Annotated in this window: 62 protein-coding genes (2 of these 62 cut by a window edge); 25 read left to right on the top strand and 37 right to left on the bottom strand. The window is 46.1% G+C overall.

The window, feature by feature from the left end; genetic code table 11:
• From AYK67_RS11185 to AYK67_RS11175, 3 genes are all read right to left on the bottom strand, one after another.
• Positions 1 to 655, bottom strand: the 5' portion of a protein-coding gene (locus AYK67_RS11185) for an IS6 family transposase (protein ID WP_068086374.1). The gene continues 38 nt to the left of window position 1, outside the view; only the first 655 of its 693 coding nucleotides appear in the window; its start codon is at positions 653 to 655; its stop codon lies beyond the left edge, outside the window.
• A gap of 9 nt (positions 656 to 664) precedes the next feature.
• Positions 665 to 955, bottom strand: a complete 291-nt coding sequence (locus AYK67_RS11180) for an ISAs1 family transposase (protein WP_206597534.1) — start codon at positions 953 to 955, stop codon at positions 665 to 667.
• Between the two features lie 170 nt (positions 956 to 1125).
• Positions 1126 to 1596 carry a tRNA (cytidine(34)-2'-O)-methyltransferase gene (locus AYK67_RS11175; protein WP_068086368.1) on the bottom strand — a complete coding sequence of 157 codons (471 nt, stop codon included), beginning with the start codon at positions 1594 to 1596 and terminating at the stop codon, positions 1126 to 1128.
• A gap of 565 nt (positions 1597 to 2161) precedes the next feature.
• Between AYK67_RS11175 and AYK67_RS11170 the strand changes: the two genes are divergently transcribed.
• The 10 genes from AYK67_RS11170 (at position 2162) to AYK67_RS11125 (ending at position 11690) form a co-directional block, all read left to right on the top strand.
• Entirely contained in the window at positions 2162 to 2551 is a 390-nt protein-coding gene (locus AYK67_RS11170; protein ID WP_068086365.1) for a hypothetical protein, read from the top strand.
• 90 nt (positions 2552 to 2641) lie between these two features.
• Positions 2642 to 4480: an ABC transporter ATP-binding protein gene (locus AYK67_RS11165; RefSeq protein ID WP_068086362.1), complete on the top strand. Its 1839-nt coding sequence runs from the start codon at positions 2642 to 2644 to the stop codon at positions 4478 to 4480.
• A 442-nt stretch (positions 4481 to 4922) separates the two neighbouring features.
• Entirely contained in the window at positions 4923 to 5504 is a 582-nt protein-coding gene (gene petA / locus AYK67_RS11160; protein WP_156453127.1) for a ubiquinol-cytochrome c reductase iron-sulfur subunit, read from the top strand.
• 23 nt (positions 5505 to 5527) lie between these two features.
• Entirely contained in the window at positions 5528 to 6760 is a 1233-nt protein-coding gene (locus AYK67_RS11155) for a cytochrome b (protein WP_068086359.1), read from the top strand.
• 16 nt (positions 6761 to 6776) lie between these two features.
• Complete coding sequence (locus tag AYK67_RS11150; protein WP_068086356.1) at positions 6777 to 7655, top strand: cytochrome c1; 879 nt, start codon at positions 6777 to 6779, stop codon at positions 7653 to 7655.
• A 77-nt stretch (positions 7656 to 7732) separates the two neighbouring features.
• Positions 7733 to 8599, top strand: a complete 867-nt coding sequence (locus tag AYK67_RS11145) for an S-methyl-5'-thioadenosine phosphorylase (RefSeq protein ID WP_068086535.1) — start codon at positions 7733 to 7735, stop codon at positions 8597 to 8599.
• A gap of 202 nt (positions 8600 to 8801) precedes the next feature.
• On the top strand, positions 8802 to 9350 hold the full coding sequence (locus tag AYK67_RS11140; RefSeq protein WP_068086353.1) for an adenine phosphoribosyltransferase: 549 nt from the start codon (positions 8802 to 8804) through the stop codon (positions 9348 to 9350).
• Positions 9347 to 10003: a 5,6-dimethylbenzimidazole synthase gene (bluB, locus tag AYK67_RS11135; protein ID WP_244266913.1), complete on the top strand. Its 657-nt coding sequence runs from the start codon at positions 9347 to 9349 to the stop codon at positions 10001 to 10003. The genes AYK67_RS11140 and bluB overlap by 4 nt, the downstream gene beginning before the upstream one ends.
• Positions 10004 to 10048: 45 nt before the next feature.
• The gene (locus AYK67_RS11130; protein WP_068086346.1) at positions 10049 to 10528 is read left to right on the top strand and encodes a GNAT family N-acetyltransferase; all 480 of its coding nucleotides are present in this window, start codon (positions 10049 to 10051) and stop codon (positions 10526 to 10528) included.
• 334 nt (positions 10529 to 10862) lie between these two features.
• On the top strand, positions 10863 to 11690 hold the full coding sequence (locus AYK67_RS11125) for a DeoR/GlpR family DNA-binding transcription regulator (protein WP_068086343.1): 828 nt from the start codon (positions 10863 to 10865) through the stop codon (positions 11688 to 11690).
• Between the two features lie 94 nt (positions 11691 to 11784).
• Here the strand turns inward: AYK67_RS11125 and ychF are convergent, their stop codons facing one another.
• From ychF to AYK67_RS17450, 6 genes are all read right to left on the bottom strand, one after another.
• Positions 11785 to 12885, bottom strand: a complete 1101-nt coding sequence (gene ychF / locus AYK67_RS11120; protein WP_068086340.1) for a redox-regulated ATPase YchF — start codon at positions 12883 to 12885, stop codon at positions 11785 to 11787.
• A gap of 6 nt (positions 12886 to 12891) precedes the next feature.
• Positions 12892 to 13635: an aminoacyl-tRNA hydrolase gene (pth, locus tag AYK67_RS11115; RefSeq protein WP_068086337.1), complete on the bottom strand. Its 744-nt coding sequence runs from the start codon at positions 13633 to 13635 to the stop codon at positions 12892 to 12894.
• Between the two features lie 40 nt (positions 13636 to 13675).
• Complete coding sequence (locus tag AYK67_RS11110; protein WP_068086334.1) at positions 13676 to 14281, bottom strand: 50S ribosomal protein L25/general stress protein Ctc; 606 nt, start codon at positions 14279 to 14281, stop codon at positions 13676 to 13678.
• Positions 14282 to 14575: 294 nt separating this feature from the next.
• On the bottom strand, positions 14576 to 15508 hold the full coding sequence (locus tag AYK67_RS11105; RefSeq protein WP_068086331.1) for a ribose-phosphate pyrophosphokinase: 933 nt from the start codon (positions 15506 to 15508) through the stop codon (positions 14576 to 14578).
• Positions 15509 to 15584: 76 nt separating this feature from the next.
• Positions 15585 to 15728: a hypothetical protein gene (locus tag AYK67_RS17145; RefSeq protein WP_156453126.1), complete on the bottom strand. Its 144-nt coding sequence runs from the start codon at positions 15726 to 15728 to the stop codon at positions 15585 to 15587.
• Positions 15729 to 15753: 25 nt separating this feature from the next.
• Positions 15754 to 16071 (bottom strand): hypothetical protein, encoded by a 318-nt coding sequence (locus tag AYK67_RS17450; RefSeq protein WP_208976274.1) that lies wholly within the window; start codon positions 16069 to 16071, stop codon positions 15754 to 15756.
• 16 nt (positions 16072 to 16087) lie between these two features.
• Here AYK67_RS17450 and AYK67_RS17445 point away from each other — a divergent pair, with 16 nt between their 5' ends.
• Positions 16088 to 16252, top strand: coding sequence for a hypothetical protein (locus AYK67_RS17445; protein ID WP_208976273.1), 165 nt, complete (start codon positions 16088 to 16090; stop codon positions 16250 to 16252).
• A 68-nt stretch (positions 16253 to 16320) separates the two neighbouring features.
• Here the strand turns inward: AYK67_RS17445 and AYK67_RS11095 are convergent, their stop codons facing one another.
• The 4 genes from AYK67_RS11095 to lgt all read right to left on the bottom strand — a co-directional run bounded on the left by AYK67_RS11095 (position 16321) and on the right by lgt (position 20504).
• The gene (locus tag AYK67_RS11095) at positions 16321 to 17481 is read right to left on the bottom strand and encodes a M24 family metallopeptidase (protein ID WP_068086325.1); all 1161 of its coding nucleotides are present in this window, start codon (positions 17479 to 17481) and stop codon (positions 16321 to 16323) included.
• Between the two features lie 45 nt (positions 17482 to 17526).
• Positions 17527 to 18303 carry a peptidoglycan editing factor PgeF gene (pgeF, locus tag AYK67_RS11090; protein ID WP_082735759.1) on the bottom strand — a complete coding sequence of 259 codons (777 nt, stop codon included), beginning with the start codon at positions 18301 to 18303 and terminating at the stop codon, positions 17527 to 17529.
• A 272-nt stretch (positions 18304 to 18575) separates the two neighbouring features.
• Positions 18576 to 19661, bottom strand: a complete 1086-nt coding sequence (locus AYK67_RS11085) for a class I SAM-dependent methyltransferase (RefSeq protein WP_068086322.1) — start codon at positions 19659 to 19661, stop codon at positions 18576 to 18578.
• Between the two features lie 15 nt (positions 19662 to 19676).
• The gene (gene lgt / locus AYK67_RS11080) at positions 19677 to 20504 is read right to left on the bottom strand and encodes a prolipoprotein diacylglyceryl transferase (protein WP_068086319.1); all 828 of its coding nucleotides are present in this window, start codon (positions 20502 to 20504) and stop codon (positions 19677 to 19679) included.
• A 266-nt stretch (positions 20505 to 20770) separates the two neighbouring features.
• Between lgt and AYK67_RS11075 the strand changes: the two genes are divergently transcribed.
• The 5 genes from AYK67_RS11075 to AYK67_RS11055 all read left to right on the top strand — a co-directional run bounded on the left by AYK67_RS11075 (position 20771) and on the right by AYK67_RS11055 (position 23926).
• Positions 20771 to 21040, top strand: coding sequence for an accessory factor UbiK family protein (locus tag AYK67_RS11075; protein ID WP_068086317.1), 270 nt, complete (start codon positions 20771 to 20773; stop codon positions 21038 to 21040).
• A 282-nt stretch (positions 21041 to 21322) separates the two neighbouring features.
• Complete coding sequence (locus tag AYK67_RS11070) at positions 21323 to 21826, top strand: type III secretion system chaperone family protein (protein ID WP_068086315.1); 504 nt, start codon at positions 21323 to 21325, stop codon at positions 21824 to 21826.
• Positions 21823 to 22641, top strand: a complete 819-nt coding sequence (proC, locus tag AYK67_RS11065) for a pyrroline-5-carboxylate reductase (protein ID WP_068086313.1) — start codon at positions 21823 to 21825, stop codon at positions 22639 to 22641. The genes AYK67_RS11070 and proC overlap by 4 nt, the downstream gene beginning before the upstream one ends.
• 201 nt (positions 22642 to 22842) lie before the next feature.
• Positions 22843 to 23511 (top strand): hypothetical protein, encoded by a 669-nt coding sequence (locus tag AYK67_RS11060; protein WP_068086309.1) that lies wholly within the window; start codon positions 22843 to 22845, stop codon positions 23509 to 23511.
• A gap of 79 nt (positions 23512 to 23590) precedes the next feature.
• Positions 23591 to 23926 (top strand): tRNA-binding protein, encoded by a 336-nt coding sequence (locus AYK67_RS11055; protein WP_068086307.1) that lies wholly within the window; start codon positions 23591 to 23593, stop codon positions 23924 to 23926.
• 24 nt (positions 23927 to 23950) lie between these two features.
• Here the strand turns inward: AYK67_RS11055 and AYK67_RS11050 are convergent, their stop codons facing one another.
• The 3 genes from AYK67_RS11050 to AYK67_RS11040 all read right to left on the bottom strand — a co-directional run bounded on the left by AYK67_RS11050 (position 23951) and on the right by AYK67_RS11040 (position 26649).
• Positions 23951 to 25174 carry an ATP-binding protein gene (locus tag AYK67_RS11050; protein ID WP_208976272.1) on the bottom strand — a complete coding sequence of 408 codons (1224 nt, stop codon included), beginning with the start codon at positions 25172 to 25174 and terminating at the stop codon, positions 23951 to 23953.
• A gap of 277 nt (positions 25175 to 25451) precedes the next feature.
• Complete coding sequence (locus tag AYK67_RS11045) at positions 25452 to 26162, bottom strand: response regulator (RefSeq protein WP_068086525.1); 711 nt, start codon at positions 26160 to 26162, stop codon at positions 25452 to 25454.
• A complete protein-coding gene (locus AYK67_RS11040) occupies positions 26158 to 26649 on the bottom strand; it encodes a MarR family winged helix-turn-helix transcriptional regulator (protein ID WP_208976271.1) in 492 nt (163 codons plus the stop codon). Before AYK67_RS11040 ends, AYK67_RS11045 begins: the two co-directional genes overlap by 5 nt.
• Before the next feature lie 310 nt (positions 26650 to 26959).
• On the opposite strand from AYK67_RS11040, the gene AYK67_RS11035 reads away from it, so the two are divergent.
• Positions 26960 to 27856 (top strand): branched-chain amino acid aminotransferase, encoded by an 897-nt coding sequence (locus AYK67_RS11035; RefSeq protein ID WP_068086304.1) that lies wholly within the window; start codon positions 26960 to 26962, stop codon positions 27854 to 27856.
• A gap of 61 nt (positions 27857 to 27917) precedes the next feature.
• Here AYK67_RS11035 and AYK67_RS11030 read toward each other — a convergent pair whose 3' ends face one another.
• The 8 genes from AYK67_RS11030 to AYK67_RS10995 all read right to left on the bottom strand — a co-directional run bounded on the left by AYK67_RS11030 (position 27918) and on the right by AYK67_RS10995 (position 35088).
• Positions 27918 to 29159, bottom strand: a complete 1242-nt coding sequence (locus AYK67_RS11030) for a multidrug effflux MFS transporter (protein WP_068086301.1) — start codon at positions 29157 to 29159, stop codon at positions 27918 to 27920.
• Positions 29160 to 29348: 189 nt separating this feature from the next.
• Positions 29349 to 29807 carry a molybdenum cofactor biosynthesis protein MoaE gene (locus AYK67_RS11025; RefSeq protein ID WP_068086298.1) on the bottom strand — a complete coding sequence of 153 codons (459 nt, stop codon included), beginning with the start codon at positions 29805 to 29807 and terminating at the stop codon, positions 29349 to 29351.
• Positions 29808 to 29836: 29 nt separating this feature from the next.
• Positions 29837 to 30088: a molybdopterin converting factor subunit 1 gene (gene moaD / locus AYK67_RS11020; protein WP_068086295.1), complete on the bottom strand. Its 252-nt coding sequence runs from the start codon at positions 30086 to 30088 to the stop codon at positions 29837 to 29839.
• A 29-nt stretch (positions 30089 to 30117) separates the two neighbouring features.
• Positions 30118 to 30699, bottom strand: a complete 582-nt coding sequence (gene pgsA / locus AYK67_RS11015; protein ID WP_068086293.1) for a CDP-diacylglycerol--glycerol-3-phosphate 3-phosphatidyltransferase — start codon at positions 30697 to 30699, stop codon at positions 30118 to 30120.
• Positions 30700 to 30877: 178 nt separating this feature from the next.
• Positions 30878 to 31156 (bottom strand): HlyU family transcriptional regulator, encoded by a 279-nt coding sequence (locus AYK67_RS11010; RefSeq protein WP_068086289.1) that lies wholly within the window; start codon positions 31154 to 31156, stop codon positions 30878 to 30880.
• A 20-nt stretch (positions 31157 to 31176) separates the two neighbouring features.
• Positions 31177 to 31806, bottom strand: coding sequence for a thymidine kinase (locus AYK67_RS11005; RefSeq protein WP_068086286.1), 630 nt, complete (start codon positions 31804 to 31806; stop codon positions 31177 to 31179).
• 124 nt (positions 31807 to 31930) lie between these two features.
• Complete coding sequence (gene uvrC, locus AYK67_RS11000) at positions 31931 to 33967, bottom strand: excinuclease ABC subunit UvrC (RefSeq protein WP_068086283.1); 2037 nt, start codon at positions 33965 to 33967, stop codon at positions 31931 to 31933.
• 134 nt (positions 33968 to 34101) lie between these two features.
• Entirely contained in the window at positions 34102 to 35088 is a 987-nt protein-coding gene (locus AYK67_RS10995) for a calcium/sodium antiporter (RefSeq protein ID WP_068086519.1), read from the bottom strand.
• A gap of 471 nt (positions 35089 to 35559) precedes the next feature.
• Here AYK67_RS10995 and AYK67_RS10990 point away from each other — a divergent pair, with 471 nt between their 5' ends.
• Positions 35560 to 36213: an outer membrane protein gene (locus AYK67_RS10990; RefSeq protein ID WP_068086280.1), complete on the top strand. Its 654-nt coding sequence runs from the start codon at positions 35560 to 35562 to the stop codon at positions 36211 to 36213.
• A gap of 215 nt (positions 36214 to 36428) precedes the next feature.
• Here AYK67_RS10990 and AYK67_RS10985 read toward each other — a convergent pair whose 3' ends face one another.
• From AYK67_RS10985 to AYK67_RS17695, 5 genes are all read right to left on the bottom strand, one after another.
• Positions 36429 to 37037 carry a glutathione S-transferase family protein gene (locus AYK67_RS10985; protein WP_068086277.1) on the bottom strand — a complete coding sequence of 203 codons (609 nt, stop codon included), beginning with the start codon at positions 37035 to 37037 and terminating at the stop codon, positions 36429 to 36431.
• Between the two features lie 181 nt (positions 37038 to 37218).
• Positions 37219 to 37839 carry a menaquinone-dependent protoporphyrinogen IX dehydrogenase gene (gene hemG / locus AYK67_RS10980; protein ID WP_068086274.1) on the bottom strand — a complete coding sequence of 207 codons (621 nt, stop codon included), beginning with the start codon at positions 37837 to 37839 and terminating at the stop codon, positions 37219 to 37221.
• Positions 37840 to 38008: 169 nt separating this feature from the next.
• Positions 38009 to 38497, bottom strand: coding sequence for a cytoplasmic protein (locus AYK67_RS10975; protein WP_156453122.1), 489 nt, complete (start codon positions 38495 to 38497; stop codon positions 38009 to 38011).
• 260 nt (positions 38498 to 38757) lie between these two features.
• Positions 38758 to 39618, bottom strand: a complete 861-nt coding sequence (locus tag AYK67_RS10970; protein WP_068086267.1) for a 23S rRNA (adenine(2030)-N(6))-methyltransferase RlmJ — start codon at positions 39616 to 39618, stop codon at positions 38758 to 38760.
• Positions 39619 to 39824: 206 nt separating this feature from the next.
• Positions 39825 to 40595, bottom strand: a complete 771-nt coding sequence (locus AYK67_RS17695) for a cold-shock protein (protein WP_082735770.1) — start codon at positions 40593 to 40595, stop codon at positions 39825 to 39827.
• Between the two features lie 523 nt (positions 40596 to 41118).
• Here AYK67_RS17695 and AYK67_RS10960 point away from each other — a divergent pair.
• Entirely contained in the window at positions 41119 to 41799 is a 681-nt protein-coding gene (locus AYK67_RS10960; RefSeq protein WP_274533527.1) for an MBL fold metallo-hydrolase, read from the top strand.
• 13 nt (positions 41800 to 41812) lie between these two features.
• Here AYK67_RS10960 and AYK67_RS10955 read toward each other — a convergent pair whose 3' ends face one another.
• Both AYK67_RS10955 and AYK67_RS16925 read right to left on the bottom strand, forming a co-directional pair.
• The gene (locus AYK67_RS10955) at positions 41813 to 42841 is read right to left on the bottom strand and encodes a DUF1402 family protein (RefSeq protein ID WP_068086264.1); all 1029 of its coding nucleotides are present in this window, start codon (positions 42839 to 42841) and stop codon (positions 41813 to 41815) included.
• Positions 42842 to 42925: 84 nt separating this feature from the next.
• Positions 42926 to 43468, bottom strand: coding sequence for a septal ring lytic transglycosylase RlpA family protein (locus AYK67_RS16925; RefSeq protein ID WP_082735758.1), 543 nt, complete (start codon positions 43466 to 43468; stop codon positions 42926 to 42928).
• 139 nt (positions 43469 to 43607) lie between these two features.
• Here AYK67_RS16925 and AYK67_RS10945 point away from each other — a divergent pair, with 139 nt between their 5' ends.
• A complete protein-coding gene (locus AYK67_RS10945; protein ID WP_156453121.1) occupies positions 43608 to 44561 on the top strand; it encodes a heparan-alpha-glucosaminide N-acetyltransferase in 954 nt (317 codons plus the stop codon).
• A 410-nt stretch (positions 44562 to 44971) separates the two neighbouring features.
• Positions 44972 to 46246, top strand: coding sequence for an OmpP1/FadL family transporter (locus AYK67_RS10940; RefSeq protein ID WP_068086256.1), 1275 nt, complete (start codon positions 44972 to 44974; stop codon positions 46244 to 46246).
• A 49-nt stretch (positions 46247 to 46295) separates the two neighbouring features.
• Here the strand turns inward: AYK67_RS10940 and AYK67_RS10935 are convergent, their stop codons facing one another.
• Positions 46296 to 46781 (bottom strand): hypothetical protein, encoded by a 486-nt coding sequence (locus AYK67_RS10935; protein ID WP_068086252.1) that lies wholly within the window; start codon positions 46779 to 46781, stop codon positions 46296 to 46298.
• Positions 46782 to 47157: 376 nt separating this feature from the next.
• Here AYK67_RS10935 and uvrB point away from each other — a divergent pair, with 376 nt between their 5' ends.
• Together uvrB and AYK67_RS10925 are read left to right on the top strand one after the other, a co-directional pair.
• Positions 47158 to 49776 carry an excinuclease ABC subunit UvrB gene (gene uvrB, locus AYK67_RS10930; protein WP_476641865.1) on the top strand — a complete coding sequence of 873 codons (2619 nt, stop codon included), beginning with the start codon at positions 47158 to 47160 and terminating at the stop codon, positions 49774 to 49776.
• A 146-nt stretch (positions 49777 to 49922) separates the two neighbouring features.
• The gene (locus tag AYK67_RS10925) at positions 49923 to 50417 is read left to right on the top strand and encodes a Dps family protein (RefSeq protein WP_068086248.1); all 495 of its coding nucleotides are present in this window, start codon (positions 49923 to 49925) and stop codon (positions 50415 to 50417) included.
• 146 nt (positions 50418 to 50563) lie between these two features.
• On the opposite strand, the gene AYK67_RS10920 is transcribed toward AYK67_RS10925, so the two are convergent.
• From AYK67_RS10920 to AYK67_RS10910, 5 genes are all read right to left on the bottom strand, one after another.
• The gene (locus AYK67_RS10920; protein WP_068086245.1) at positions 50564 to 51466 is read right to left on the bottom strand and encodes a DMT family transporter; all 903 of its coding nucleotides are present in this window, start codon (positions 51464 to 51466) and stop codon (positions 50564 to 50566) included.
• 229 nt (positions 51467 to 51695) lie between these two features.
• Entirely contained in the window at positions 51696 to 51860 is a 165-nt protein-coding gene (locus AYK67_RS17140; protein WP_156453120.1) for a hypothetical protein, read from the bottom strand.
• Between the two features lie 155 nt (positions 51861 to 52015).
• Positions 52016 to 52423, bottom strand: coding sequence for a DUF3775 domain-containing protein (locus AYK67_RS10915; RefSeq protein ID WP_068086242.1), 408 nt, complete (start codon positions 52421 to 52423; stop codon positions 52016 to 52018).
• Between the two features lie 200 nt (positions 52424 to 52623).
• A complete protein-coding gene (locus tag AYK67_RS17690; RefSeq protein WP_274533526.1) occupies positions 52624 to 52755 on the bottom strand; it encodes a hypothetical protein in 132 nt (43 codons plus the stop codon).
• A gap of 169 nt (positions 52756 to 52924) precedes the next feature.
• Positions 52925 to 53362, bottom strand: coding sequence for a GtrA family protein (locus tag AYK67_RS10910; protein WP_068086239.1), 438 nt, complete (start codon positions 53360 to 53362; stop codon positions 52925 to 52927).
• Positions 53363 to 53625: 263 nt separating this feature from the next.
• Between AYK67_RS10910 and AYK67_RS10905 the strand changes: the two genes are divergently transcribed.
• Together AYK67_RS10905 and AYK67_RS10900 are read left to right on the top strand one after the other, a co-directional pair.
• Positions 53626 to 54825, top strand: a complete 1200-nt coding sequence (locus tag AYK67_RS10905; RefSeq protein ID WP_068086236.1) for a pyridoxal phosphate-dependent aminotransferase — start codon at positions 53626 to 53628, stop codon at positions 54823 to 54825.
• Between the two features lie 140 nt (positions 54826 to 54965).
• Positions 54966 to 55380, top strand: partial view of a hypothetical protein gene (locus AYK67_RS10900; protein WP_068086233.1) — the start only. The gene runs 1025 nt beyond the window's last position; only the first 415 of its 1440 coding nucleotides appear in the window; the start codon lies at positions 54966 to 54968; its stop codon lies beyond the right edge, outside the window.

Raw genomic sequence — 55380 nt, 5'->3', positions numbered from 1 at the left:
GGTGCTTTCGGATGTTGTTTGCACACCGTTGCTCGCGGGGCACGACGTAGAGGTTACGCATGCCAGAAAAGCCGGTGAGAAATCTTTGCAGTTGGCCCGCAGATTTGAACTTTTGCATCGTTCGCTCGCGTTTTCGCAAGGGCAAATGCGAGTTCTCTGCACGGTTGTTAAGGCCTTTGTGTGACCAGTGCTCCACATCAGGCATGACCTTGCGTTTCGCTGCGCCGTAAGACCCGAGTTTGTCGGTGATCATTCGTTTAGGAGCAACACCTTGCCTTTTCAAGAGACGGGTCAGCAAACGCTTCGCAGCCTTGGTGTTGCACCGTTTTTGAAGAATCTCATCGAGAATATAGCCATCATGGTCGACGGCACGCCAAAGGTAATAGCGCTGACCACGGATCACGATCACCATTTCATCCAAGTGCCAGACATCAGTAGCGCTGGCTTTCTTACGCCGCAATTGACGACTGTAAGCCGACCCAAACTTATTGCACCATCGGCGAACGGTTTCATAGGAGACATCAATACCGCGCTCCAGCAGCATTTCCTCCACTTCACGCAGGCTCAGGGAAAAGCGATGGTAGAGCCAAACAACATGAGCAATAATCTGCGGTGGGAAATGGTGGCGTTTGTAACTGATCGGGGAAGATGTCATATTTCGTTGCTAGGAGCTGAAACTTGGTTCAAACTTAACGTGACAACACCGTCGCGGAAGACCCATAAAGCAGGCCTCAAAATGCTCCGCATCAATAAGCATAAACACACGTCGAAAAGTATCGTGTGAGGGAATACCGTTGGGCAGAGAGAGAAACTGTCCCAACCATTCGCGTTTACAATCGCCATAATCGGCAATATCTTCGTAGCTTTCCGCTCCTGCCAACACAGCGCATACTGCTATGGCGAGTATATCCTCAAGGCGATATTCCGTTTTACGAACCTGGCGCGGGTCATCAATTTAACCAAAGCTTGTAAGTAGATCTTTAAATATAATCCCACCCTCCTAAACAGAGGAAGATTCTAACCCACTCGATTCATGGAGTGAATCCCTATAGCGCCTTCATGCGTTTGCCCTGTATGCAAGCCTAGATGAATGAAAAGGGCATTGCTTGCTTTGTGTAGCTTGCTTCAAGCACAGGTGCTATCAAAGCCGCCGGTTTGGCGCATGGCCTCGCCAAGTACCATGCCGGTTGTGACAGCCATATTGAGTGATCGCATACCATTTTTCATTGGGATGAGCAGCCGCGCGTCGGCAAGATCGTGAATCTCATCGGGTACGCCTGAACTTTCGCGCCCCATGAGTAGTAAATCATCCGGCTGATAAGTGAATTCGGTGTAGGTGTGGCTTGCCTTGGTGGAGAGCAAAAGCAGGCGGCGGCCTGTGCCCAATTGCCAGTCGCGGAAGGCTTGCCAGCTGATGTGGCGGGTGAGCTTGGCGCGCTCGATATAGTCCATACCAGCTCGCTTAAGCGCATGGTCCGAGAGTGGAAAGCCGGCGGGTTCGATAAGGTGGACGGTGACATCCATACACGCAGCCAGGCGCAGAATTGTTCCGGTGTTTTGTGGAATGTCAGGTTGGTAGAGCACAATATCTGGCATGTGTTGCTCCTGTTTTAAGTAGTTCACAGCTTCGGGCGTAAATAAATAAGTTTTTAAAAACAACCCGTTTGATGGAATGAATATGTAAATCATTGGAAAAGAAATAGAACTATGGGAAGCGGTATGTGGTGAATGCAAGCTCTTAGAAGTTTTATGCACAGTGTTGTGTTTTTTTAGACACAGTGAGAACGAAACTAAAACCCCCATATTTTTCGAGCTAGTATTTCAACTCTGGGCTGTTTATATGTTTTTCGGCGGCTTGGATGGACCTCTTGATGACAAGAGCCTCACATCCTTCACGGTATCTTCACCGGATACCAGATATTGAATGCGAGAATTAAGGAGCGACATATGACAAAGATGTTAAATGTGCATTTTGGCAATGTTATTTGTGCGCTCAGCAGCATTGCTCCGCGACGCTAACTCCTAGCGTTTTTCTTACCTTTATTATTACTAGGACCTAGTGCATTCGTGCGCGGTTTTTCTTAAGGGCACAGTTGTGTTCCTGCCTATTACGGACTGCGGCTTGCGGTCTGTCCCCATTTTGACTCTGCTGGAGAATATTATGATTACGGCATTCTTATTTGCGCCTGTTGTGCGTGATATGGAAAAAGTTGAAGATGAACCTGACATATATCAGGATGCGGGGCGTGTTGTGCGCCGTCCTGTTAGCTTTTTGCTTGCACTAGCGCAATTTGCATTTTTTATTGGCTTGGTGCTGGTTGTTGCCGCTTTATGTGTGCTGATTGCGGTTGGGTTCCATTTCGTGACTATGGAAGAAATCACAATAGGTACAAGAACTTACAGTGCTGCAGCTTTTTATGATGAGCTGTTTTACAACTTTGTTGGCGGTGTGGCTGTTGGGGTTGGCGTTGTACCGATGTTTTATCGTGGTGCTGCTAGTTCGTTTTATAAAATAACGGGCATGTACCATAGACAACGCAGCTCATTATAATACCCTACTCGGTTCCCGGGCTACATGATGCATGTGGCCCGGTTTGAAGGCGAGGGGCTTTGATGGGGTTGCGAGTTAAGAGGATAGGTGATGTTTAGTTTTTTTGAGCGGCTGGTTGATCCTTTTGAGATTGCGCCGCTTGAGCAACCGCCAGCCAAGTACTGGTCGTTTATTTGGTTTTATACCAAGCCATTGGCACCTTTGTTGGCGCTCGTTTCTGTTTTTGCTGCTATGATTGCTATTCTGGAAGTCTGGATTTTCTCTTTTATGGGTGATCTAGTGAACTGGCTGGAAGCAGGGAACAAAGAGACATTCTGGCAAGACAACAGTGCTAGCCTTTGGGGAATGGGGGTGGTTATACTGGTTGCTATTCCTGTTCTATCCGCAATTTGGGAAATGATTTTTCACCAAAGCGTGGTGGGCAATTATCCAATGTTGATACGTTGGCGGGCGCACCGTTATTTGTTGCGCCAGTCTATGGAGTTCTTCAATAACGATTTTGCAGGACGTATTGCCAATAAGGTGATGCAATCGGCGATTGCTGTTCGTGAAGTGGTGACGCGGATTGTGGACCTGCTTGTATATGTGGTGGTGTACTTTGGTAGCGCCATTGCACTGCTTGCCATGTCGGAGTGGGCACTGGCATTGCCCATGGTGTTATGGCTGGTCTCCTATGGTTTGGTTATGTGGTATTTTATTCCACGCCTTAAAGATATTTCTAAAGAGCAAGCCGATGCCCGCTCTATAATGACCGGGCACGTCGTGGATGCTTACACGAATATTTCCACTGTTAAACTGTTTTCACTCGCCCATGATGAAGAAAGCTATGCCAAGGGCTCTATGGATGGCTTTATGGATACGGTTTACCGGCAAATGCGTTTGGTGACCAAGCTCAATGTTGCCTTAACAGTTATTAATAGCTTGTTATTGGCGGGGCTTGGCATTACGGCCATTTTGCTGTGGCAAAATTCACTGGTCACCACGGGTGCGATTGCTGTTGCTATTGGGCTTGCACTGCGCTTTCAAGGTATGTCGCAATGGATTCTTTGGGAAGTTGCGGGTCTATTTGAAAACATCGGTACTGTGCAAGATGGCCTTGGGATGCTTTCCAAGCCAATTAGTGTGAAAGATGTTCCCGATGCCAAGCCTTTGCAAGTAACGGGAGCGGCGATTGAGTTTGACAATCTGCGTTTTCATTATGGCAAAGATAGTGGTGTGCTCGAGAACTTGAGTTTACAGGTGCAAAACGGTGAAAAAATCGGGTTAGTGGGGCGTTCCGGCGCCGGAAAATCCACCTTGATGAATTTGCTGCTGCGTTTCTATGAGCTTGAGGGTGGGGCCATTCGTATTGATGGTAATGATATCAAGAGTGTAACGCAGGAATCTTTGCGCGAACATATTGGCGTTGTGACACAAGATACCTCTTTGTTACACCGTTCTATTTACGAAAACATTGTATATGGCAGCGATGAGACTGATATGGATAAGGTGCGCGATGCGGCCAGAAGGGCGCATGCACTCGAATTCATTGAGGGCCTAGAAGATAAAGAGGGCCGCAAAGGTTTTGATACGCTGGTTGGTGAGCGTGGTGTTAAGCTTTCTGGCGGGCAGCGCCAACGGATCGCTATTGCACGCGTATTGCTGAAAAATGCACCAATTCTGGTGTTGGATGAAGCAACATCAGCTTTGGATTCTGAAGTCGAGGCAGCAATACAAGAAAGCTTCAGCAGTTTGATGGAGGGGAAGACTGTTATTGCTATCGCCCATCGTCTGTCGACCATTGCTGCAATGGACCGTTTGGTTGTGATGGATAAAGGCGAAATTGTGGAAATGGGCAGCCATGACGAACTACTTGGGTATGGCGGTATTTATGCCTCACTTTGGCAACGCCAGTCTGGAGGTTTTTTGGCTGACGTTGCCGCAGAATAAAAGTGTTTTTGAACGGTAGAGTTAAGTGGGGCCGGCATTTCTTCGTTGGCCCCATGTTATTTTACAAGGGTTTTCTTAGTAAATAGCTATCTGAAGGTAAGAAACTTCCAGCTTAATAGAATCAGTTGTTTTTTACGGGTTATGCAAATTTAAACAGACGATAAGTCACATACATCAAAGGTTGTAGAGTTTTTGTTGTAAACGCAATAGAATGTTTCTAATCCACCGATTTTTACGCGGTTTTCCCTAGTTTCCTGCGACAATAAGTCCTGAAAAAAGTTGATATACTGGACAACTGCGACCATTGGTGTCATTCAGGCGATACTCATAAAACTGCGTAGTTTGCGTAGTTTCACCAGAGCCGTTGCTTGTTGGGCGGTTTACCCTATTTACAGTTGGGTAGACGCGGGGGACGGGCTCGGTAGGTGAATCCAGTTCAATCATGTTTCGAGAGGACGCGACCTTGGAACACACGAACACGGCAGAACCGTCTCGCCGCGATTTTCTATACCTTGCAACAGGCGCTGTAGGCGCTGTTGGCGTTGGCGCTGTTGCTTGGCCCTTTATTGACCAAATGAATCCAGATGCTTCGGCACTGGCTTTGGCATCGATTGAGGTTGACATCTCTGCCATTGAAGTTGGGCAGTCCATCACTGTGAAGTGGCGTGGTAAGCCGGTTTTCATTCGTCAACGTACTGAAAAAGAAGTTTCAGAAGCGAAGGCTGTAAAACCTGAAGACTTGCCAGACCCCATTGCACGCAACCTGAACCTTGAAGCGAATGCGGCTGCTACGGATGTGAACCGCTCGGCAGTTGGCAAGGAAGCTTGGTTGGTTATGGTTGGTGTTTGTACACACCTTGGCTGTGTGCCACTTGGTGAAGAAGGTGACTTTGGTGGCTGGTTCTGCCCTTGTCATGGTTCGCACTATGATACAGCAGGGCGTATTCGTAAGGGTCCTGCCCCTGAGAATATGCTGATTCCACCATTCCAGTTCGTCAGCGACGAAACCATCAAAATCGGCTAGGCCGGTCATTACAGGAGGCTATTATGTCTGGGCATTCCCAATATGTACCACAAAGCGCACCTGCCAAATGGCTTGAAGCCCGTTTGCCGGTGATCTCGCTTATTCGCGGGAGCTTTGTTGATTTTCCGACCCCAAAGAACCTCAATTACTGGTGGACCTTTGGTGGTATCGCTTTTGCTGTGCTGGTTGCACAGATTATCACCGGTATTGTACTGGTGATGCACTACACACCGCATGAGACATTGGCATTTGCCTCTGTTGAGCATATCATGCGTGATGTGAATTACGGGTGGTTGGTCCGTTACCTGCACGCCAATGGTGCATCGTTCTTCTTTATTGCTGTCTACATCCACATTCTGCGTGGTTTGTATTATGGCTCGTATAAAGCGCCACGTGAAATCTCATGGATTTTGGGTGTTTTGATCTTCCTGGTTATGATGGCAACAGCCTTTATGGGCTACGTGCTGCCATGGGGGCAAATGTCCTTGTGGGGTGCGACTGTTATTACCAACCTGTTCTCAGCACTACCTGTTGTTGGTGAGCATATAACAACATGGCTGTGGGGTGGTTTCTCTGTTGGTAACCCGACCTTGAACCGTTTCTTCTCGTTGCACTATTTGCTGCCATTTGTGTTAATTGGCATTATTTTGCTGCATATCTGGGCATTCCACACCACAGGTAATAACAACCCAGCTGGTGTTGATCCGAAGAGTGAAAAAGATACTGTTCCTTTCCACCCGTATTATACGGTTAAGGATTTGTTCGCGATCATCGTGTTCTTCATCTTCTTTGCCTGGTTCACATTCTACCTTCCAAACTTTATGGGTCACCCTGATAACTACATCGAGGCGAACCCGATGGTAACCCCAGCGCACATTGTGCCTGAATGGTACTTCTTGCCGTTCTATGCAATTTTGCGTGCGGTTCCGGATAAGCTTGGTGGCGTGTTGGCGATGTTTGGTGCGATTGCTATTTTGTTTGTACTGCCATGGCTCGATACATCCAAGGTCCGTTCTGCCAAGTTCCGCCCGATTTATCGCTGGTTCGTGTTCCTGTTTGCAGTCAACGTGTTCTTCCTTGGTTGGCTTGGTGGTCAACCGGCTGAAGGCTGGTTTGTTACTGCATCTCGTATTTGTACAGTTTTGTACTTTGCGCATTTCCTAGTGGTTTTGCCATTGCTTGGCAAAATGGAAAAAACGCGGCCATTACCGGCTTCCATTAACGACGATGTACTTGCCTCGGGCAAGGCGCACTAAGGGCGGAGAAGAGACAATGACTTTTAAATTGTTTAAAACTGCCGGAATTGCTGCGCTGGCTTGTGGTGTGCTTGCAGGTTCACCTGCTCTAGCATCTGGCGATGCGCCTCATATTGATGAGCAAAGCTGGTCGTTCTCCGGTCCGTTTGGTCAGTATGACAAAGCGCAGTTGCAACGTGGCTTTAAGATTTACCAGGAAGTTTGTTCTTCTTGTCACTCCATGCACTATCTTTCGTTCCGTAACCTTGCTGAAGAAGGTGGTCCGGGCTTTAGTGTTGATGAAGTGAAAGCTTTGGCTGCCGAATATGAAGTGACGGACGGGCCAAATAGTGATGGCGAAATGTTCGAGCGTCCTGCTAAGCCGTTTGACCGTTTTCCTTCGCCTTTTGCTAATGTGGAAGAAGCAAAGGTTTCTAATGGCGGGGCATACCCACCTGACCTTTCTTTGATCGCTAAAGCACGTGGTACCGGCCGTGGCTGGAAGATTCTCAGCGACGTGTTCACACAGTATCAAGAGGGCGGACCAGACTATATTTATAATCTTTTGACAGGTTATAAAGAAGAGTTTCCTGCCTGTGCCGGTGAACAAGACAACTACTACAATCCGAAGTTTATTGGTGGTTCGCTACCAGCTGAATGTAACGGCGGACACCTAACAGGTGGCGGTATTGCTATGGCACCACCGCTTTCCGACGAGATTGTGGAGTATACTGACGGCACTCCAATGACTGTGGATCAATATGCACGCGATGTTTCTGCATTCTTGATGTGGACAGCGGAACCAAAGCTTGAGCAGCGTAAGAGAATGGGACTTGGTGTCCTGAGCTTCCTGGTCATCTTTGCCAGCTTGCTCTATTTCTCCAAGCGGAAAATTTGGAAAAATGTTGATCATTGATCGACAACTGTGAATAGTAAAAGGGTCGCTTTGGCGGCCCTTTTTTTATGCTTATATTTGGTAAGGATGGTTGGAATATGGAAACGGTACTGGGTATTATCGGTGGCTCGGGTCTTTATAATATTGCTGTGCTTAAAGAAGCGCAGTGGGTGCATATCGATAGCCCATGGGGTGAACCATCTGATGCCGTGAAAATCGGTTATGCTAATGATTTGAAAGTGGTGTTTATGCCCCGTCATGGGCGTGGACATGTGCACAGCCCGTCCTCCATTAATTACCGGGCGAATATTGATGTGATGAAACGTGCCGGTGTTACGGACCTTATATCCATATCTGCGGTCGGTTCGCTAAAAGAAGAATTGGATCCTGGCACATTTGTGCTGGTTGACCAGTTTATTGACCGCACCATTAACCGAGAGAAAAGCTTTTTTGGTAAGGGCTGTGTGGCGCATGTATCGGTTGCTGATCCGGTTTCGCCCAAACTATTGGACTTGGTTGAAGACGTTTGCCAGAAACAAGCATTGCGGTATTCGCGTGGAGGGACCTATTTAGCAATGGAGGGGCCACAGTTCTCATCGCTTGCGGAAAGTTTGATGTATCGCCAGTGGGGTTGTGATGTGATTGGCATGACCAATATGCCGGAGGCAAAATTGGCGCGGGAGGCTGAAATTGCCTACGCTAGTATCGCTATGGTAACCGACTACGATAGTTGGCATCCTGCGCATGGCTCTGTTGATATAAATAGTATTATTCAAGTGCTGCATGATAATGTGGCGCACGCGCAAGCTCTTGTAGACGGGGTGGTAAATAGTATTTCGCGGTTGTTTGTGCCATGTCCTATCGGTAGTGAATTGGCACTAGATTTTGCCATCATGACAGCAGAGGAGAAGCGGTGTCCTGAATTATTGGCAAAACTGGATGCTGTGGCCGGAAGAGTGCTGTAGGTGCTGCATGAACTATGATGATAATTGCGGCTATTTGCACTCATCGTTCTTTTGCGGGTTCGCCTTTTGAGAAAAAAATGATAGGAAACTTGTAAATGTGCCATAAGATAGCTGTTTATATTAGCTGGTCTGTGTGCAAGAGATGAAAATCAAGTGACGCTGCGTTTATAGGCGTCCTTTTTTTTGAGTAAAAGGTGATAACGTGAGTGCACAAAATATCTCCGCGAAACTTGCTAGAGTTATTCGCAGTATTCCAGACTTTCCTAAGGAGGGTATTATCTTTCGCGATATTACCACTTTATTACTGGATGCAGAGGGTTTGCGGGATACAATTGATGCACTTGTTGCCCCTTGGGTGAATGAGCCGATTGATTTGGTTGCCGGTATAGAAGCCCGCGGCTTTATTTTGGGCGGCGCTTTGGCGCATCAGATTGATGCGGGTTTTTTGCCAGTACGGAAAAAAGGTAAGCTGCCTTGTGAAACCATGCAAATGGAATACGAGCTTGAGTACGGCACCGATATTATCGAGATCCATCGTGACGCGGTAAAGCCCGGCCAGAAAGTTGTTGTTGTTGATGATTTAATTGCCACGGGTGGTACTGCCGAAGCGGCTGTGAAGTTGTTGCAGCAAGCGGGTGCAGAAGTTGTTGCTGCCTGTTTTGTGATTGATCTGCCTGAGCTTAGAGGCAAAGATAAGATTACAGCGTTGGGAGTGCCAGTACGTACCTTGGTGGAGTTCGACGGCCATTGAGCATTGATCCAAAACACAGGATGCCAAAATTTGATGATACGTTTATCGAGCAGTTTCATGAGCTGCTCGCTTGGCGCCGGGATGTGAGGCACTTTAAAACCACTCCTGTTGATCGGCAAATATTGGAGCAAATATGCAAGTTCGCCGATATGGCTCCCTCGGTTGGTAACAGCCAGCCTTGGCGTTTTGTGCAGGTGAGTGATGCGCAAAAGCGCGTGCAAATACAGCAGAGCTTCTTAAAGTCCAATGAACAAGCGTTGCAAGGCTATGAAGGTGAGCAGGCAGCATTATATGCCAAGCTCAAGCTATCAGGATTAAAAGAAGCGCCTGAGCATTTTGCTGTTTTTTGCGATGAGGCATGCAGCCAAGGTGCAGGTTTAGGGCGGCAAACCATGCCCGAAACACTGGCGTATTCATGTGTTATGGCTATTTACAATTTTTGGCTTGCTGCGCGTGCTTTTGAAATTGGTGTTGGATGGGTTTCTATTTTGGATCCTGTGGAGGTACAGGAAGCTTTACAAGTGCCAGATTCATGGAAGTTGGTTGCCTACTTATGCGTGGGAAAAGATGCTCGTCCTCATGACACACCGGAGCTGGAACGGGTGGGCTGGCAAGCACGAACTGAAGCACAAAAGCGTTTTTTACTCGATTGATTGTGATAGGTTGCTTATGCACTATCAAAAAACTGAGGAATTTTCATGGCTGTAACATTACGGGAAATTGAAAGCTCAGATCATAGAGCTGTAACAGATTTGTTGGTTCGCCGTTGGACCAGTCCGCAAATATTGATTGAAGACGAGATGGTTGATGCATCGACACTGCCGGGTTATCTGGCATTTGATGGGAATGATGTTGTCGGTATGGTCACTGTTATCAAGCGAGATAATGAGTGGGAGATACTCACGCTAGACAGCCTGCAGCGCTGGGGGGGGATTGGCAGTAAGCTACTCGATCGCGTAAGTGATTCTGCGTTAAAGCGCGGTATCAAGCGGTTAATGGTACGCACTTCTAACGATAATCTTGATGCTTTCCGGTTTTATCAGCGTCGCGGTTTCAGGTTAGAGAAAGTTGTGCAAGGTGTTATTGACAGAGAGCGTTTACTTAAGCCAGAAATTCCGGCAACAGGATTGCATGGCATACCAATTCACGATGAAATAATTTTTGCCAAAGCGCTTTAGTTCGCATTTTGTGTCCTGAAAGAAATTACTATTTCATATAACGGATGAAATTATTTAATTTATTTATCATTTTGGGGCTGACTCCAGTGTTAGGCAAGGTTCGCGGGCCTTATAATTGGTCTGATCTGCGAATTGTTGCGCGCACTTATTTGGGCTTTGACGAGCCGGTAATTATGAAGCTGTGATACTTCAGCTCTAAGTTGTAATCGTTCTGCAGATCTGCTGTGTTGTCTATCTACACCCGTGAGTGAATGCTCATCATTTGTCGTTATTATAGGTGATCATCGCCAATTTATGGGTCTATAGTTATTAATATAAGTGAGCTGTAAGCATTATGGTAACTGGAAAAAGAATAACAGACTTACCAGAAGCTGTTGAGCTTGCAAAACTCGTGGAACGCCTTAGCAAAGTACCTATTGAATTTGCAGCGGAATTGCTCGAAACCCCAGAGGAAAATATCCTCGCGCTTTCACAGGAGCTGGCAAAAGGGGGTGATATTAAGATCATCGATCGGGTGATGTTTCATCATAGCCCGAGAGTTGAGCAAGGCTATCTGCAAAGGATGCGCTCACATCATTTGGAAAAATTCAATATAGCGCGCGAAGCAATGCAGCATATTCAAGCCGGTATGAAAGTCGGTATTGAGGCAGGCAGTACGCTTACATTATTTGCCGAAAGACTTGCTAGTATTAGTCCATTGGAAGTGCACACGAATTTTTATCCCGTTGGTGCTGCACTGATGCGCAACAGTTCTGGTATATCTGTTCACATGAGCGGTGGTACAATGCTATGCGATGGGGCCGGTGTGGTTGGCCTGCAAGCATTGGCGCATTTTGAAAGCCGTGATCTTGATGTTGTCGTGCTATCGCCGACTGCCATTAATGCAGAAGGGGAACTCATGTACTATCGGGAAGAGAGCGCACAGCTTGTTAAAGTCATGATGCAGTGCGCCAAGCAAACTATTGTTCTTTGTCATGCTGCCAAGATAGGTTCTCAGAGCTGGTTTTGTGCCGGGCATGTGCGGGATGCTAGCGTATTGGTTACAGATTGTAGTTTGGGCGCTCAAGCTGAGGCATTATTAAAAAAGAACGGGCTCCAGTCCTTAGAGGTCGCGGTACTGGAAGAGGATGTGCCAAGTGAGTTGGTGGTGTTGGATATATAGCTGAGAGACTTATATTCGCTTATCTTCGTTTTGCTGTATCAACGAAAAAGCCCCCGCAGTTTGCGAGGGCTTTTGTGTTTTTAGATGAAATTGCTTAGGTATTGAACTTGAACAGCATGATGTCGCCATCTTGTACAATGTATTCTTTGCCTTCATCGCGAGCTTTACCGGCGTCTTTAGCGGCAACTTCACCGCCCAAGGTGACGTAATCATCATAGGCAATAGTTTGGGCGCGGATAAAGCCGCGTTCAAAATCACTATGGATAACACCTGCCGCTTGTGGTGCTTTGGTGCCTTTGGTGATGGTCCAAGCGCGGGTTTCTTTAGGGCCAGCGGTGAAATAGGTGATCAGCTCGAGCAGGTTGTAACCGGCGCGGATCAAGCGATCGAGGCCCGGCTCCTCCAGCCCCATGTCGGCCATGTATTCTTGTGCTTCTTCAGCGTCCAGCTGGGCGATTTCTGCTTCGATTGCAGCTGAGATAACCACATGGGCGTTGCCTTGCTCGGCGGCCATTTCTGCCACTTTTTGAGAGAGCTCGTTGCCTGTGCCTGCCGCGTCTTCTTCCACGTTACAAACATAGAGAACCGGTTTGGAGGTGAGAAGGTTGAGCAGGCGCAATTGGCGGAGTTCTTCTTCATCGGCCAGTTCCAGCATGCGTACCGGCTTGCCTTCTTGCAAAATCGCCAGTGCCGCTTCCATGATCGGTAATTGGGCCTTGGCTTCCTTGTCGCCTGATTTCGCTTTCTTTTGCAACGGGGAGATGCGTTTTTCCAAGCTTTCCATATCGGAAACCATCAGCTCGGTTTCAACGGTCTCGGCATCGGCAATCGGGTCGACCTTACCGTCCACGTGGGTGATGTCGCTATCTTCAAAGCAACGCAGTACGTGAGCAATGGCGTCTACTTCGCGGATGTTGGCCAAGAACTGGTTGCCAAGACCTTCACCTTTTGAAGCGCCGCGAACAAGACCAGCGATGTCAACGAAGGTCAGGCGGGTCGGGATGATTTCCTTAGAGCCTGCAATACCGGCAATTTTGTTTTGGCGCGGGTCTGGAACAGCCACATCACCAGTGTTGGGTTCAATGGTACAAAACGGGTAGTTGGCCGCTTGTGCAGCTGCTGTTTTGGTAAGGGCGTTAAACAGTGTTGATTTACCAACATTGGGCAAGCCAACGATGCCACATTGAAAACCCATGGGTGATTATCCTTTCGAGCCGAATAACCGCTCAAGCCCTGAGGCGAGCGGACCTTTGTTTGAAGTTGCTTCTTGTTTTGCAGCCTTTGCGGCGGTGGAATCTGTCGGTTTTACAGCAGATTCGGTTTCTTTGTCTTTATGGGGCGTTTTGCCTGTCTGTTTGGATTTTTGTGGAGCTTCGCCGCGAATGGTGAGTGTCACCTTGTTCGCAAACTGGCTGTCCATCCCTTTGGCAAGCAGCTCTACATGCTGGGCAATAGCCTCAAGCAAAGGGGCAGACCATGCATAGTCAGCCTTAGCAAAGTCACCAAGTACCCAACGATGAACGGCATCCTTGTGACCGGGGTGACCGATGCCCAAACGCAGCCTTTTGTACTGGTCGCCAATATGGGCGGTTGTCGAGCGCAAGCCATTGTGGCCGCCATGACCGCCACCTGCTTTAACCTTGAACTTACCGGGAACCAAATCGAGATCGTCGTAGAGGACGTAGATATCTTGCGGTTGCTGCTTGTAAAAGCGCATGGCTTCGCCAATGGCGCGGCCGGATTCGTTCATGAATGTTTGCGGTTTAACAAGCAGCACTTTTTCGCCGCCCAAGACACCTTCAGATATTTGTGCCTGAAAGCGGGCGCGCCAAGGGCTAAAGCAGCTATGGCGGCGATGAATTTCATCTACCGCCATAAAGCCAATATTGTGTCTGTTGTTTTCGTATTTCGAGCCCGGGTTCCCAAGGCCGACAAATAGCTTCATCTTCCGGTCTCCCAGACCCGATTTACGTCAGCAACAAATCTTATTCTTCGCCTTCAGCTTCTTCTTCAGTCGCTTGTGCGCCACCAGGTGTTGCAATGGTGGAGATGGTGAAGTCGCGGTCAGTGATGGTTGGCTTACAGCCTTCTGGCAGGGTTACTGCAGAAATGTGCTGGGAAGAACCAAGACCGGCTTCTGCCAGATCAACAACAATTGCTTCTGGGATTGCGTTTGCAGGCACAATCATTTCAACTGTGTGACGAACGATGTTCAAAGTACCGCCAAGCTTCAGGCCTGGGCAGGTTGCTTCGTTTTCGAACTTCACTGGGATCTCAACAGTCAGTTGAGCATCAGCTGCAACGCGCATGAAGTCAACGTGCATCAAGAAGTCTTTTACAGGGTGCAGGTGGTAATCTTTAGCGATTACGGATACCTTTTCGCCGTCCAGATCGATTGTACCGATTTGGGACAGGAAACCGCCTTTATGAAGGGTCAGGCTGGCTTCTTTTGCAGGCAGGTTTATTGCAACTGCAGGCTTCTTGTCACCGTAGATTACGGCTGGAACAAGGTTTTCGCGGCGTGCAGCACGAGCGGCCCCCTTGCCGACTCGTTCACGTAGAGATGCTTTCAGCTCATAGCTCTTTGCCATGGTGCGTACTCCTAAAACATATAATTAAGGCCGCTGGCGCGATGGTATCCATCGGCGTTTCGAGCGGCCAGTGTGGCACGCCTCCTCCAAGGGTGACGACGTGCGAGGCCGATATAACTGATAAAGGGTGTCAGGGCAAGCGGGGAAGGCGGGAAATCGATAGTGAACTGCGGTTTTTATCAGCAGGGCGTGAGAAGCCGAAGCTACAAACCGTTTTATGTAGGCAGGCTTGGGTGTGCGCCTAACAAAAAGCCGGACAAAATGCCCGGCCTTGAATGATTATTGCAGCGTGTCCTAGAAGAACAGGCTGGAAACCGAGCGCTCTTGCGCGATGCGGTTGATAGCTTCACCTAACAACGGGGCTACAGAAAGTGTGCGGATATTTGGTGCTGCGTTAATTGCTGCTGTTGGCTCGATGGAATCGGTGATGACCAATTCCTTGAGTTTGGAGGCCGAAATACGGGCAACGGCACCACCAGAAAGCACGCCGTGAGTGATGTAGGCGGTTACCGACTTTGCACCTGACTTAAGCAGCGCTTCAGCCGCGTTACATAAGGTACCACCGGAATCAACGATGTCGTCAACCAGGATACAATCAAAGCCATTTACATCGCCAATGATGTTCATAACTTCCGACTCACCAGGTTTGTCGCGGCGTTTGTCGACGATAGCCAAAGGTGCTTCAATACGCTTGGCGAGGGCACGGGCGCGGACAACGCCACCGACGTCAGGCGAAACAACCATAACATTACCAGAGGAGAAGCGCTCTTTGATATCGCGTGTCATGACCGGCGCCCCATAGAGGTTATCGGTTGGGATATCGAAGAAGCCTTGAATCTGGCCGGCGTGCAGGTCCATGGTGAGTACGCGGTCTGCACCGGCATTGGTGATGAGGTTTGCGACCAATTTAGCAGAAATTGGTGTTCTGGGGCCAGGCTTACGGTCTTGCCTTGCATAACCAAAATAGGGAACAACCGCCGTAATACGTCGTGCAGATGAACGGCGCAGGGCATCGATCAAAATCAATAGTTCCATTAAATGGTCATTGGCTGGGTAGCTGGTTGGCTGAACCACAAATACGTCTTCACCGCGTACGTTTTCCTGAATCTCAATATAGATTTCTTGATCAGCAAAACGACGGACCTGGCACTTGGCCAGCGGTACATCTAGATATTTGGAAATTTCTTCAGCCAGCGCGCGATTGGAGTTACCCGCGATGATTTTCATGACCCACAAGTCCTTCTTGGGCTACGATATCTGCCTATGGCAGAGCTGGGACAACGTTCCTTATGACGGAACCTGATTATTGAATAGAAGCACTAGGTGCAGCTTTCGAGCGCGTTGTAGCAACCTGAGCCATGAGGGACAATAGCTTGAACACAGGTTTCTTAATGTTATGGATTTTTTTAGCCGGGAATATTATTTCTGGCGGTTGAAATATAGGCATTTTCACCGCCAGTTTAGGCAAAAGTCTAAGAGCTGTGGAGCCATGCTCTAAGAGAAGCCATTGACCTGGTTGCAATACGTTTAAGTGAGTCGCTAGATACTCCCGCCCAAGGGTCGCCTGTTGCGGTGCCGCCTGCTGGCTCTAACCCTTCAATGCGGTGTACACGTTTGCCATTGTTGTCATAGATATCGAAAACATAAAATACAGTTGTGTTGGCTTTTGAACCCGTGGAAGTGAGGTGGCCTTTGATTCTGTAGCTTGATGGTGCGCCCATACGGCGAACCAGTTTAATGTGATTAAAGGCAGCGCGTTCAGCAACATAGCCAGCTAATTCATCTCCCATAAACCCAGGGATTCCCATGAATTGGTCAAATGCGAAAGTCGCTTGGTCTGGTGCAATTTTGGGCGGAATTGACTGGTTTTCAATTGTCCCGCTTAAAGTTGCCGTGGGCAGTTTATTGTCAGCGCATGAAGCCAAGAAAATGGCAGTGAGACAAAGGAAAAAAAAATGGCGTGTTTTTTGAGTAAACATTGCAGCTTTTTACCGTGTTTAGCCGTCATCTGGCTTCATTTAAATACTTAACTATTAGCTTTAGCCTGCTTTGACCGGCAGGTCGAGGGAAAGCTTTGATAGTGATTGTGGCCCATCCTCTGTAATCAGGTAGGTTTGGCCTATGGTCATCGCTGTTTCACTGTCGGAATCCATTAGCATTATCGGGACAAATAGAACCATATTGGCTACGAGCTCCTGTGTATTCCCCTTATAAGCTAGGTACGGCGCATCCATCCAGCTGGGTGCGAACCTGGCACCTAAGGAATACGCACATACGCTGATACGATGAGCTGTTAGTCCTTTGCTGTCGAGCACTTGGGCGTTGGCATCAAAAAGATCACCCATTGTTTTGCCTAGGTACATGTTTTGCTCAATGGCAGAAATAGCAGCCCTTGCTGCGTCGTGTAGTTCTTGGTGGCGCGGTGTTGGCTTGCCAATGATGACTGTGCGCATGAGGGCTGCATGATAACGTCGATAGACGCCTGCGAACTCCAAAGTAAGTTGATCGTTTGCTGATAGCTGTCGCCGTCCGGACTTGGGACGGCATAATAGTGCATCACGCCCGGAACCTAAAACAAACTCATTTGCTGCATAATCGCCACCACCTTCGAACATGACAGCATGCATTTTGGCAAGTATGTGTCCCTCTTCGACATCGGGGGCGATGATATCCAGGCCCGCAGTGAAGGCTTCATCTGCAAGACTTGCGGCTTTATGTATGTAGTTGAGCTCTTCGGCAGACTTAATCACTCTGAGTGAGGGTATCAGATTTGAGCTGTCTTCCAGATCGGCAAAAGAGCGTAGCGAACTATCTAGTTCACGCCCTTGGGCGGCATTCAGGCCGTGGCTGTTGTATTCGATGCCAATTTTGGCCCCCAGCAAATCAAGTTCGAACAGCATGTCTTTGACCTGACTAACCGCTGATTTTCCAGCAACATCAACCCAAACACGGATGTCTTTGATGTTAGAGGTATGTCGGGCCTGCCTTAAGTCGGGTGAACGCGTTAAGAGAATTGGCTCCTCACCCGGCCGGTAAATCAGAGATTGGAAAAAGCAAAAGCCAAAGCTATCGTAACCAGTCAACCAATACATGCTTTCTTGCGCAAAGATTAAAAGGCAATCAAGCTTTTGTTCTTTTAGCTTGGCATCCAGTGCGTTACGCCTGTTTTCAAACTCTTGCTCACTGAAGTGCAGGGCCATTTTTTATTCCTTAACTCTTCTTGTCACGCTCTCATAAGCCGTTTGTTATGGTTGCAGAGCGATGGCAGAAATTTGCCTACCATAATCTGGCTGTTTTTGGTGCGTTGACCGTCGATAAGAGAAGAATTGCTGTTCTTCTTCATATGTGCAACGGTTAATGTTGGTTGCGCTTGCAATATCTGTGGCTTCTAGCTGTTCTATTATGTAGGCTGGTAAATCAAACATGAAATGACCAGCGTTATTTGATTGATTGAAAAAACGCTTATTATGAGAGGAGGCAGCAACGAATTTTTGTTGGAACTCCGGTCCGACCTCATAATTCCTACCTGAAATTGTGGGGCCCAGGGTTGCAATAATATTGTGCCTATGTGCGCCGAGTTGTTGCATTTTCTCGATTGTTGCTTGCAAAATTCCGCCGAGTGCTCCTTTCCAGCCAGCATGGGCGGCAGCAATGACCCCTGCTTTAGGGTCGGCAAAAAGCACTGGCCCACAATCAGCGGTTAAAACACCTAGTGCAATACCCGGTGTGTTGGTAGCAAGTGCATCCAGTTTGGGAGGCTCATTTGTAAATGGCGTTGAAACAATAGCGACATCACTGGAGTGAACTTGATAGCTTGTAAGCAGATGGTTGGCGGAAACGCCCAGATAGGTCGCGATTCGAGCACGGTTTGCCTCAACGTTTTCAGAGTTATCGTGCGAACCTCTTCCTACATTCAGGCTTTCATATATACCGGTTGACACGCCGCCTTGCCTTGTAAAGAAGCCATGGCGGATTTGTGGAGATCTGGAAAACTTTTCTTCGCATATAACAGGTAGTGACACATGATCCTCTTTTGAATATCTGACCGCTACGCCATTTAAAGCAGCTTAATATAAAGCAGAAGCAATCAACTGCATTAATTCTTGTTTTAGCCAATCTTTACATTAATTGGCGGTACCTGATTTGCATCGTGTGTTTGGAATTGGCCTTACATATTTGGCAGCGGTTTTCCTTCTGTCAATTGTGCAAAGCCAGTAGCCCAACAGCTTTTTGTTTCGTGCAATAAGTAAAGCGCATTAAAGCCAATAGTTTTTTATGTTTTGTGATGCGCGGTCTATTCCGGAAAGGGAAGGGGAGGCTTGTTACTTTGGGTGAAAGCCAATACCTTGAAAAGGTCGCCCATTTCATTGTCTGCCGCTAGTCTTTCGACAGCTTGGCGGATGGTCGTTTGCTCGGCAATCGTTTTACCTGCACCCAGTTGGCCAGCACGTTGCAAGAGGCCTAGGTTCAGCAGAAAATTGGCCTGAGTTATGGGGCCATGACAATGCACAGATTGGGCCGTGCCGCTATTTCGCAAGCTTTCAAAGTTGACATGTGCTGTTAGGTCGGCTTCTCCTGGTGCCTCAAGTGGGGAGACATATTGATGTTGTTTCAAGGCCTGAAATGTGTCGCCGCAAGCGGTTTTGGTGTAGCCGTAATCAATCAACAGAGCTGCGCCTCCGGATTGGTGAATTCTACTGGCTATTTTTGCAGCGATAGCTTGGCTTTGTGGAGAAACTTCAAGGACTTCTCCATCTACTGCTGATTGTAAGTGTGAAGGTAATTGTTGGCTTGGCAAGGTTTTTGTACCTAAACCAAAGCAAAGCTCACCTTCAGCATTCAACCCCACAGCACGTTCGAGCCATTGTGATCCTTGCTTGATATATTGCTCGATGGGTAGAGCGTCGAACAGTTCGTTGGCAACCAAATACAAAGGTTGTTGCGGAAGCTCATCAATATGCTGGCACCACTTGATACGAGCGGTTTGCAGGCGGTTTTTCTGAACCTGTTGTAGTTTGGGGCTGGTTTCTACCAGATGGATATTGGAGGCCGCCATAAAATCGGGACGCAGTTTGAAAACACGCAGCATATCCTTCATGAGTGTGCCGCGGCCTGGACCAATTTCTGCTACGCAGACTTGCTGCGGGCTGCCATCATCCAGCCATTGTTGCAATATCCAAGCACCGATGATTTCGCCAAATAACTGGGAGACTTCAGGGGCCGTGATAAAATCCCCAGCCGTACCAAATGGTGTGGCTTGCATGTAGTAGCCGTGTTCGGGGTCTGACAGACAAATTTCCATGTAAGTTGCAATGGAAATTGGGCCTTCTAGTGCAATTCGTTGCTGCAACTTCTTTAGGAGCGGCTGGGTGGCGGGCATTCCGATAAAATATCCTTAGTTATTATTAGTGGAAGCTTTTTGGGATGCGTATATCACTGTGACTACGCCCACAAGAATCATTGGCAGGCTTAGTGCCATGCCCATGGTTAAAAAGCCACTTAAGTAGCCAATTTGTGCATCTGGCACCCGGAAAAACTCCACAAACGTTCTGGCCATGCCATAACCTATGACAAAGCTACCGGCGATAACGCCCGGTTTTTGAAGCAGTTTATAGCGATGGGAGAGTAGCCAAAGGACGACAAACAACAGAAGCCCCTCCAGAGCTGCCTCATAAAGTTGGCTGGGATGGCGTGGCAGCGGGCCGCCATTTGGAAATATAACGCCCCAAGCGAGTGTTGTTGGTTTGCCCCAAAGCTCAGAATTGATGAAGTTGGCTATGCGGCCGAAAAATAGACCTATAGGGGCGGCCAGTGCGACGAGGTCAAACATTGTCCAAACAGAGAAGTTACGTTTTCGGGAAAATAGCATTACAGCTATGATCATGCCTAGAAGACCACCATGGAAAGCCATACCGCCATGCCAGACAGCCAAGAGTTCTAGCGGGTTTTCAATGTAATAGGGCAGATTATAAAACAGCACATAGCCAAACCGGCCACCCAGCACAATTCCCAGTGTTGCCCATATGACAAAATCGTCAATTTCCTTAGATGTCGGCTTGGGTATTTGCTGCCATATTGTGTCCTTTGTTAAAATACTGTTTATGTAACGCCATGCCAGCATAATGCCTGCAATATAAGCAAGGGCATACCAACGAATTGCAAAAGGTCCAAAGCTAATGAGTATAGGATCTATTTCAGGAAACGGTATGGCAAACAAAGGCATGAATGGTTTTTCGCTTTCCAATTAAGTCAGGGCAATTAAATGCCTGAAAAAAATGTTATCAGGGTTGTATCGTATGTGTGTGGACTATAGCTGCATCTTGCGTCAATAATTAAACGTCAACTATGTCGTTTTCTTTGTTGGTGAAGCACTTTCCACCTGATTGTCTTTTCACAGGACTTTTGTTTTGCGCCGTTATAATGGATTGATCACTTGAACTTGGACGTATCAGCCCATAGGTCTAGTTAAAAGAGTAATTGGAGATAATTATGAACCAGTCACCCAACCGCCTGTTTGATGAATTTGCCAAGCTGATGAATGATGCTGCTGGTATGGCACAAGGGGCCAAGCGTGAAGTTGAGACCGCATTCCAAGCTCAGCTTGAGCGGTTTATTTCTGATATGGATTTAATTCATCGTGATGAGTTTGATGCGATGAAAGAGCTTGCAGTCAAAGCAATGGATCGGGCTGATGAGCTTGAACAGCGTGTGGCTGCCTTGGAAAAATCTTTGAGCAACAGCGAGCCTAAAGAGGATTAACGCCGCGCTTACGGGCCAGAGGTTATTGGTTTGAAAATTCTGTGGGCGATTGGCTGTCGTCCACATAAATCGTGCTGTTTGCCTTGCCTGCTGTGTATCACGAGCACCTTGGTTCGCTTTATATTGAACGCAAAACAAGGATTCGGGTTGCAGCTTACGGCTTAGTTTTTGTTTTGCTGTGGTAGTGCCTACAAGAGCACGGTTAGTGTCTGGTTCCGCAAATGTCTGAGTTATGCTGTCTGCAGCATTTTGGTTTGCATCATCATTGAGAGAGGACCGGCGATGAGCCTCATTGATTTAGAACTAGAGCAGTCTTCCTTGAACCCGGTGGATACCATTGAAAGTATTGCCGCTGTTAACGACTGGTCGTTCGAGCGCTTTAGCGATGATGAAATTTCAATAAGTGTTTCCGGTAAGTGGTGTGATTACCATGTAACCTTTTCTTGGCTGGAAGAGCTAGAAGCGTTACATATGTCCAGTGCGTTTGACTTGAAGGTGCCTAGTGCCCGTAAAATGGAAATCCTGACGCTTATTGCTGCTATTAACGAGCAGCTATGGATGGGGCACTTTGATTTATGGACGCGTGATGGTGCGGTACTTTTTCGCCAATCGCTGCTTTTGGCGGGCGGGGCTGAGGCAACAGGCCAGCAAATCGAAGTCTTGTTTTCTAATTCACTCGACACTTGTGAACGTTACTACCAAGCCTTTCAGTTTGTTGTCTGGGCAGGGAAAACTGCATCAGAGGCAATGGAAACGGCATTATTCGAGACTGCAGGCGAAGCATGAATTTAACTGAAGAAAAACCGTTGGTGCTTGTTGGCGCTGGCAAAATGGGCGGTGCAATGCTGTCGGGCTGGCTGGCTGATGGATTGAGCAACAATGCGGTTATTGTGCAAGATCCGAATTTGAGCCCTGAAATGGCAGAGCTGGTAGAGCGGTACCAGTTGCGTCATGCCTGTGAACCACTTGCTCATGTGAAAGCTGGTGTGTTGTTAGTGGCCGTAAAACCACAAATGATGGCTACGGTTTTGAATGGTCTTAAGCCTTATGTAGATGAAGAAACACTTATCGTTTCTATTGCTGCTGGGACATCAATAGCAACTTTTAAAGATGTCTTTGGTGCGGAACAGCCGGTTGTTCGCGCCATGCCGAATACACCTGCGCAAGTTGGGCGCGGGGTGACCGGTGGTTTCGCCAGTTCGCAAGTGAGCGCGGAACAAAAGGCATTGAGCGAAACACTTTTACAAGCTGTTGGTTCGTTTCATTGGGTTGATCTGGAAGAACAGATTGACTTCGTCACTGCCGTGAGTGGTTCTGGACCTGCATATTTGTTTTATATGTGTGAGTGCCTGGCAAAAGCGGGAGAACAGCTTGGTTTGCCTCCTGAGTTGGCGGCAGAATTAGCCCGCGGAACGGTGAGTGGTGCTGGTGAGTTGTTACACCAATCAGAGCTCAGCGCCGAGACATTGCGCAAAAATGTGACGTCACCAGGTGGAACAACGGCTGCTGCACTTGCTGCGCTTATGGCTGAAGATGGTATGCAGCCATTGATGAATGCAGCCGTTGCAGCTGCTGCCCAACGCGCAAAAGAGTTGGCGTAGAGGTTTTGTTTTTCTCGTGCATAATGATTGTTATGCCGATTTATGAATATGTTAAGGGGAAGGGGATGCCTTCCCCTTTTTGCACTTTTGATTGTACTGATACTTCTTATTGATTGATTTAGAGATTATTGGGTTTAGTTAGTCTTAGATTTATTGTAGCCTAGAATAATTCATACTGCGCAAGCTTAAGGAGGAATGCCAATGCCCACCGAAAAGACCAAGCAGAAAGTTCTTAATCACTTTATAAATGTGATGGGCGAAGTGAATTATACTGAAATACAATTTAGCGATATTGCGCAGCGCTGCGAGATGAGCTTAGCTGAAGTACATACCTGTTATCGTAGTCGTGATGAGTTACTTAGTGCATTCTTACATAAAGTGGATCAAGAGGTTCTCGCGAATATTGATAGTGATATGGCAGAGGAGCCTGCAAGAGAACGTTTGTTTGATGTTTTGATGACACGGCTTGATATTATGGAGAAATATCGCAAGGCATTTGCCAATATTTGTAGGGAAGCTCGATGCGAACCTTTTCTTGCTTGTCGTCTGATGAGTTTACAAAGTAGCTCGATGTTTTGGATGATGGCAGGGGCCGGTATCGAGGTGTCTGGTTTTCGGCGGCAAGCAATGGCACGAGCGCTGATGGTCGGTTTCAACCGCGTCGTACGGCAATGGTTGAAGGAGGAGGACGGGAATAATGCAAAATCCATGGCGGAAATGGACCGTATGTTGCGAGAGGGTGGCGTTTGGTTGTCTCGTGCTGATAAGCTAGAAAAACAAATTGGACCGCTGGCAAAGCGGGTTGATTGTTTCGTTCGCCAGTCACCCCTTGCGGCTTTCAAAAGGTGTCGGCGATCGCGCACTGCCTAATTGAGATGCAATGGCTTGATGAGAGGTGGTCAATATGCATCCTGACTGCCTTAGAGATGTTTTGAGATGTGGTGTTTGAATGAGTGCAACTATTGAAGATTTTTTAAAGCTTGATATTCGCCTTGGAAAAATAATTGAAGTGAATGCGTTTCCAGAAGCGCGTAAACCCGCTTATAAATTGCTCATTGATTTTGGTGCTGAAATCGGGCTGAAAAAGTCTTCGGCGCAAATTACAGGTAATTACAGTATGGAAGCGCTTGTGGGGCAGCAGGTGCTCGCAGTCGTTAATTTTCCACCCCGCCAAATAGGCAGTTTTATGTCAGAGGTACTGGTATTAGGTGTTCGCGATGAAGGTGGGGAGATTGTGCTTGCCGGAGTCGCAAAAGACGCACCCTTAGGCGCTCGCCTGCACTAAGCGGTTGCAATAATTGCCCTATTGCTAAATTGGGATACGTACGCGGACCCGCAGTCCCCCCATTGGGCTTTCGCGTAGGAAAATTTCTCCGCCATGGCCGCGCACAACATCTCTTGCAATGGATAGACCAAGCCCAGAACCGGAACTGTCTTGGTTCCTTGAGCTGTCTATGCGGTAAAAGGGGCGGAAAACATTTTCGCGTTCTTCGGGAGAAATTCCCGGACCATCGTCGTCAATCGTGACCACTAGCCAATCTGGGGTTCTATTGCCCATCATTCTAACTGTTTTGCCATGCCGGGCGGCATTTGAGATCAAGTTGAGTAAGCAGCGGCGAAATGATTGGCCTTTCAACATGACAAGTGGGTCACCTTCGAATTTTGAGGAGACGTCCGCGCCAACAACTTCGGCCTCTACTTCCAGGTCCTCTAGCAATAAAGAAACGTCAACCATTTGAGGGATTTCTTGTTTATCCCCTTTGCTGAAGGATAAGTAGTCCTCTAACATCCGGCTCATTTCATCAACATCACGGCGTAATGCTGCCACCTCCGGTGAATCGTCAAATAACGCAAGTTGAAGTCGAAAACGGGTGAGGATTGTGCGTAAATCGTGACTAACGCCAGCTAACATTGTTGTGCGTTGTTCTACATGTCGTTCAATACGCCGCCGCATATCTAAAAATGCGAGTGTTGCTCGTCTAACCTCTCTTGCTCCATGAGGGCGAAATTCTTTGACAATGCGCCCTTTACCATAGCTTTCGGCAGCATCGGCAAGCTCAATGACAGGGCGGATTTGATTGCGCAGAAACAATATGGCGATAGTAACCAACACCGTTGAGGTTGCTACCATCCAGACGATAAAGATATGAGAGTTGGAGGCGTGTGCTTGAGAGCGTCTAGCAATAAATTTGAGTGTGTGATTTTTGAGCTGTATGCGAATTTCAACAAAGCGCGAGTTGCCAATCGTGTCAATCCAGAATGGTTTCTTGATTGTGACTGCGATTTGGGAACTCATATAACGGTCTACCAAGTCAAAAAAAGGTTTTGGCTTTGGCGGTGGCAATGGCTCTTTCGGCAATACCGAGACTGTGAGATTTAAAGCCTGCGAGGCAAGTGTACGGAGTTGTTTAAAATCGGCATCTTGCGGATAGGTTTCGGCAACCTCGACGATAGCTCTTATTTCTCTTACAACAGCCTCTGATAGCCTTCGGGTGACTAGATCGTAGTGGCGCTCCAAAAAGGCGAAGGCCAAAAACGACTGCAGTAACACCATAGGTATTATGATAATAAGCAAAGATCGCGAATAAAGACCTTTGGGTAGGTGGGCGTGCAACCATTTTGTTGCACTATGGTAAGGCTTTAATAAGAGGCTAAGTATAGGTTCTATTTTTGAGTGGATTGCATTTAAGGGCGGGAGAATACTTTTCCAAAGCCGCTTGAGACTATTATGCATCCTTTCAAAAAATTTAGGGGAGCGTATCTGATGGGGCATTATATCTTCCCTAAGTCACCTTGTGCCTGCTTTGCAATTAATTATCGGTAATTAAGCGATATCCGATACCACGGACTGTTTGTAGATAAAGCGGGTTGCTCGGGTCATCTTCCAGCTTTCGACGCAGGCGGTTGACCTGTACATCGACTGTGCGTTCGCCTTGGGTGTTATCTGCACCCACCAAGTCTTCTCTGGCAACTGTTTGTCCCATGTTTTGAGCGAACAGGTTCAGGATTTGCTTTTCCCTATCCGTAAGGCGAATGTGCTCTTCATCCTTTTTTAGCTCGCCGCGCTCTGGGTTATAACGAAAGGGCCCGAAATTCATTGCTTGGGGTTTAGCTGTTGAGCGAGGGCCGCCACGGCGGAGAATTGCCGATATGCGTAGGAGCAGTTCTCGGGGCTCAAAAGGTTTGGCAACATAGTCATCGACACCGGCTTCCAGGCCGCTGATTCTATCTTCTGTTTCAGAGCGGGCTGTGAGCATGAGTATGGGTATTGCACTTTTTTGTCTTAAATCCTTGGCAAGTTCTAAACCGCTTTCTCCCGGCATCATAACGTCTAAAATAAGAAGGTCGAACTCCAAGCCTTTCATGCGGCGCCGTGCTTCTGCTGCATCTGCCGCAGCTGTAACCCGAAAACCATTTTCGCCCAGAAATCGCTTTAGAAGGTCGCGGATGCGGCTGTCGTCGTCAATCAATAGGAGATGCGGGGCATTATCTTCAGGTGGTGTTGCTGCATTCACTTTAATTCTCCCCCGCTGTGCTACTTGCAATCATTTTAGCAACCAAATTGCGTTGGTCCTCATTAATCATGAGATATAGAAATTGCTTTATGGTTTCATCGCTGCCTTCTGGCATTAACGCTATGGTTTCATTGATGCGCTGTGTTTGCAACTTTGATAAGCCGGTACAAAGCCCGTTTCCTTTATCTGTTGTGTATAGTAAGCGCTCTCTTCGATCTAACTGGCCAGGTTCTTGCGTGATATAGCCATCATCAACCAGTTGCTTGAGGACCCTTCCTAAGCTTTGCTTGGTGATTCCCAAAATATTGAGCAAATCTGAAACACGTAAACCGGGGTTACGATGCACAAAGTGCAAAATTCTGTGATGTGCACGGCCGTACCCTATTTTATCGAGCAGTATATCTGGGTCACTTGTGAAGTCGCGATAAGCAAAGAACAGCAATTCAATGAGATCAAATCGAGGCTTTTCACTTTCGGCCTTTACCATGCCCATGGGTTCTCCAGTTTATGCCACAAAACTATCCCTCAAAAAATGGGTAAGCTATGTTGACTTATTTTTGCAAAGTTGTTACCTATATGGTGTTAACGGCGCAATGAAACAATAATTATTACAGATTAGGTTTTCGATTATTACCATTCTGTACTCTGCTTCATTTGCACTGTTGGGTTTGTGTCTCTTGCCGATTTATTAGGACAGTGACACTGACTATCTATTATCAGTTTTCAGTTGAACAGGCCATGTTTGTCGGCTCATGCTTGATAGACACTGTGAATTGTTCGCCATTTTTGGAAAGAGACAGGTTATGGCGGGTATCCCTTTTGACCAGCGCGATGGTGTAATTTGGTATGATGGAAAGTTGGTTCCTTGGGCTGAGGCGAAGGTGCATGTGCTTTCGCACGGCCTTCATTATGCCAGCTCGGTATTTGAGGGACAGCGCGCATATGGTGGGAAAATTTATAGGCTGCAAGAGCATACAGAGCGATTGTTGTTCTCTGCAAGAGAGTTGGGCTTTGAAATTCCCTACAGCGTTGAAGAAATAAATAGCGCTTGTGAGTTGCTCATGAAAGAGCAGGGACTTGTGGATGCCTATTTCCGCCCTGTGGCTTGGCGCGGTAGTGAAGCAATGGGTATTGCCGCGCAGAAAAACACAATTCATCTGGCAATTGCTGCTTGGGAGTGGCCTAGCTATTTCTCTCCGGAAGAAAAGCTAAAAGGTATTCGTCTGGATATGGCAACCTACCGCCGTCCAGACCCGGCAACTATACCATTTCGGGCAAAAGCGGCCGGCCTATATATGATTTGTACGATTTCCAAACATGCGGCTGAGGCTAAAGGCTATACCGACGCATTGATGTTGGATTACAAAGGCGATGTTGCTGAAGCGACAGGTGCCAATGTGTTTTTTGTCAAGGATGGCAAAATCCACACGCCTAAACCTGACTGTTTCCTTGACGGTATCACACGGCGCTCTGTTATCGGGCTTGCGAAAGCACGCGGCATTGAAGTGATTGAACGTGTGATTAAACCTGAAGAGCTCGCCGACTTTGAGCAGTGTTTCTTAACGGGTACGGCTGCTGAAGTGACACCAGTGAGCGAAATTGGACCTTATAATTTTGTTGTTGGTGACATTGTTAAACAGCTGGTTGAAGATTACGCTGTTGAAGTACAACCTAAAAATGCGGCTCAAGCTGCAGAGTAAGTCCAAGTGAAATTCACATACGAGACTTTCAATAATTGGGGGCAGTTGCCCCCTTTTTGCGTTAGTCGTCGTCGTGTTTTGGTGTGAAGAGGCGTTGTCCTTCTGTGAAGTAAACGACAATCACAGCAAGAGAGCCAAGCACAGCGCTGCCTAATGTTAACGGAATTGTGGTGTCATTGAAACTTGCACCGATAGCAGCGCCAATTAATGCGCCAACAAGTGTGGTGAAGAATACAATTAGCGAAGAGGCTGTGCCGGCGATATCGCCAATTGGATCCATAGCCATGGCATTACAGTTACTCCCCACAAAACCAAAGAAGAACATTGTGAGTGCTTGAAGGATAACAAAAGTTACTATGGTTTGATGGCCACTGTAGGCTAGGAAACTGTTGATCAATGCGCAGAGCGTGAACATTAATAGGGCACCGTGGGCAAGCTTTCGCATACCAATTTTCCGAACTAAGGTGGCATTTAGATAAGCGGCCAGAGACATAGTCACCGCGATGCCCGCAAAGATAATTGGAAATGCTTTTCCCATATCGAATATATCGACCATGATCTGCTGAATTGAATTAATAAAGCCAAACAAAGCTCCCATGATTAGGGAAATGGCGAGCATGTAACCAAAGCTAATTGGTGTTACAATCACCTTTTTATAGGCATAATATATAGTTTTAAGGTTGAATTTATTACGCTTTTCAGGTGGTAGACTTTCTGGTAGGCGGAATTGCAGCCATATAAGTAAAAGAACACCAAACGAAGTTAGGACGATGAAGATTGCGCGCCATGGGGCCATTAGCAATATTAACTGCCCAATTGAGGGGGCAATTATGGGAACTGCCATAAAAATCATCATTGCTAATGACATAACCCTGCCCATATCACGGCCAGAATACCAATCGCGTACCATGGATATTGTTAGAACGCGTGGTGAAGCTGCACCTATACCTTGAAGCACTCGCGCTGCCAGCATATGCTCGTAGTCTGTGGCAAAAATAGATAGAATTCCTCCCAAGCTATAGATAAGCAAGCCAATAATCAGCAGTTTTCTGCGGCCAACGGCATCTGATAGTGGTCCGAACAGTAGTGATGCAGCTGCCATACCAATGAGATATGCAGTGATAATGAGCTGTCGGTCATTCTCGTGTATTACGTTTAATGCTTCGCCCATCTGGGGAAGTGCAGGCAACATGGTATCAATTGCTAGGGCGTTAAGTGCCATCAAGGCAGCAACAATTAATATAAACTCGATAAAAGAAAGAGCGTTAGATGAATTTTTATCATTAGGCGCAGATGGAGCCATGTTTAAACCTGCTGTGTTGTTGGTGCACAGTTCATACTAGAAAAAGTGTGATAATTCGTTGAAACCGTATGGGAAGGTTAGGAAACAATTAGGAGAAAATAAGAAAACAAGTCAAGGCAATAAAGTGGTTAATGTGTTAACATTCTTATTTGCAAGGGGCGGCTCTCCAAAAAACACACAACCGTCTAATTATTGCCAACGCTTGGTGTCTTCTTCATCTTCTTGTTTTGCCTCAACCCAGCCGCCAGTCTGGCCGTCTAGAAAATGCTCTTTTTTCCAGAATGGCGCTTTTGTTTTGAGGAAGTCCATTAAGAAATCAGCCGCTTCAAATGCTGCCCTGCGGTGTGCTGAACAGGCAATAACCAGTACAATTTGCTCGCCAGCGGGGATTTTTCCAAAGCGGTGTATCACGGTAAGCCCTGTTAATGGCCATCGTTCTACGGCTTGCTGGCAATAAAAGCTGATCTGTTTTTCTGCCATACCAGGAAAGTGTTCGAGCTCAAGGGCTGCTAAGGTTTGATTTTCATCACGGCATAACCCTGTAAAGCTGACAATTGCGCCAATGTCTTTACGATTTGCGCTGAGGGACTTTGTTTCCTCTTCGCAATTGAAATTCTCTTCTTGAACGCGGACTTTAAATGCAGACATATCTTTTCCCCTCGCTAAATGAAATCGTACTAGCCGCCAGTCATCGGGGGAAAAAAGGCGATTTCTTTTGCATCTAACAAGGGCTGCGTTATTTCAACATGCTCTTGGTTTATGGCAACGCGAATAGTCTCCGGTTGCTCGAAAGCGTAAGCATATCCTTCGTCAATTCGGCTTAACCAAGCAATTAAATCTGCTACAGTAACTAAGTTTTCCGGGAGATCGCGCTCTTCTTCGGCGGTACCAATACGTTCGCGTAACCAAGCGAAATAGCGAATTTTCATTGTTCTTACTCCTGCTTGTTTAACGCAGTTTATGTTTGTTCTTCATTTACCAAGTGGCCAATGCTGGCTTTGAAATAATCGTAGCCGGTATAGATGGTCAATATAGCCGAGATCCACAAAAGGGTTATACCGATTTCAGTTGTTTTCGGCAGGATAATATTACCTGCAGGACCTACAAGAAGAAAGCCGAGGGCAAGTAATTGTGTTGTGGTTTTCCACTTTGCAAGTTTTGTAACGGGTACAGAAACTTGTAGTGCAGCTAGGAATTCTCTCAGTCCAGAAACAAGAATTTCACGGCAAAGAATGATTAGAGCTGCAATTACTGATACGCTGCCTATTGTACCTTTCCATGTCAATATGAGAAGGCAAACAGAGACCAACAGCTTATCTGCAATCGGGTCAAGCATTTTTCCGAGTGAAGATTGTTGCTTCCAGGCTCTGGCAAGATATCCGTCAAAAAAGTCTGTTATAGCTGCAAATGCAAATATGAAAAAGGCGACCCATCTGGCTGTATGCCCTGGGAAGTAGAAGGCAATGACTACCGCCGGAACTGCAAGAATTCTCAGGTAGGTAAGTACGTTGGGGAGTGCAAAAAGTGTTTGGCGTGACATATTACCCTAACTGACTTGCCGTTGAATGCTCAGATCATGTTTAAATATTATGGTAATGACTACATAAACATAGATAGCCCTTGATACAACGATGAATTTATGCAGCCTTTGTATATCGTGTATGACATGCCTTCTATTTTGGTGGGTTTGTTAAGGGCTGGGTTGGAGAAACGCAACTTCATGCTTGATTGAAAATATCTTCTCCGAGTTCATCAATTATTTGCTTTGCTTTTCGTAGGCTGTGGGCTTGAGCCTCTTCTTTTGTGGCATGAGTATCGGCACGAATGAACTCATGCTGCTTGTTTTCGCCATCAATTTGTTTGGTTATTATGCCCTGTGTTTGCCAAGTACCCCCACGCTTTGCCGGGTTGGGTTGTATTTCGAAGCCCTTGTAGACTTCTTTTTGTTTTTTTTCTGGTTGTTGTTTGCCGGCGAATAAACGAGAGAATAAAGACATGTCACTATCCTTTTTTCGAATTATGCGGGAAGGCATTTGAGGTCCTGTATTGGGGGCTCTTCGCCAAGCTGAGAACTTAACTGGCGCTTTGACCAGTGGGAGCGACATAGTGAAATGTATGTTTGCTCGCCGCCAATCACAACTTGGTCGCCTTCTTCCAAGATCTTCCCTTGCTCGTCCAATCTGGCGACCATTGTTGCTTTACGTCCGCACCAGCATATGGTTCTGACTTCGCGCAGGATGTCCGCAATAGCTAATAGCGCTTCGCTACCAGGAAATAGCTTCCCTTGAAAATCAGTCCGTAAACCATAGCACATAACTGGTATTTTTAAATCGTCTGCCACACGAGCCAGTTGCCAAACTTGCTGCTTAGACAGAAACTGTGCTTCATCCACAAATACTGCACTAAGTTTTTCTAATTTATGCTGTTTTTGGACTGTTTGGAAGAGGTCAAGATTGTCATCATAGATTTGGGCCTGAGCGTTCAGGCCAATACGGGAAGAGATTTCACCCACACTTGTTCTGTCATCAATTGCAGCTGTAAAAAGCAATGTCTGCATTCCCCGCTCCTGGTAGTTGTAGGAGGCTTGGAGAAGCAAGGTCGACTTACCTGCATTCATAGCAGAGAAATTAAAGTATAGCTTTGCCATATGCGGATCTTGATGGTCCCTAGGTTAGATGCTGTTTGATGCTTTCTTACAGAGATTCGCTGCCGGGTGTGGCACATCACAATGTTACTAACAGGCAATGCACGATAGTAGGGGTTGTCGCCGACTATTCATGAAAATGATTGTAGATTATGCGAGCGATTTTAGCCGAAATACCCTCAACGGCTTCCAGGTCCCCCAAGCCTGCTCTCGAAACAGCTTTTGCAGAGCCAAAGTGGCGTAACAGAGCTCGTTTTCTTGCCGGACCTATGCCTGTAACTTCATCAAGCGGGTTGGCAAGGTTTTCTTTTTTTCGCTTACTTCTATGTGTGCCAATTGCAAAGCGGTGTGCTTCATCGCGTAAGCGCTGAACAAAGTACAGAACTGGATCTCGCTCCTTGAACATAAAGCTTGGCTTGCCATGAATGAAGAACTTTTCTTTGCCTGCGTCTCTGTCGGGGCCTTTAGCAATACCAACAAGCGGGATATGCGTTATACCGATTTCTTCCAGAGCAGTGCGCACAGCCTGGAGCTGACCCTGGCCACCGTCGATTAGTACCAGGTCTGGCCATTGGGGGATATCGGTCGTTTCCGATTGCGAGAGCTGCTCTTGGTCTCGTTCTTGGTGGTTGTTGGTTGTATTCGCAGCTGCATCTCGAAAGCGTGCCGTTGAATTGATTTCGTCTGGGGCCTCTTTCAACAAGCGCTTAAATCTTCTTGTTAGGACTTCGCGCATCATGGCGTAATCATCGCCTGGAGTTGTCTCGCTGGCGTTGATATTGAATTTGCGATATTGCTTTTTTGCAAAACCTTCTGAGCCAGTAACGATCATGGCACCAACAGCGTGGGCACCTTGGATATGCGAGTTATCATAGACATCTATACGACGAGGTGGACGGTCTAGATTAAATGCCTCGCCAACTCCTTTGAGCAAGCGCGTTTGGCTGGAGGTCTCGGCCAGTTTTCTACCCAATGCTCCCTTAGCATTGCTTAAAGCGTGATCAAGCAGCTCTTTCTTTTCGCCTCGTTTGGGTTGGATTACCTCAATTTTTCTGTTCGTGCTGGCAGATAAAGCTTGTTCTAGCAAGCTTTGCTCTGGCAATTGATGTGAGATCAAAACCAGTTTGGGTACCGGTTTGTCCCCATAAAACTGGGTTATAAAGCTTTGCAGTATCTCTTCTGCTTCATAGCTTTTATCGGCCTTTGGAAAATAGGAGCGATTGCCCCAGTTTTGCCAAGTCCTGAAGAAAAATACCTGAATGCACGACTGACCACCTTCATTATGAAGCGCAAAGACATCTGCCTCCTCTGTATTTTGAGGGTTAATGCCTTGGTGTGATTGCACATGGGATAGGGCCGAGATGCGGTCGCGAAAAACGGCGGCTGTTTCATAGTCCCGTTGTTCGGCTGCCTCTTCCATTGCTGTTGCCATGTCTTTTTTAATTTGATGAGAACGGCCGGAAAGAAAGGCCTTGGCTTCTTTCACCAGTTGATTATAGCCATCCTTAGATATTTCGTTTGTGCAAGGGGCTGCACAACGTTTGATTTGATATTGCAGGCAAGGACGTGAGCGATTGGCAAAGTAACTATCAGTACAGTTTCGAAGCAAAAATGCTTTTTGCATTGCGGTTATTGTGTCGTTAACTGCGCTGGCATTGGCGAAAGGACCAAAGTAGTCGCCTTTTCGTGTACGTGCGCCACGGTGCTTAATAAGTGCTGGGGAGGGATGATCGGAGCTGACCAGAATATAGGGAAAGGACTTGTCGTCTCGCAACAAAACGTTAAAGCGTGGTCGTAGCTGCTTGATAAGGTTTGCTTCAAGAAGAAGGGCTTCTGGCTCAGTTTCCGTTTCGATAAATTCCATGGAACTTGTTGCCATTATCATACGCATGGTGCGGTTGGGCTGCCCTTGCAAACGCGTATAGCTGGAGACCCGCTTTTTTAGAGAACGCGCTTTACCAACGTAAAGGACGTTTTCTTGCGCATCCAGCATACGGTAAACGCCAGGCCCCATTGGTAATCGCTTCACGAAATCTTTAATGACTTCAACGCCGACCTTGACAGGTTCTGTTTTCGTGGAGGTGTCGCTATTTGCTATTGTATCTGAATTATCGCTATCAAAATTTGTTGTTTTATTAGGAACTTGCGGGTCTGGTTTGTTCATCATCTAATCATTGCTGGTAGGAGCGAAGCCTAATGATAATTTAGTTATGTGTTGTGTTGCCCATATTGTAGCATGGAAAACACAACAAGAACAAACCGGCTGTATTGTTGCGTAATCTATTGGAGGAGGAAGGGTTAAGCCTTTCCGAGAATAAATACCGCATAAGTGTACGCAATATAGCTTATGGTTAGAAAAAGCCCCCATCGGCGCCCAAGCTGCTTGCCATGTGTTGCAAAATACAGGACCAGACCCGCGCACGAGAGCATAACCCAAACATCAAAGTCTATTAACTGTTGCGGTATTGGAACGGGCGTTATGATACTTGTTATGCCCATAATGGCGAGAATATTAAAGATGTTCGAGCCGATGACATTTCCAAGCGCGACTGCTGAGTGGTTACGCATAGCGGCCATTAATGTCGTTGATAATTCGGGCAAGGATGTGCCGAGAGCTACAACAGTTAGGCCTATTACCGCATCTGTGACGCCCCAAGAACGTGCTAAGACGGTCGCCCCGTCAATCGCAAACTTGGCGCTGATGGGTAAGCCGATTAGACCAACAATAATAAAAGCAACAGAAACCCATGTTTTGCTTGGTATGGATTCTGGGTCTATGTCCTCCACGTCCAACTCATCTTTCTCTTCGTTTTGTATCGCCTTGTTGAGATCACGATGTTGTTTGGTTTCGAGGAAAGATTCGTAAAGGAAGTAGCCTAGAAATGTGAGAAGGATGAAGCCTGCTTTTAATCCAAGAGTTCCTTGCATCATTAGGATTACAAAAACAAATGATATAAATATCATGAATTTGGCGCTTTTGAGCGCACCGTTTTCATTGCAAGAAGTTGAAAATAAAAGCGCTGGAAGACCTAGCACCATTAGAACGTTGGCAATATTTGAACCAACGATATTTCCTATGGCAATGCCACTATTGCCGTTTAAGGACGCCTTAATGGAAACCATGAGCTCTGGTGCTGAAGTGCCAAACGCCACAATTGTTAAACCGATAATCATCGAGGGGATGCCCAGCTTCTGGGCGATACCAACAGCGCCGCGTACCAGCAAATCGCCGGTAAAAATGAGTGCTGTCATGCCCCCTATGAGGTAAATATATCCATGTGGCATTATTGTTTCCGATTTTACCTTTGCAGCCGTAGCCGATGCCATTATCTTAGCATTTTAATTAATTGTTATAGCACTCGTTCTCATGGGAATGCCTTATACCTATACATGTAATAGTGTTGTGCGCTTACACCCTTTTGCGCCTTCAAGCTATTACACTTGGCTATATAGGCATTGAAGGTGCTTGCTTGAAGGGGCATATGTGAAAATGAATAGATATCTGTTGGATATTCAACAGATGAAATAAACTGTAACCGTGTGTGAAGGCTTATCTACAGCGCTTGTGTGCACGTAGTGCTATAAAAATCAATTAGTTAAAACCAATGACATAAACTTACCTAGATTTGTCTCAATTTTTCCTTTTTTTGCCTCAGGTTGTAACACATTGGGCTCCCATATCTTAAGCATCTTCAAGGCCCGGGGCATCTAGGGTCTTGGTTGTTAGATGATAAAGAGATACTTTGGAGCTGAGTAATGCTGCGTACAACCACTTTAACTGCTATTACCTTGGGTTTGCTTTCTACCAGTGCTTTTGCTGCGGATTTACCGCAGGAACAAGCGCCGGTAGCTTATGACCAAGCAGTAACCTATGATACATATGACTGGACCGGTGCTTATGTTGGTGGGAATGTAGGTTGGGGTTTTGCTGGTGTCGACGGCAAAGGAACCTCAGTTGGTGCCCTGGATGATAATAATAACGGTGCTAGTGTCGGTGTTCATGGTGGTTATAACTTTATGGTGACACCAAACATCGTTGTCGGTGCTGAGGCTGACATTCAATACAATGATATCAATAATAAGGTTGGCGATTCCCGGTTTTCTTCCAGCTGGAATAGCTCCGTTCGAGGCCGCGCCGGTTATGCTGTTGATCGCACATTGTTTTACGGTACAGCGGGTGTTGCGATTGCCGAGTTCGAAGCGAAAGATGCTGGCGTAAAAGATAGTAAAACCGCAACCGGTTATACATTAGGTGCTGGCGTTGAGCACGCTCTTACGGATCAGCTGGTTACACGTGTTGAATACTCTTACCAAGATTTTGGTACACAAAAGTTTGATTTGGGTTCAGGGCCAGAAAAAGCCGACCTTAAAGAGAACCTCGTTCGTGCCGGTTTGAGCTATCGCTTCTAAGCTTAATACATAATTGGCAAAGAGGGGTGTGAATGCGCCCCTTTTTGTTTGATGAATATTAAAGTAGTTTGTGATTTCATAGAAGCAATCAAACTGCTTTAACCATTATTTTACAGGTACTCTTACCCGAAAAACGATAGGAATTTTCGGAAATACGCTCTATCCCTTATAAAGCGTGGAAGAGTTTTGACCCACCCTATTATATTTCCTCGCTACTATACGCATTTTGTCGCATTAAATTCAGGTATATTAGCGGCAAAATCTTCTAGCCACTCTACGAGTTGCGGATAATCGTTACGCCAAAAACCTTCCATTCTCAAATCTAAATAGCCTAGTGCACAAGCAAGTGCAATTTGCGCTCCATTTGGGGAACTGTGCTTTATTTTTTGAAGAGGGTTGGTTGAGAAAGCATCTAATGCACGTATAATCTTTTGTTTTTGATAGGAAATGAGTTCTTCATTTTGCTTTTGTTCTTCATGGAACCGTTTTTCATAAACGATTTGAATTGCTGCATCACAAATACCATCAGCTAGGGCCTGTTTCGTCAGGACTTCAAATCGCGCTGCACCTGCAGGATAGAGCTTTTCGCCGCCTGCCAGAAAATCCAAATACTCGGTTATTACCCTGCTATCGTACAGTGTTGTTGCGTCTTCAAGGATAAGTACGGGTATCTTTCCTAAAGGATTTTGTTGCCGCAAACTGTCGGTTTCTGAGGTGTAATCTGCCTGTTCTACAGTGATTTTATCTTTAAATCCTAAAACGGCGGCAGCGATAACTACTTTTCGCCCAAATGGAGAAGGGGGGGCACTTCTTAAAACCAGCATACTACGACCTCTTAGGGTATATGTTTAAAAATTGCAGTGAGTAATATTTTAAGCAGATCTTTAAAGAGCTTGCAAATTTTTGTTTTGACCCCGCACCCAATACGTTGTTCTCCCTTAGAACGGTTTATGGATTGCTGCAAAGCCAATGTTTAATGAAGTAATCATTTTGTAGTTTTCAAAACTAAATGAGAGCGCGTTTATGTTTTGCTGTCTTGGGCCAGTGCGATAAGTCTTTTGCGAAGCTTTTGACTTTTCGCCAGTCTGTAAAAACGTGGTTTTGGGAGGTATCTGTGGGACCTTTTGTCAGTTTCATTATTGCAAGGAGTGCGATTTTACTCATTAGTCCCAGTTTGGGGTAGTTTACCGCGCCTGCAAATACCTCTGTAATACTAGGGCGAAATTGCTGATGTTTTAAGAATTTTTGGAGATAGATATTGGTATTTGGTGTGCTCTTTTCTTTATGACGCGCTAATAGATTGACTGAAAAGAAAGCAGTTTGGTGGCAATGAAGCTTTGCTTTGTTTAAATTTATGAACTTACTTACTGCACAATGATGATAACCAAAGTGAATTGGTGCCCCAATGATGATTTTTGTTTCTTTAGGAAGTGCCGGTATCGATTCTGAACCTGTAATGAGAGGCAAGTAGTGGCATGTGTGCCCTTCGCTTTCGAGTACTGAAGAAATAGTTTTTATTATTTCCCGTGTTTGGCCTTCTCGTGTGGCGTAAACTAATAAGTATGTATAGCTTTCCGATGTCTCTTGCCCTAAGTGGGTGTTTGTAGGTGTTGTGAGTTGTTTCATAGTAAACCGGATCTCTCAAATAGCTTGGTAAAATTTAATTCTTATTAATATCAAATAAAATTGAAATAAAATCAAAGGTATATACACGTAGATAATGCCGGTTGCGCATAGGCGTTAAGGGTCCAAACTATGAAGCGAAATAAACGCCCTGTTTAGTGGTAGGAGGGGCTTAGTGGTAGGAGGGGGGTCTTACAACCCTGCATTTGCCGCCGTAAACATGGTATTTATCCAAGCCTAATATGCAAACTTCAACATCCCAAGTGACACCGAAGAGCCCCAAATCCTCTACGATACTGAAATATAGCTGGTAGTTTTGACCGTCGGAAAGTGTTGCAGCTGCTTGACAATAGCGCCTTGCTAATGGGCTTGGGTTATCAATGCGATAGCCTGTTTCTTGTATCAAGTGTAGTGCCTCAAGCTCTCTACCTTCATAGTAGTCGTAGAAAGCCTTTGCAATACGGCTGGCAACAGCGGATTGTGACGATGTGGCATCGCAATAGGGTATGCGATCGTTGGGTGTGGTGTAAGCCGTTGGGTTTTTATGGTTATAGTCGGCGGCTTGTGCACTTTGCGTTAAGCTCGCTATTGAGAGTGTTGCCAGTGCTATAGCCAAACTCCCTAGGATGATCTTCATGATCTTGTGCAAACTATTTCGCAAAACACGCTCCTTTGTTTTACCGAAACCCTATTGTACGCCCAAGAATATTTTGCGTCTCGTATTTATTGAGATGCGAACCACACCGGCTAAGCTAGCAAATTGATAAAGGTCAACATTTGCAGCCTTTTTCACCCAGTCGATAAAACGATTTATTTGTCCCAACAATAAAACATGAGCATCGGCTTTATAACTACCTGCGAGATTGGCTTAAAATGCCAGTTTATGCAATTTCTCAATTCTCGCAGGTAAATTGCCAGTACTTACTCGGGTATGAGTTGCTCGAGTTTAAAATAGGCTTCGTTTGATTGGGCGAGGCACTTGGTGAGCCAAGGCAAGGCGCAATCAAGTTGTTGCTTAAGTGTGTATGGCGGATTGATAATAAACATGCCACTGGAGCGCATGGGTTGATCAGGAGAGATGCGACCAGCTGATAATTCAACACTTAAGAGATTTTTGACACCCTTTGCTTTTAAGCCCTGCGATAACCTTTTAACCGATCTCGGGTCTTTCACCGGAAACCAGAGTGCGTAAACACCGGTTGCCCACTTTTTGTAGGCTTTTGCGGTGGCTTGTTCCAAGCGTTCGAATTCGTCTTCAACCTCATAGGCTGGGTCAACCAAAACCAAACCGCGGCGTTCACGGGGAGGAAGGAAGCTACCGAGCGCCAACCAGGCATCAAGTTGTATTAGTTTTGTTTTTTTATCACCACCGAAGTTGTGCTTTAACTGCTCAAAATCATTTGGGTGTAGTTCAGTCAATGTCAGGCGATCTTGTTTTCTTAGCAGACGACGGCTGATTTCTGGTGATCCAGGATAGCAGGTAATTGTCCCTTGTTCGTTCATATCGGTAATAGTTGTAAGCCAAGGGGCTAACACGGCTTCAACAGATGCTGGTATTTTCTTTTCTTGTTTTGCTGTTAAGACCTTGCCGACCCCAGCTTGCCACTCGCCTGTTTTCTGGGCTTCTTCGCTGGTTAAATCGTATAGGCCTATACCTGCATGGGTATCGAAGACACGAAATGGGGCTTCCTTCTTCTGCAAATACCGAATGATGTTGGCTTGAACAATGTGTTTAAGTACGTCGCCTATGTTTCCTGCATGGTAAATGTGGCGATAATTCATAGGCGTTATTTCCTGTTTCAAGTGCTGAAATGGATAAAACGATATTCCGATGAATTGTCAAGTTACTCTAAACAAGAACCGTTTTTGAACGCAGTACGGGTATTGCGCTTTGCCAGCACATTGTAAGCAAAGCAAAACATATAATGGCAGATGCCAGTGGTAAAAGTAGTGTAGGCAGCAATGTGACCACACTACTTAATTGCTATCTAGTCTACTTCGTCGGGCATGGGCTGGTCCCAAACCACCTCAGGCTGTTCACTGCTATGATGATTGTTAGCTTGCGGTGCGTTTTGCGGCGTTTGCTGTTGCTGGCTTGCACCTTGAGCTGGAGCTTGGGAAGCTTCTTCTAGCCGCAGTTCGACAGCTTTGGGGCCTTTGCCGCGTCTGTCGGGTTCGGTTTCAAATGAAATTCTTTGCCCGCTAAACAAGTTATTGAGCCCTGATCTTTCAACCGCTGAAATGTGGACAAAAACATCATTGGGGCCTTCATCCGGTGTGATGAAACCAAAGCCTTTATCAAGCTTGAAAAATTTTACTATTCCATACTGCCTTGGACCACGCTCAACAGGGGGATAGGAGCGCCTCGGCCCACCACTATTACCGCCGCCATGATTGTTACCATGGTCGCCGCCAAAACCACCGCGCTCATTATTATTGCCATAGCCGCTGGCTTGATAAGCTGGTGATGGTTGTTGGGCGTAAGGCTGGGAGCGGTTTGCACCGCGTTGTGAATTGGCATTATAGCCACCTGCACCAAAACCTCTATCTGCCATATTGTTATTTGAAGATCTGGAGTTATCAGGGGTGTTGTACTGGGAATTATTTGCGTTTCCCCATGAATCCCTTGAGTAATCTCTTGGGGATTCCTGCAAAAATTCTGGGGGAGCAAACTCTGTACCAAATTCCTGTTCAGCACCAAATTCGCGCTTGCCGCCCCGTTTGTTGCGAGTGCGACGACCCGAATTCCCATTATGCATTACAATATCGCCTTTCCTGCGGGTACTTCCTTCTCGCCCGCAACTCAAAAAGCCACTATCAAAAATAAGGACATACAAGTCCATCCAAAGAGAATTATGGCGAATTCCTTAGGACCCGATTTGCCAACTAATAATTAGCAAGGACGGTGCTCTACGTAAGAGATAGTCTATCATAAGTGGCAGTTGGGTCTTTGAGCAAGTATTTATAGTGAAAATATAGCTGTCACCCCTGTAAATTTATGGGTATTATCATTTTTATACTTTTTCTTTCAAATTGTATTGTGTTTTAAAGATATGATTACAGAGTATAACAATTAATTTGTTTCAGGTAATTCGTGATAAGAGTGAATTTTCATTGTTAATGATGCTTATAGTAGGATCGGGATAGGCGGAAAATTAGGCCGTGGTCGTTAGTCGCTGTCATCATTTCTAAAATGAAAGTGGTTCTTCGAAAAATATATTGATAAGTAATAGCCAGCAAAAAGAGATTTTCGATCATTCAAATCAATTACAGGAGATGCGTATGTCGCATGAGGCTGATAGAACTCAAGAGATGGGCGATGAATTGCCTAAGCTACAGATTACTGTTTTAACAGTGACGGCTTTTCAGCAAAATTGTAGTGTTTTATGGTCACCTGCAACCTTAAAAGGAGTTGTGGTCGATCCCGGTGGGGATGTGGATATGATCTGCCAAGCACTTGACGAGATGGGTGTGCAAATAGAGCGTATATTAATTACGCACGGGCATGCTGATCATGTTGGTGGTGCTACCGAGCTTGCTAAAAAACTTGCTGTACCGATTGAAGGCCCGCATTTGGACGATAAGTTTTTGCTTGAGAGTGTTGTGGAACAAGCAGAACGCTTTGGCTTGCCAGGGACTGAGAATGTTGTAACGGACCGCTGGCTGTCAGAAGGTGATGTTGTTCTTGCCGCTGGTTTGGAATTTAATGTTTTGCATTGCCCCGGCCATACGCCTGGTCATGTAGTTTTTTATCAAAGTGATATGAAAGTTGCGATTAGCGGTGACGTGTTATTCCAAGGTTCAATAGGTAGAACGGATTTGCCCGGTGGTAACCATGGGCATTTGATCGCTTCGATAAAGGAAAAGCTGTTGCCTTTGGGGGATGATGTTGCATTTTTGCCAGGCCACGGTGAGGCATCGACCTTTGGTGAAGAGCGGTTGCACAACCCTTTCTTGAAATAGTTTATTTATAGAATTAATGGCTGGTTTGCTCAAAAAGAGCCGTGATTTCTCGCTGTTTTACGTTGATAAGCCAGCCATAGTAATTTTCTTGCGGAAGAAGACCCGGGTGTTTTATCCGCTTTTTTAAGTGCTGTCTTGCCCGTTCCCAAGGGTTGCCTAGGTTGTAAAGCGTTGCGGTTATGCCAAGGTTATTGGTAATGTCTGTTCGAGCTGTTTCCTTATAGGCAGTAATTGCATCTTTAATCACGGCAGCAGAGTAATGTAGCGATGTTTTGGGATCCATTATTTTGCGGTACAGGTCTTTAGGATTGTTGATATCAAGCGGTTGCAGATGACCGAGTTGTACAGTGATGTCGTCCATTTTGAGGGCTGTAAGCGGTGTGATTTGACCAATGCCAAAGCTTTGTCCGGCAAAAAGTGGATGCAAGAAAGCCTTTGAGAAAGATATATTGGGAAATGATTCATTTCCAATGCCTTTCCCTTGAAATTTGTTCTTCCAGGTTTGCTCGATACAGCGCCACTTCTTCGCGCTGGATTGAGGTAGGCAACCAGAAAACTGGGGGCGTTTTATAAAGCTAATAAGTGCCTCGCCATTATATTGAAATACGATTGGGATGCCGGCGTATTCAAGGGCTTTGAGGTAGTAGCTTTGTGCAGTATCAAGACTGTCGTAGTTGTAGGTGTGCTCACCAATTATAGCACCTGCCAAATGGGATGGCGGGATATCATAGGTTTTGGCAACAGAGCTAATCATATGGTGTAGCGATTTATCCCGCTTCAATAAAGCTAGGATACGTTGATACTTACGTTCGAACGAAGTTTTGCGCGCTTTCGTTCTTTGGTGTGATGCTCCGGGTATGGTGGGTTGCTTCTCATTTCGGTTGCCTCCGGGCACGACTTGTAAGGGCAGTTTATCTGCAGCATATAGGGGGGGGCTAACGAGTGAAAAGCATAGGAAATAAGCTATTGTTGTTATACAAATTTGTTTTACAATCGGGCTGAAAAACGGTCGCTTTTTACTCTCTCGTGCTGCCCTGCGCATTGCTGCTACCTTTGTTTCTTTGCTATTCCTAGCACAAGAATTGGCGCTAATCTCGCTTCAGGGCAACACCGCGATTTCAGGGGGCTACTGGCACCTATTGCCACGTAGGCTTGCCGTATTACCATTAACAACATGCATATGCAGTATTGCTTGGCCTTGCTGTAAAAAGCCCAATTCGCGGGCAGCACGGCGGGTTACATCAATTGTTCGTTGCTTGGCATAGGGACCACGATCATTAATACGTACAATGACTTTACGGTGTGTTTTGGGATTGACTAATTCAACTAAAGTGCCGAACGGGAGTGTTCGGTGAGCCGCAGATAAACTCTCTGGGTTTGCCATTTCTCCGCTTGCGGTTCGTGACGTTAATTCATACCAAGATGCCTTGGCGCAAATGTAATCCTTTTCTTTTTTGGGGGGGGCTTTTTTTGCCGGGCTGCTTTGAGTGGCATTTACCGGTATGGCCTGTATCAGGTGATTGTACTCAGCAGGTGCGATCGTTTGCGGCGTGCACGCTACACTAATAAGAGTAATGACTGTCAGGGCGCTTACAATAAGGGCATTGCGCTTAACCTTAAATGTTAGCGGAGCAGGTTTGTAAGGCTGCGTGTTATCTTGCTTAAACATTTTTCCTGATAATTATCAAAACTTGTTTTTTCTAGGGCATTCAATATGCGACAAGCTATTGGTTCCGATTATTCGAAGTAAATTGCGTTATGGTATTGGATTGCGTAAGTATGCTCTTGCCAACTTGTGGGATACTGGATTGAAACATAATATTGAGATACTAGATAAATCGAAGGGAGCACGGCTTGTTTGGCTTGATCGTGCTAGGGGTATCGCACTGTTATTAATGGTGGTTTACCATTTCACCTGGGATTTGTCGTATTACCATATTATTTCGGTTGATATTATGGCCGTGCCGCAATGGCAGTGGTTTGCCCGTTTCGTTGCTGGCAGCTTTATATTTCTTTCTGGTGTTAGCCTGCAAATTTTTGCGCTTAACAGTTGGAGTTGGCGGCGTTTTTTACGCCGTGAAGTGAAGTTGCTTATCGCAGCTCTGCTCGTCAGTCTTGCAAGTTTTTACTTAATGGGCGATGGGTTTGTAAGGTTCGGCATCTTGCATGCTATTTTCTTTTTCTCGTTCATCGCGCTGTTGTTTTTGTCGGCCCCGGCACTTATCAGCCTTATTGGTATTTCCCTCGTATTGCTTCTCTGGTGGTACTTGCCGCCACTGGAATACGGAGGCCGTTGGTTGTTTTGGACTGGGCTTACTTCACATGCACCCAGGTCGGTTGACTTTGTTCCTGTTTTTCCTTGGTTCGCCGTAATGCTTGCGGGTATTGTTTGTGCCAAGGTTTTAAATGCGCGCCGCATGTTGTTTGCTACAAATACTGTAAAGCCTAAAAGTGGTCCACTTTCCTGGGCGGGGCGACAGTCCCTTTTAATCTATCTCGTGCATCAGCCGGTACTCATTGTCGCGATTAACTTGAGTTTAATCGTATTTCCAGTTCAGCGACTACAAGAGCAAGCATTTGTAAATAGCTGCGTAAACAATTGTGTCGTTGGACAAGAAAAAACGCTATGCCAGCAAGTATGCAGCTGTAGTTTGCGTGAGCTGCAAAAGCATGACGCATGGAATATGGTTTTAAGTAACGATAATAGTGATCGCTTGCGGTCAACATTGCAGCAAGCCTATGAAAGTTGCCGTGGTTTCTAATAGTCCTACGCGATATCGTATTAAAGATTCCAGTTGGCACAATGTCATAAATTTGTTGTAAATATGACACTGTTCTTTTTATATATTTATATTTACTTGGCAAACTTGAAATTAATGCCAGGATTAAATTAAGAAAAATTCACCTATATCAGAATGTAGATACTGAAATATTAGTGCAAATGAACCTTTTGTCGGCATTTTGATTATTAATATTGCTCAATACGATATTTACAACCCTGTTATCCCAGAAAATTGCATCAATTGTATGTATTGACCCTTATATTTTTATACCTATGATTTCAATCAATGACAAATTTTACATATCTTCAAGTAACTAATAGTTGATGGTGATAGCCACAGCTGAAAAATTCTAACTTTTTGTAACGACCTTTTGTTGGTTGGGGGGATATATGATTTCTGGGGTATTTAAGAAAAGTGTGGTTGCCACTTTGTTTGTTGCCGGTTCGACTTCGGCTATGGCTGGTGGCTACGACACTCAAGGATTAGGCTCATTTGATATTTTATTTGCAAAAGAGAAATACGTCTTTGAGCTGGGCGCAACGGTTGTTAATCGAAATGTTGAAGTGAAAAACACCAAAGCAAAGCGGTTAGGTTTTACCCCCCCTACAACAGTTGCTGCCATTGATGTTAGTGATGGCTCAACAACATCTCCTCTAACCCCTAATGTGTGGCGTTATGGTTTTGCCGCTAAGTTCCGTGTGGTTGATAATTTGGATTGTATGGCTAAAGTCCATAACCCTTGGGAGATAAGCGAGCAATTCTCCGAAAATTGGATAGGGCGTTACCAAATTGACTCAACTGATGCTACGAGCTTAGCCATTGATGGTATGTGTGCCTATAAGTTTCAACTGAGTGAAAACGATAATATTCGTATCTTTGGCGGTGCACGCGCTATGGATCTTTCCTATTATTCCACGACATATGCGCATGGCTCAATTATTACAGCTAGTTTGGCAAAGCAGGGCGTTTCTTTACCTACATCGGTTTTGGACCCGCGGAAGGATTATAAGGCCATATTGGACTTTAATTCCAACTCGGTAGGTGTTGGCTGGCGCGTCGGGGCGGCCTATGAATTGCCGGAATATGCATTGCGGGCTGTTGTTAGTTATGATTCAAAAACGACTGTTGATTTAGAAGGTAACAGAACCATTGAGGGGTTAGGCATGATACCAGCTCGCCCTGGTACGGCCTCTGTTACATTGCCGCAATCAGTTGAGGTAGCATTGCAATCCGGCGTTGCGCCAGGGTGGCTAGTTGGCTTAGGTGCCAAGTGGATGGACTGGAGTACACTAGATGAACTTCGTGTTGACTTTGCAGATAAGTCATTCCGCACACGTGTGCTCGGATATAGTGACGGGTGGACAGTACGCGGCTTTGTTAAGCACCAGTTGACCGATAAGCTGGGTGTGGGCACAAGCTTAACATGGGATAAAGGTATTGGAGGAAGCTACTCTGACACTTACAATTTGGGTGTCGGGTTTTCCTACGACGTAAATGACAATGTGAAGTTCTCACTTGGTACAGCTGCGATTTATAAGAGCGCAAGTGAGGATGAAGAAATCCGCATTTTGGACAGCAATGTACCTACAGGGCTTGCCGCAACATATGACTATGATTCTTCATGGAACTTCGCAGTAAGTTCGAAAATACGGCTGGCATTCTAAATTGTATTAGGTTTTCACTGATCTGGCGCATCCTTGTTGGTGCGCCTTTTTATTTGATTATTCCAAGCGGCTTTGAGCCAAGATAACATTGACTTGTAGCGTTTAACTGTAATTGCAAATGCAAAAGGGGCTGGCTTGTTCCCTGCGGTAAAACAAAGATGATGTGCCTTAGGCCTTGGCTATGTAGATTTTCAGGTAGCCTCGTGGTGAAGAAAGCACTTAATTGTGTAATCTTCATTTTCTCGAGCTTTATGGTTGTGTTTAAATAACTCATTATCACTATAGGATTTGGTTTTGAGTTATATGTAGCAATTGCTTTTGGTCCGATGAATTGGCTGTAGCGCTTAAGACAGGCTGTTTTGAACTCTGGTGCTGGTCTCCCATCAAGATGAATGCCTTGGGCATGCTTTACTTGTGCCGTGAAACGGCTGGATATGGGGGGGCTACCAGCAGCATGGACATAACCGCCTCTAGCCACTAAAAGAAATAGTGGTAAAGTTAAGATAAATATTATTTCTATAATTTTATTTGGCACTTGGATGGTCTTTTCTGATTTTTTTATGATGCTAAAACAAAAGTGGTTTTGAATTTGTTTTTTATCTAATAATTGTTTGTTTTTATCTGGTTATACTAAATTAAATACTAACTGACTTCATCGAAGTCGGCGTATTATGTTCATTGAACAAAAGATGAACAATGCTTGATTTTGGTGAGCCTTTAGAAGATAGTGTGGCCATTGATTAGCGGAGTGCGCCATGAAAAAGCCAACGTCATCTCGAAATCAAGTCAATGATGAAATTAATGAGGAGGGCTTTGCAGAAGCGCCTCAAGCGGCATTTATTGCTGAATTGCCTGATGGTGGAATTGAACGTTGGGCCGAAGCGATTGGCGACGAACAGCTAAACGAGACTATAAGCAAACTAGAAAAAGAACAGGCATCACAAAACAAGAAAAAGTCTGTATCAGCTCGTTCAACCTCTAAAAAGAGTGCAGCTAATAAAAAGCAAGATGCTCAAGCCAACCGAACTGTACGTGGCACTTCTCTTGGTGCCGGGCAAACGCCACGCGAACGTGTTGAGGGCGGTTTAAGCGCTGTTGCTGGTGTTGATATGTCTCTTGAAGAGGCCGAGGTGCTTCTAGAAAAACATAGAAAAGACAATAAGCGGAAAAAGAAAAAAGCCAAAGAACCAGCTGTTACCGGAGCAACTGCCACGGTACAAGCCTTGGCTGATCGTATTGAACGAGGATTGGCTGATAGCGAAGAATCATGGGTACCTCACCGGCCAGAGCGCCCCGAAAAGTCCGAGGGTGGGGTCTCTTTTCGACTGGATTCCCCGTTTGAGCCGAAAGGTGACCAACCAACTGCGATTGCTGAATTGGTTTCGGGTGTTCAAACTGATGATAAAACCCAGGTTCTATTAGGGGTTACTGGATCTGGTAAGACATTCAGTATGGCGCAGGTTATAGCGCAAACACAGCGACCAGCCTTGATTTTAGCACCCAATAAGACACTTGCAGCCCAACTGTATGGGGAGTTTAAAGCTTTTTTCCCCGACAATGCTGTTGAGTATTTTGTTTCCTACTATGATTACTATCAGCCTGAAGCCTATGTGCCACGCTCGGATACATTCATTGAAAAAGAGAGCTCGGTAAACGAGCAAATTGACCGGATGCGCCACGCGGCAACACGTGCACTATTGGAGCGTGATGATGTAATTATTGTGGCTTCGGTTTCGTGTATTTACGGTATTGGTTCGGTAGAAACCTATACTGAAATGACCTTTTCAATGAAGGTGGGCGAGCGGATAGAGCAACGCCAGTTACTAGCTGACTTGGTTGCTCTACAATACAAGCGAAATGATGCGGCTTTCCAGCGTGGCACATTTCGGGTTCGTGGCGATACGATAGAAGTTTTTCCAGCGCACTATGAAGACCGCGCCTGGCGTATTTCGTTATGGGGTGACGAGATCGAGGCCATAACTGAATTTGACCCATTGACCGGTCAAAAATCGGGGGAGCTTCAAGAAGTTAAAATCTATGCCAACTCGCACTATGTGACTCCTAAGCCCACGCTAAATCAGGCTGTTAAGAAAATTAAAGCCGAGCTTAAGGCGCGACTGCAAGAGTTGAATGACCATGGGCGCTTACTTGAAGCTCAGAGATTGGATCAGCGCTGTACTTTTGATATTGAGATGATTGAGGCAACCGGCGCATGCGCTGGTATTGAAAACTATTCCCGTTACCTGACCGGGCGTGCTCCGGGGGAACCACCCCCAACGCTCTTTGAGTATTTACCTGATAATGCACTTGTTTTTATCGATGAAAGTCATGTTACGGTTCCGCAGATTGGTGCGATGTATCGTGGTGACTTTCGTCGTAAAGCAACGCTGGCTGAATATGGGTTCCGCTTGCCATCTTGTATGGACAATCGGCCATTACGATTTGAAGAGTGGGATGCGATGCGGCCGCAAACTATTGCGGTTTCTGCCACACCGGGGTCTTGGGAAATGGATGAGTCTGGCGGTACTTTTGCCGAGCAGGTTATTCGCCCTACAGGATTAACTGATCCTGATATTGAAATTCGTCCCGCTAAAACGCAAGTTGATGATCTTTTGGGTGAAGTGCAGCAGCAAGCGCTGCGTGGAAACCGTAGCCTTGTCACAACACTGACCAAACGGATGGCAGAGGATTTAACCGAGTATCTACACGATAACGGTGTTCGCGTCCGTTATATGCACTCGGATATAGATACGTTAGAACGTATTGAAATTATTAGAGACTTACGGCTTGGCGTGTTTGATGTCCTTATCGGTATTAACTTGTTGCGTGAGGGGCTCGATATTCCCGAGTGCTCTTTAGTTGCTATACTTGATGCTGATAAGGAGGGCTTTTTGCGCTCGGAAACATCACTTATTCAGACAATTGGTCGTGCAGCTCGTAATGTTGATGGGCGGGTCATTCTATATGCGGATCGAATGACCGGCTCCATGGAGCGGGCAATAGGTGAGACCAATCGCCGACGTGAGAAGCAAGAAGCTTACAATCTTGATAATGGTATTACCCCTGAAAGTGTCCGCAAGAACATTGGGGATATTCTTGAAAGTGTCTACGAGCAAGATCATGTGAGTGTTGATTCTGGCTTTGCAGAGGAGGGAGCTACTATTGGCCATAACCTAAAGGCACATATAGAGGACCTTGAAAAGCAAATGCTTGAAGCAGCGGCAAATCTTGAATTTGAAACAGCTGCGCGCTTACGTGATGAAGTGAAACGTTTGCAAGAAACCGAAATGGTACTTAGTGATGATCCGATGGCGCGCCAACGGGATGTGGAGCAAAAATCCGGTGGTTTTGAGGGACAGAAAAAATATGGCGCAAAGGGAAATATCCCTCAGAAAAGCCGGGCTCATAAACCTAGTTTAGATGAAATGGGTGCTCATGTGGCGATACCATTGAGCGATGCGACAACAGGGAAGCAACGTGGGCGTAGCACCGCTGGACGCCCCGGTACGCGCGGTCATCCTAAAAAATAGTCGTTAAAGCTTGGGTGAGATGAAGATGAAAGTTCCTGATTTATCCTTACGTCATTCAAGCTTATTTTAACGGGCTTTGCAAAGCTTGCCTCATTCCTTCTGTTTACATTGTTGCCTGCAACAACAATGTAATTGTAGAGGCATGCATGGAACAGGCGTCGTTAGGTTTAACCAGCAGTGCGCGTGAGCAAACCGCGAAAGTTTTGAATAGTCTTCTTGCCGATGAATTTGTCTTACTGGTTAAGACATGGAACTGTCATTGGAATATTCGTGGGAACTCGTTTCTCAGTCAGCATATGTTGCTTGATGAGCAGTATCACTCACTTATTGAAATTGTTGATGACGTCGCCGAGCGAATGCGTGCACTTGGTTGCCACCCTCTTGGTTCGATGCACGCATTTCATGAGCATACGCGGCTTAAGGAAATACCTCATAGCAAGCCTTTGCCAGATGCACAGGAGATGGTGAGTGCGCTTGTACAGGACCATGAGGCAATTGTACGTGAATTACGTTTGTACCACGACAGTATTGAGCAGCGGCAACATGATGTGGGTACGATTAGCCTAATGGAGGATCTAATTCTTAAACATGAGAAAATGGCCTGGTTCCTACGCGCTCATTTGGCCGGTGGGGAGGGCTAAACATGAGTAAGGTGCTTGTCTGGCTGGAGCATTAAACTGCGCAGATTACTTGAACCCGGTTATAACTCAACACGTGTAATATTTAATTGTCAAAATGAACTTATAGGCTATTGAAGCTGGGCGCTTTGCCCAGCCTCACAATTGAGCTAGCTTGTGTAACCTGCTTGAGCCTTTTTCTTAATAAGATGAGGTAATACCTCCACCATTAAGATCGCGAGGAAGATAAGTGCACAGCCAATGAGACCAATTGGCGGAATGCGCTCGCCTAGTAACAGCGCAGCAAATAGAGCCGCGAAGAGTGCCTCGGATGAAAGCATAATGGCAGCATCTGCGGGCTTTGTGTATTGCTGGGCAAAAGCTTGCAGCGTGAATGCAATACCACCAGAACAAACACCGGCAAAGAAAAGCTCAACCCAACCAGACTTGAGTACTGCAATAGAGATTGGTTCAGTGAACAAACTTATCGTTGTTGCAAAACAGCCAACCATGAGAAATTGGATGAAGGCAATGGCAATTGGGCGGCCTGTTTGAGCACCGAGCTTCCCGACAAGAATTACTTGAAGTGCCCAGAATACAGCACCTATCAGCATATAGGCATCGCCCATATTCAAGCTGGTTAGGCTTCCCCCCCCGAGCAAATAAACGCCTGCTAGCGTTATAAGGCTGGCTACCCAAACTAAGGGGTGCGGGTGTTGGCGAAACATCAGTAAGGCGAGTATTGGTGTTAGCACAACATAAACTGCCGTCAAAAAGCCGGAGTTGGTCACCGATGTAAGGATGATACCATATTGCTGCAACAAGCTACCCAGCAAAAAGCAAAGACCGACAGCTAGCATACTGGGTAAGGTGTTCTTTTTTAAAATCGACTTATTACTACGTTTTGCCTCCCAAAACAGTAACGGCAAAATAACGAATGCTGCTAGTAAAAAGCGAAGACCGACGAATTGGAGGGGACCCATAGATTCCATAGCGGTTGATTGTGCTATGAATGCCATGCCCCAAATCAGGCCGGTACAGAGAAGGAGAAGGTTTGCGACAGGTCTAGACATAGTGGCAAATTATTTCAGAGACCTGTTTAATACAAGACAGTTCTACTCAGTTGTTCGTTACAGAAGCTAAATTTATAACAGAAACTAATGGTGGTTAGTTATTTTACATATAAATTGCATAGCGCATAATCAAGATTTCGCCATAATTTGCTCTCTCGTAGTTGCACGTCGTCGGGTAACAACGTTGTGTAATCGCGAGTAAATGTATTTAAGATATAAAATCAATTGATTAGGAAGTAAATACCAGCTGACTTATGAGTATCAGGGAAATAGCAGCAGCGGCAGTTACAAGTGCTGTCGGCCAAGGTGATTTTTGTGAATCTCGGTCAGACAATGTGTACTCGTTCTTCTTTTTATAATTATAGAGCGGGCTATTCTTTTTTGAAAGTGTCATAACTTGTCTCAAAGCTCCCTAGTATCCCAATGATTCATGGAATGAAGTAGAGATTATATATTTTTACTTTGCTGTCTATGGGTATGTTTACAAATATACGTAGAGATAGTCAGGGAAATTTCAGTAGATTAGCCATTCCTTTGCTAAATACACTACTATAGTTGCAACTCATTTAAGCCATTTTCCAAGTGATCGGGCAAATGAGGAAGCCCAAGTAAATAGGTTGCAGTGGAATTAGTGGCCCGCTCCTTAGCCTCAATAACCGCCTGATCAAAATCTGCTGGGTCAAAATCGCCACGTCCTATCCAAGTTATTGCAACCAACTCTGCTGCTTCGTCAACATTGAGATCTGCGATTAACTCGCGTAATTCATCGTCCAGCAGGTCGTCATTTTCTTCCTCTGCGAGCCCTTCGGCAGAACGGTTGAGCTTTAGCGAGACCGGATTGAAGTTCATATCGCCTTCGTGGCCGTCCTCGTAAGTATCTGGAATTGAGGTTGATAGAGCGCGTGCTTTTTGGGCAATCATGCGTATTGACGCAGCGGACAGGTTGAGGTCGACCATATTCTCTCCTCCGCAATATTATTTGGTTGCTATAACTATCCTACTTTCTTCAATAGCTCGCAAGTAGAAGTTTTTGTTATATGTGTATAGGATAAATTTTCTATTTGTTTTGTCGGGGATGTTAGAGGAAGGCCGACAGGGTTATGGCTGCCGGCCTGTAATGCTCACTTGTTGTTTGTGCTTGGAAATATAACTCATAGCTAGTTTGTTAAATACATTGCAATGTAGGCAAACAGTGGTAGTGCAGCGGCAATGCTTGCATAGCTTACCGGTGACCAGTTTGGCCATGTGCTGGTTAGGGCTACTATTCTTTGTAATTTGGTTGTTTGCATATCAATCCTCCTTAAATCAATAGGTAGAGTGTGTCGCTGAATGCGCGATGAAGAATTATATGCGTTGCATTAAGACCAAAAACATACGCCAGTAAGGCAATACAAAGGCAATGCTGGGGTATCATTTTGAGCGGTTATCTATACGTTAATGAGATAAATTGCCTTTATTCTAATTACTCCTAAAGGCAAAAGCCTTTGAGCCGAGATAATTAAACGCTAGTGAAGCAAACGTAGCGATAGCAACTGCTAAGGTTGGTGGAAGCTGCACAAAAGAAATGAGTAAGAGCGAATAAGCTGCATAGTTGATGCATGCGCCTAGTGTATTAACCATTACAAAGCGCAGGTACTGGCTTGTGATATGGCGCCATCGGGTTGAGTGCCTAGTGGATTGAAATGTAAATACCCGATTTAGAAACCAGTTGTTGGACATGGCGGCCCAAATGGAAAGAACACGTGCTTCAAACGGGTTAAGGTTTGTCCAAGCCAATAGAATATAGAGTACCAGAATATCAACGAGCAGTCCGGTTGTGCCAACAATGCAAAAGCGAATGAAGCTGCTGTTATAGAGCTTTTCGATAAAAATACGGATTTGTGGAGAGCGGATCATTTGCCTGTGACGATTCTTTGAAGATTGTTTCCCTGATAGAAGGGCGTTTACTGCTTACTTGAGCTCACTACAAGAGTTGCTTGATGAGGTAGCAAGATTGTTCATGCAGAAATTAACAGCAGATGCAATATTTTACTAGGGGAGACGGGATAAGCCGAGGAATCTTCGAGTGACTGCGTGTTTTCTCTTGCCAGTGTTGCTGGTGCATCTTAGGTTCTTTTGCGCTGCATTTTCGCGCACAAAACGCTTCCATGGAGGGCAATATGGGCTTTATCGCCGACGCGCTTTCACGTGTAAAACCATCTGCAACTATTGCAGTTACAAATAAGGCACGTGAACTCCGCGCTGCTGGCCGAGACGTTATTGGTCTTGGAGCCGGCGAGCCAGACTTTGATACACCTGAAAATATTAAGCAAGCTGCTATTCAAGCAATCAGCGAAGGTAAAACCAAATACACAGCTGTTGATGGTATTCCCGAGCTGAAGCAAGCAATTTGCGAAAAATTCAAGCGCGATAACAGCCTAACATATGAAACCAGCCAAATTACCGTTGGAACTGGTGGTAAGCAAGTACTTTACAATGCACTTGTTGCGACCATTAATCCTGGTGATGAAGTGCTTATTCCGACACCCTATTGGGTTTCTTATCCGGATATGGTGCTCTTAGCTGGTGGTGAGCCGGTATTTGTGCATGCTGACCCAAAGACCTTCAAGATCACTCCTGAAGCTCTGGACAAGGCTATTACCCCGAAAACAAAATGGTTTATTTTCAATTCACCATCTAATCCATCGGGTGCCGGATATACACGTGACGAGTTGAAAGCGTTGACGGATGTGTTGTTAAAGCACCCGCATGTGTGGATCATGACCGATGATATGTACGAGCATCTGGTCTATGATGATTACGAGTTCACAACACCTGCACAGGTTGAGCCGCAGCTTTATGAACGCACACTCACTTGTAATGGTGTTTCCAAAGCTTATTCCATGACCGGTTGGCGTATTGGTTATGCGGGTGGCCCGCAGAACCTGATCAAGGCAATGGCAAAAATCCAATCGCAGTCCACGTCGAACCCATGTTCGATTTCCCAATGGGCAGCGGTTGAAGCCTTGAACGGTACACAAGAGTTTATCGCGCCAAATAACGAGACCTTTAAAGGTCGCCGTGATTTGGTTGTTTCTATGTTGAACCAAGCGGCTGGCTTGGAATGTCCGGTTCCGGAAGGGGCGTTTTATGTGTTCCCATCCTGTGCTGCCTTGATGGGTAAAACCACACCAAGCGGCAAAGTTCTGGAGACTGATACTGATTTTGCTTCTGAGCTGCTTGAGGCGGAAGGTGTGGCAGTTGTGCCCGGCTCTGCTTTTGGTTTGGGACCAAACTTCCGCGTTTCCTACGCAACGTCGACCGAAGCGTTGACCAAGGCTTGTGAACGTATTCAGCGTTTTTGTGCCAGCTTGAAATAATCAATATAGTCAGCGAATAGAATAACTGAGCGCCCCGAAAACTCCGGGGCGTTTTTCGTTCACAGCACTTGTTTTGAAGCGTCTTGCAAACAGAGGGGAGGCGTACTCCCACAACTCGACGTTTTAGCAAGGAGAAAACTGTGGCCCCTATTATTATTTATGGTCAAGCTGTTCAAGAGGCACGAAATGTGCTGCGTTCTGCGCAAATTTCGACCATGTTTGATGTGCTGCGTACGGTTTTATATAGCGGTGAGAAACCGGATAATTCGTATTTTGGCAGTGCATTTTCAAATCTGTTCACCAAATGGGTATTGAAACTGCAAGCTGATGCGGAGGGTTCGGCGCGTGCTGTTACGCAAATCAATCGGGCTGCGGCTTTTGTGAAACAGTTTAATACCGGCAATCAGGTGGATGATGTTTTTGCAGTGGGTGATGCGCTGCGGGCTGTTGGCGAGTATTTCGAGCTGGGGGGCGGCGGTGATTATGGCACGCAAATAGAAGCTTTTCGCAAAGGACTGCGCAACAAAATTGCTTTTAATACGGCGAGTAGGGCGC

This window comes from Polycladidibacter stylochi, assembly GCF_001562055.1.
GTDB lineage: Bacteria > Pseudomonadota > Alphaproteobacteria > Rhizobiales > Stappiaceae > Pseudovibrio > Pseudovibrio stylochi.
This window is presented reverse-complemented; position numbering and strand designations above follow the sequence as displayed.

What these genes read in the sequence shown, in the direction of transcription:
- AYK67_RS11175 (WP_068086368.1), bottom strand. Translation starts at nt 1,596, where the DNA reads ATGCCAGATATTGTGCTCTACCAACCTGACATTCCACAAAACACCGGA.
- AYK67_RS11170 (WP_068086365.1), top strand. Translation starts at nt 2,162, where the DNA reads ATGATTACGGCATTCTTATTTGCGCCTGTTGTGCGTGATATGGAAAAA.
- AYK67_RS11165 (WP_068086362.1), top strand. Translation starts at nt 2,642, where the DNA reads ATGTTTAGTTTTTTTGAGCGGCTGGTTGATCCTTTTGAGATTGCGCCG.
- petA (WP_156453127.1), top strand. Translation starts at nt 4,923, where the DNA reads ATGTTTCGAGAGGACGCGACCTTGGAACACACGAACACGGCAGAACCG.
- AYK67_RS11155 (WP_068086359.1), top strand. Translation starts at nt 5,528, where the DNA reads ATGTCTGGGCATTCCCAATATGTACCACAAAGCGCACCTGCCAAATGG.
- AYK67_RS11150 (WP_068086356.1), top strand. Translation starts at nt 6,777, where the DNA reads ATGACTTTTAAATTGTTTAAAACTGCCGGAATTGCTGCGCTGGCTTGT.
- AYK67_RS11145 (WP_068086535.1), top strand. Translation starts at nt 7,733, where the DNA reads ATGGAAACGGTACTGGGTATTATCGGTGGCTCGGGTCTTTATAATATT.
- AYK67_RS11130 (WP_068086346.1), top strand. Translation starts at nt 10,049, where the DNA reads ATGGCTGTAACATTACGGGAAATTGAAAGCTCAGATCATAGAGCTGTA.
- AYK67_RS11125 (WP_068086343.1), top strand. Translation starts at nt 10,863, where the DNA reads ATGGTAACTGGAAAAAGAATAACAGACTTACCAGAAGCTGTTGAGCTT.
- ychF (WP_068086340.1), bottom strand. Translation starts at nt 12,885, where the DNA reads ATGGGTTTTCAATGTGGCATCGTTGGCTTGCCCAATGTTGGTAAATCA.
- pth (WP_068086337.1), bottom strand. Translation starts at nt 13,635, where the DNA reads ATGAAGCTATTTGTCGGCCTTGGGAACCCGGGCTCGAAATACGAAAAC.
- AYK67_RS11110 (WP_068086334.1), bottom strand. Translation starts at nt 14,281, where the DNA reads ATGGCAAAGAGCTATGAGCTGAAAGCATCTCTACGTGAACGAGTCGGC.
- AYK67_RS11105 (WP_068086331.1), bottom strand. Translation starts at nt 15,508, where the DNA reads ATGAAAATCATCGCGGGTAACTCCAATCGCGCGCTGGCTGAAGAAATT.
- AYK67_RS17145 (WP_156453126.1), bottom strand. Translation starts at nt 15,728, where the DNA reads ATGCCTATATTTCAACCGCCAGAAATAATATTCCCGGCTAAAAAAATC.
- AYK67_RS17450 (WP_208976274.1), bottom strand. Translation starts at nt 16,071, where the DNA reads ATGGGAGATGAATTAGCTGGCTATGTTGCTGAACGCGCTGCCTTTAAT.
- AYK67_RS17445 (WP_208976273.1), top strand. Translation starts at nt 16,088, where the DNA reads ATGAATTGGTCAAATGCGAAAGTCGCTTGGTCTGGTGCAATTTTGGGC.
- AYK67_RS11095 (WP_068086325.1), bottom strand. Translation starts at nt 17,481, where the DNA reads ATGGCCCTGCACTTCAGTGAGCAAGAGTTTGAAAACAGGCGTAACGCA.
- AYK67_RS11085 (WP_068086322.1), bottom strand. Translation starts at nt 19,661, where the DNA reads ATGCCCGCCACCCAGCCGCTCCTAAAGAAGTTGCAGCAACGAATTGCA.
- lgt (WP_068086319.1), bottom strand. Translation starts at nt 20,504, where the DNA reads ATGCCTTTGTTTGCCATACCGTTTCCTGAAATAGATCCTATACTCATT.
- AYK67_RS11075 (WP_068086317.1), top strand. Translation starts at nt 20,771, where the DNA reads ATGAACCAGTCACCCAACCGCCTGTTTGATGAATTTGCCAAGCTGATG.
- AYK67_RS11070 (WP_068086315.1), top strand. Translation starts at nt 21,323, where the DNA reads ATGAGCCTCATTGATTTAGAACTAGAGCAGTCTTCCTTGAACCCGGTG.
- proC (WP_068086313.1), top strand. Translation starts at nt 21,823, where the DNA reads ATGAATTTAACTGAAGAAAAACCGTTGGTGCTTGTTGGCGCTGGCAAA.
- AYK67_RS11060 (WP_068086309.1), top strand. Translation starts at nt 22,843, where the DNA reads ATGCCCACCGAAAAGACCAAGCAGAAAGTTCTTAATCACTTTATAAAT.
- AYK67_RS11055 (WP_068086307.1), top strand. Translation starts at nt 23,591, where the DNA reads ATGAGTGCAACTATTGAAGATTTTTTAAAGCTTGATATTCGCCTTGGA.
- AYK67_RS11040 (WP_208976271.1), bottom strand. Translation starts at nt 26,649, where the DNA reads ATGGGCATGGTAAAGGCCGAAAGTGAAAAGCCTCGATTTGATCTCATT.
- AYK67_RS11035 (WP_068086304.1), top strand. Translation starts at nt 26,960, where the DNA reads ATGGCGGGTATCCCTTTTGACCAGCGCGATGGTGTAATTTGGTATGAT.
- AYK67_RS11030 (WP_068086301.1), bottom strand. Translation starts at nt 29,159, where the DNA reads ATGGCTCCATCTGCGCCTAATGATAAAAATTCATCTAACGCTCTTTCT.
- AYK67_RS11025 (WP_068086298.1), bottom strand. Translation starts at nt 29,807, where the DNA reads ATGTCTGCATTTAAAGTCCGCGTTCAAGAAGAGAATTTCAATTGCGAA.
- moaD (WP_068086295.1), bottom strand. Translation starts at nt 30,088, where the DNA reads ATGAAAATTCGCTATTTCGCTTGGTTACGCGAACGTATTGGTACCGCC.
- pgsA (WP_068086293.1), bottom strand. Translation starts at nt 30,699, where the DNA reads ATGTCACGCCAAACACTTTTTGCACTCCCCAACGTACTTACCTACCTG.
- AYK67_RS11010 (WP_068086289.1), bottom strand. Translation starts at nt 31,156, where the DNA reads ATGTCTTTATTCTCTCGTTTATTCGCCGGCAAACAACAACCAGAAAAA.
- AYK67_RS11005 (WP_068086286.1), bottom strand. Translation starts at nt 31,806, where the DNA reads ATGGCAAAGCTATACTTTAATTTCTCTGCTATGAATGCAGGTAAGTCG.
- uvrC (WP_068086283.1), bottom strand. Translation starts at nt 33,967, where the DNA reads ATGAACAAACCAGACCCGCAAGTTCCTAATAAAACAACAAATTTTGAT.
- AYK67_RS10995 (WP_068086519.1), bottom strand. Translation starts at nt 35,088, where the DNA reads ATGCCACATGGATATATTTACCTCATAGGGGGCATGACAGCACTCATT.
- AYK67_RS10990 (WP_068086280.1), top strand. Translation starts at nt 35,560, where the DNA reads ATGCTGCGTACAACCACTTTAACTGCTATTACCTTGGGTTTGCTTTCT.
- AYK67_RS10985 (WP_068086277.1), bottom strand. Translation starts at nt 37,037, where the DNA reads ATGCTGGTTTTAAGAAGTGCCCCCCCTTCTCCATTTGGGCGAAAAGTA.
- hemG (WP_068086274.1), bottom strand. Translation starts at nt 37,839, where the DNA reads ATGAAACAACTCACAACACCTACAAACACCCACTTAGGGCAAGAGACA.
- AYK67_RS10970 (WP_068086267.1), bottom strand. Translation starts at nt 39,618, where the DNA reads ATGAATTATCGCCACATTTACCATGCAGGAAACATAGGCGACGTACTT.
- AYK67_RS17695 (WP_082735770.1), bottom strand. Translation starts at nt 40,595, where the DNA reads ATGCATAATGGGAATTCGGGTCGTCGCACTCGCAACAAACGGGGCGGC.
- AYK67_RS10960 (WP_274533527.1), top strand. Translation starts at nt 41,119, where the DNA reads ATGTCGCATGAGGCTGATAGAACTCAAGAGATGGGCGATGAATTGCCT.
- AYK67_RS10955 (WP_068086264.1), bottom strand. Translation starts at nt 42,841, where the DNA reads ATGCGCAGGGCAGCACGAGAGAGTAAAAAGCGACCGTTTTTCAGCCCG.
- AYK67_RS16925 (WP_082735758.1), bottom strand. Translation starts at nt 43,468, where the DNA reads ATGTTTAAGCAAGATAACACGCAGCCTTACAAACCTGCTCCGCTAACA.
- AYK67_RS10940 (WP_068086256.1), top strand. Translation starts at nt 44,972, where the DNA reads ATGATTTCTGGGGTATTTAAGAAAAGTGTGGTTGCCACTTTGTTTGTT.
- AYK67_RS10925 (WP_068086248.1), top strand. Translation starts at nt 49,923, where the DNA reads ATGGAACAGGCGTCGTTAGGTTTAACCAGCAGTGCGCGTGAGCAAACC.
- AYK67_RS10920 (WP_068086245.1), bottom strand. Translation starts at nt 51,466, where the DNA reads ATGTCTAGACCTGTCGCAAACCTTCTCCTTCTCTGTACCGGCCTGATT.
- AYK67_RS17140 (WP_156453120.1), bottom strand. Translation starts at nt 51,860, where the DNA reads ATGACACTTTCAAAAAAGAATAGCCCGCTCTATAATTATAAAAAGAAG.
- AYK67_RS10915 (WP_068086242.1), bottom strand. Translation starts at nt 52,423, where the DNA reads ATGGTCGACCTCAACCTGTCCGCTGCGTCAATACGCATGATTGCCCAA.
- AYK67_RS17690 (WP_274533526.1), bottom strand. Translation starts at nt 52,755, where the DNA reads ATGCAAACAACCAAATTACAAAGAATAGTAGCCCTAACCAGCACATGG.
- AYK67_RS10910 (WP_068086239.1), bottom strand. Translation starts at nt 53,362, where the DNA reads ATGATCCGCTCTCCACAAATCCGTATTTTTATCGAAAAGCTCTATAAC.
- AYK67_RS10905 (WP_068086236.1), top strand. Translation starts at nt 53,626, where the DNA reads ATGGGCTTTATCGCCGACGCGCTTTCACGTGTAAAACCATCTGCAACT.